Origin of the sequence: Tessaracoccus sp. ZS01, assembly GCF_022342445.1 — a bacterium.
Taxonomy (GTDB): Bacteria; Actinomycetota; Actinomycetes; order Propionibacteriales; family Propionibacteriaceae; genus Arachnia.
This window is the reverse complement of sequence record NZ_PQFE01000002.1, coordinates 56,689-110,136: the sequence shown is the minus strand read 5'-3', so window position 1 is coordinate 110,136 and position 53,448 is coordinate 56,689. Positions and strand designations below refer to the sequence as shown.

The 53,448-nt window shown below is 68.8% G+C and carries 61 protein-coding genes (2 of these 61 cut by a window edge); 43 read left to right on the top strand and 18 right to left on the bottom strand.

The annotated features are described in order from the left end of the window. Both C3E87_RS04310 and C3E87_RS04305 read right to left on the bottom strand, forming a co-directional pair. Window positions 1-407 carry the 5' portion of a cytochrome c biogenesis CcdA family protein gene (locus tag C3E87_RS04310; protein WP_076059807.1) on the bottom strand. The gene continues 526 nt to the left of window position 1, outside the view, so only the first 407 of its 933 coding nucleotides appear in the window; it begins with the start codon at window positions 405-407; the stop codon falls past the left edge of the window. Next, window positions 407-709 carry a glutaredoxin gene (locus C3E87_RS04305; protein WP_198928197.1) on the bottom strand — a complete coding sequence of 101 codons (303 nt, stop codon included), beginning with the start codon at window positions 707-709 and terminating at the stop codon, window positions 407-409. Before C3E87_RS04305 ends, C3E87_RS04310 begins: the two co-directional genes overlap by 1 nt. Before the next feature lie 120 nt (window positions 710-829). Here C3E87_RS04305 and C3E87_RS04300 point away from each other — a divergent pair, with 120 nt between their 5' ends. From C3E87_RS04300 to C3E87_RS04275, 6 genes are all read left to right on the top strand, one after another. After that, window positions 830-1,537: a response regulator transcription factor gene (locus tag C3E87_RS04300; RefSeq protein WP_076059805.1), complete on the top strand. Its 708-nt coding sequence runs from the start codon at window positions 830-832 to the stop codon at window positions 1,535-1,537. Then, window positions 1,534-2,649: a cell wall metabolism sensor histidine kinase WalK gene (locus tag C3E87_RS04295; protein WP_076059803.1), complete on the top strand. Its 1,116-nt coding sequence runs from the start codon at window positions 1,534-1,536 to the stop codon at window positions 2,647-2,649. Before C3E87_RS04300 ends, C3E87_RS04295 begins: the two co-directional genes overlap by 4 nt. A 46-nt stretch (window positions 2,650-2,695) precedes the next feature. After that, window positions 2,696-3,424 (top strand): CPBP family intramembrane glutamic endopeptidase, encoded by a 729-nt coding sequence (locus C3E87_RS04290; RefSeq protein WP_076059801.1) that lies wholly within the window; start codon window positions 2,696-2,698, stop codon window positions 3,422-3,424. Window positions 3,425-3,429: 5 nt separating this feature from the next. Then, a complete protein-coding gene (locus C3E87_RS04285; protein ID WP_076059798.1) occupies window positions 3,430-4,455 on the top strand; it encodes an NmrA family NAD(P)-binding protein in 1,026 nt (341 codons plus the stop codon). A gap of 68 nt (window positions 4,456-4,523) precedes the next feature. After that, entirely contained in the window at window positions 4,524-5,288 is a 765-nt protein-coding gene (locus C3E87_RS04280) for an isocitrate lyase/phosphoenolpyruvate mutase family protein (RefSeq protein ID WP_076059796.1), read from the top strand. Between the two features lie 3 nt (window positions 5,289-5,291). Next, window positions 5,292-5,741 carry a pyrimidine dimer DNA glycosylase/endonuclease V gene (locus C3E87_RS04275; RefSeq protein ID WP_076059793.1) on the top strand — a complete coding sequence of 150 codons (450 nt, stop codon included), beginning with the start codon at window positions 5,292-5,294 and terminating at the stop codon, window positions 5,739-5,741. On the opposite strand, the gene C3E87_RS04270 is transcribed toward C3E87_RS04275, so the two are convergent. From C3E87_RS04270 to C3E87_RS04255, 4 genes are all read right to left on the bottom strand, one after another. Continuing rightward, on the bottom strand, window positions 5,644-6,429 hold the full coding sequence (locus C3E87_RS04270; protein WP_076059791.1) for a YqjF family protein: 786 nt from the start codon (window positions 6,427-6,429) through the stop codon (window positions 5,644-5,646). The genes C3E87_RS04275 and C3E87_RS04270 overlap by 98 nt on opposite strands. Beyond that, window positions 6,426-7,442, bottom strand: coding sequence for an NAD-dependent epimerase/dehydratase family protein (locus C3E87_RS04265; protein WP_076059788.1), 1,017 nt, complete (start codon window positions 7,440-7,442; stop codon window positions 6,426-6,428). Before C3E87_RS04265 ends, C3E87_RS04270 begins: the two co-directional genes overlap by 4 nt. A 19-nt stretch (window positions 7,443-7,461) precedes the next feature. Further along, the gene (locus C3E87_RS04260; RefSeq protein ID WP_076059786.1) at window positions 7,462-8,034 is read right to left on the bottom strand and encodes an NADPH-dependent F420 reductase; all 573 of its coding nucleotides are present in this window, start codon (window positions 8,032-8,034) and stop codon (window positions 7,462-7,464) included. A 139-nt stretch (window positions 8,035-8,173) separates the two neighbouring features. Beyond that, window positions 8,174-8,593: a GNAT family N-acetyltransferase gene (locus tag C3E87_RS04255; protein ID WP_076059783.1), complete on the bottom strand. Its 420-nt coding sequence runs from the start codon at window positions 8,591-8,593 to the stop codon at window positions 8,174-8,176. An 85-nt stretch (window positions 8,594-8,678) separates the two neighbouring features. Between C3E87_RS04255 and C3E87_RS04250 the strand changes: the two genes are divergently transcribed. From C3E87_RS04250 to C3E87_RS04200, 10 genes are all read left to right on the top strand, one after another. Continuing rightward, window positions 8,679-9,059, top strand: a complete 381-nt coding sequence (locus tag C3E87_RS04250; protein ID WP_076059780.1) for a hypothetical protein — start codon at window positions 8,679-8,681, stop codon at window positions 9,057-9,059. 83 nt (window positions 9,060-9,142) lie between these two features. Continuing rightward, a complete protein-coding gene (locus tag C3E87_RS04245; protein WP_083665394.1) occupies window positions 9,143-9,697 on the top strand; it encodes an NADPH-dependent FMN reductase in 555 nt (184 codons plus the stop codon). Between the two features lie 212 nt (window positions 9,698-9,909). Then, on the top strand, window positions 9,910-11,352 hold the full coding sequence (gene nhaA / locus C3E87_RS04240; protein ID WP_076059776.1) for a Na+/H+ antiporter NhaA: 1,443 nt from the start codon (window positions 9,910-9,912) through the stop codon (window positions 11,350-11,352). A gap of 92 nt (window positions 11,353-11,444) precedes the next feature. Then, window positions 11,445-12,158: an ABC transporter ATP-binding protein gene (locus C3E87_RS04235; protein ID WP_076059774.1), complete on the top strand. Its 714-nt coding sequence runs from the start codon at window positions 11,445-11,447 to the stop codon at window positions 12,156-12,158. Next, window positions 12,155-12,916 carry an ABC transporter permease gene (locus tag C3E87_RS04230; RefSeq protein ID WP_076059771.1) on the top strand — a complete coding sequence of 254 codons (762 nt, stop codon included), beginning with the start codon at window positions 12,155-12,157 and terminating at the stop codon, window positions 12,914-12,916. The genes C3E87_RS04235 and C3E87_RS04230 overlap by 4 nt, the downstream gene beginning before the upstream one ends. Before the next feature lie 36 nt (window positions 12,917-12,952). Continuing rightward, entirely contained in the window at window positions 12,953-14,122 is a 1,170-nt protein-coding gene (locus C3E87_RS04225) for a sensor histidine kinase (protein WP_076059769.1), read from the top strand. Beyond that, window positions 14,119-14,730 (top strand): response regulator transcription factor, encoded by a 612-nt coding sequence (locus C3E87_RS04220; RefSeq protein ID WP_076059767.1) that lies wholly within the window; start codon window positions 14,119-14,121, stop codon window positions 14,728-14,730. Before C3E87_RS04225 ends, C3E87_RS04220 begins: the two co-directional genes overlap by 4 nt. 80 nt (window positions 14,731-14,810) lie before the next feature. Next, window positions 14,811-15,683 (top strand): serine O-acetyltransferase, encoded by an 873-nt coding sequence (gene cysE / locus C3E87_RS14575; RefSeq protein ID WP_083665393.1) that lies wholly within the window; start codon window positions 14,811-14,813, stop codon window positions 15,681-15,683. 48 nt (window positions 15,684-15,731) lie between these two features. Continuing rightward, window positions 15,732-16,160 carry a CBS domain-containing protein gene (locus C3E87_RS04205; RefSeq protein WP_076059765.1) on the top strand — a complete coding sequence of 143 codons (429 nt, stop codon included), beginning with the start codon at window positions 15,732-15,734 and terminating at the stop codon, window positions 16,158-16,160. Continuing rightward, entirely contained in the window at window positions 16,157-16,573 is a 417-nt protein-coding gene (locus C3E87_RS04200) for a rhodanese-like domain-containing protein (protein ID WP_076059762.1), read from the top strand. Before C3E87_RS04205 ends, C3E87_RS04200 begins: the two co-directional genes overlap by 4 nt. Here C3E87_RS04200 and C3E87_RS04195 read toward each other — a convergent pair. Next, window positions 16,560-17,123: an isochorismatase family protein gene (locus tag C3E87_RS04195; protein ID WP_076059759.1), complete on the bottom strand. Its 564-nt coding sequence runs from the start codon at window positions 17,121-17,123 to the stop codon at window positions 16,560-16,562. The two genes, C3E87_RS04200 and C3E87_RS04195, sit on opposite strands and share 14 nt — an antisense overlap. Window positions 17,124-17,289: 166 nt before the next feature. Here C3E87_RS04195 and C3E87_RS04190 point away from each other — a divergent pair, with 166 nt between their 5' ends. Then, window positions 17,290-17,676: a hypothetical protein gene (locus C3E87_RS04190; protein ID WP_076059757.1), complete on the top strand. Its 387-nt coding sequence runs from the start codon at window positions 17,290-17,292 to the stop codon at window positions 17,674-17,676. 1 nt (window position 17,677) lies between these two features. Here the strand turns inward: C3E87_RS04190 and C3E87_RS04185 are convergent, their stop codons facing one another. Further along, entirely contained in the window at window positions 17,678-18,484 is an 807-nt protein-coding gene (locus C3E87_RS04185) for a hypothetical protein (RefSeq protein ID WP_076059755.1), read from the bottom strand. Between the two features lie 47 nt (window positions 18,485-18,531). On the opposite strand from C3E87_RS04185, the gene C3E87_RS04180 reads away from it, so the two are divergent. From C3E87_RS04180 to C3E87_RS04135, 10 genes are all read left to right on the top strand, one after another. Next, window positions 18,532-19,044 carry a GNAT family N-acetyltransferase gene (locus tag C3E87_RS04180; protein WP_076059752.1) on the top strand — a complete coding sequence of 171 codons (513 nt, stop codon included), beginning with the start codon at window positions 18,532-18,534 and terminating at the stop codon, window positions 19,042-19,044. Between the two features lie 48 nt (window positions 19,045-19,092). Further along, a complete protein-coding gene (locus tag C3E87_RS04175; protein WP_076059750.1) occupies window positions 19,093-19,596 on the top strand; it encodes a phosphoribosyltransferase in 504 nt (167 codons plus the stop codon). After that, window positions 19,597-19,824 (top strand): hypothetical protein, encoded by a 228-nt coding sequence (locus C3E87_RS04170; protein WP_076059748.1) that lies wholly within the window; start codon window positions 19,597-19,599, stop codon window positions 19,822-19,824. A gap of 140 nt (window positions 19,825-19,964) precedes the next feature. Next, window positions 19,965-22,019, top strand: coding sequence for a transketolase (gene tkt / locus C3E87_RS04165; protein WP_076059745.1), 2,055 nt, complete (start codon window positions 19,965-19,967; stop codon window positions 22,017-22,019). 146 nt (window positions 22,020-22,165) lie between these two features. Next, on the top strand, window positions 22,166-23,842 hold the full coding sequence (sppA, locus tag C3E87_RS04160; RefSeq protein WP_076059743.1) for a signal peptide peptidase SppA: 1,677 nt from the start codon (window positions 22,166-22,168) through the stop codon (window positions 23,840-23,842). A 74-nt stretch (window positions 23,843-23,916) separates the two neighbouring features. After that, window positions 23,917-25,617: a VanW family protein gene (locus tag C3E87_RS04155; protein ID WP_143570885.1), complete on the top strand. Its 1,701-nt coding sequence runs from the start codon at window positions 23,917-23,919 to the stop codon at window positions 25,615-25,617. A 61-nt stretch (window positions 25,618-25,678) separates the two neighbouring features. After that, the gene (fdxA, locus tag C3E87_RS04150; RefSeq protein ID WP_076059738.1) at window positions 25,679-25,999 is read left to right on the top strand and encodes a ferredoxin; all 321 of its coding nucleotides are present in this window, start codon (window positions 25,679-25,681) and stop codon (window positions 25,997-25,999) included. Beyond that, the gene (gene dapC, locus C3E87_RS04145; RefSeq protein ID WP_076059735.1) at window positions 25,999-27,090 is read left to right on the top strand and encodes a succinyldiaminopimelate transaminase; all 1,092 of its coding nucleotides are present in this window, start codon (window positions 25,999-26,001) and stop codon (window positions 27,088-27,090) included. The genes fdxA and dapC overlap by 1 nt, the downstream gene beginning before the upstream one ends. Before the next feature lie 249 nt (window positions 27,091-27,339). Next, a complete protein-coding gene (locus C3E87_RS04140) occupies window positions 27,340-29,196 on the top strand; it encodes an ABC transporter ATP-binding protein (RefSeq protein ID WP_076059732.1) in 1,857 nt (618 codons plus the stop codon). Beyond that, on the top strand, window positions 29,189-31,111 hold the full coding sequence (locus C3E87_RS04135; RefSeq protein ID WP_076059730.1) for an ABC transporter ATP-binding protein: 1,923 nt from the start codon (window positions 29,189-29,191) through the stop codon (window positions 31,109-31,111). The genes C3E87_RS04140 and C3E87_RS04135 overlap by 8 nt, the downstream gene beginning before the upstream one ends. Before the next feature lie 4 nt (window positions 31,112-31,115). On the opposite strand, the gene C3E87_RS14840 is transcribed toward C3E87_RS04135, so the two are convergent. The 3 genes from C3E87_RS14840 to C3E87_RS04120 are packed head-to-tail and all read right to left on the bottom strand — an operon-like array spanning window position 31,116 to window position 33,700. Continuing rightward, window positions 31,116-31,943 (bottom strand): hypothetical protein, encoded by an 828-nt coding sequence (locus tag C3E87_RS14840; protein WP_076059727.1) that lies wholly within the window; start codon window positions 31,941-31,943, stop codon window positions 31,116-31,118. Further along, a complete protein-coding gene (gene dapD / locus C3E87_RS04125) occupies window positions 31,943-32,878 on the bottom strand; it encodes a 2,3,4,5-tetrahydropyridine-2,6-dicarboxylate N-succinyltransferase (RefSeq protein WP_076059725.1) in 936 nt (311 codons plus the stop codon). Before dapD ends, C3E87_RS14840 begins: the two co-directional genes overlap by 1 nt. A 51-nt stretch (window positions 32,879-32,929) precedes the next feature. Beyond that, the gene (locus C3E87_RS04120; protein ID WP_076059722.1) at window positions 32,930-33,700 is read right to left on the bottom strand and encodes an IclR family transcriptional regulator; all 771 of its coding nucleotides are present in this window, start codon (window positions 33,698-33,700) and stop codon (window positions 32,930-32,932) included. 145 nt (window positions 33,701-33,845) lie between these two features. Between C3E87_RS04120 and C3E87_RS04115 the strand changes: the two genes are divergently transcribed. From C3E87_RS04115 to C3E87_RS04080, 8 genes are all read left to right on the top strand, one after another. Further along, entirely contained in the window at window positions 33,846-34,802 is a 957-nt protein-coding gene (locus tag C3E87_RS04115; protein ID WP_076059720.1) for an acetaldehyde dehydrogenase (acetylating), read from the top strand. Beyond that, window positions 34,799-35,827 carry a 4-hydroxy-2-oxovalerate aldolase gene (dmpG, locus tag C3E87_RS04110; RefSeq protein ID WP_076059718.1) on the top strand — a complete coding sequence of 343 codons (1,029 nt, stop codon included), beginning with the start codon at window positions 34,799-34,801 and terminating at the stop codon, window positions 35,825-35,827. Before C3E87_RS04115 ends, dmpG begins: the two co-directional genes overlap by 4 nt. A gap of 47 nt (window positions 35,828-35,874) precedes the next feature. Next, on the top strand, window positions 35,875-37,227 hold the full coding sequence (locus tag C3E87_RS04105; RefSeq protein WP_083665392.1) for an MFS transporter: 1,353 nt from the start codon (window positions 35,875-35,877) through the stop codon (window positions 37,225-37,227). 70 nt (window positions 37,228-37,297) lie between these two features. After that, the gene (locus tag C3E87_RS04100; RefSeq protein WP_076059716.1) at window positions 37,298-38,191 is read left to right on the top strand and encodes a rhodanese-related sulfurtransferase; all 894 of its coding nucleotides are present in this window, start codon (window positions 37,298-37,300) and stop codon (window positions 38,189-38,191) included. Window positions 38,192-38,341: 150 nt separating this feature from the next. After that, window positions 38,342-39,418 carry a succinyl-diaminopimelate desuccinylase gene (gene dapE, locus C3E87_RS04095; RefSeq protein WP_076059714.1) on the top strand — a complete coding sequence of 359 codons (1,077 nt, stop codon included), beginning with the start codon at window positions 38,342-38,344 and terminating at the stop codon, window positions 39,416-39,418. Beyond that, window positions 39,415-40,179 carry a TIGR00730 family Rossman fold protein gene (locus C3E87_RS04090; RefSeq protein ID WP_076059711.1) on the top strand — a complete coding sequence of 255 codons (765 nt, stop codon included), beginning with the start codon at window positions 39,415-39,417 and terminating at the stop codon, window positions 40,177-40,179. Before dapE ends, C3E87_RS04090 begins: the two co-directional genes overlap by 4 nt. A gap of 3 nt (window positions 40,180-40,182) precedes the next feature. After that, window positions 40,183-40,629 (top strand): hypothetical protein, encoded by a 447-nt coding sequence (locus tag C3E87_RS04085; protein ID WP_076059709.1) that lies wholly within the window; start codon window positions 40,183-40,185, stop codon window positions 40,627-40,629. 45 nt (window positions 40,630-40,674) lie between these two features. Next, window positions 40,675-40,842, top strand: coding sequence for a DUF3117 domain-containing protein (locus tag C3E87_RS04080; protein ID WP_076059707.1), 168 nt, complete (start codon window positions 40,675-40,677; stop codon window positions 40,840-40,842). A 70-nt stretch (window positions 40,843-40,912) separates the two neighbouring features. On the opposite strand, the gene glgA is transcribed toward C3E87_RS04080, so the two are convergent. Then, complete coding sequence (glgA, locus tag C3E87_RS04075; RefSeq protein ID WP_076060158.1) at window positions 40,913-42,100, bottom strand: glycogen synthase; 1,188 nt, start codon at window positions 42,098-42,100, stop codon at window positions 40,913-40,915. Between the two features lie 108 nt (window positions 42,101-42,208). On the opposite strand from glgA, the gene glgC reads away from it, so the two are divergent. Next, entirely contained in the window at window positions 42,209-43,435 is a 1,227-nt protein-coding gene (glgC, locus tag C3E87_RS04070; RefSeq protein ID WP_076059705.1) for a glucose-1-phosphate adenylyltransferase, read from the top strand. Window positions 43,436-43,496: 61 nt separating this feature from the next. On the opposite strand, the gene dapA is transcribed toward glgC, so the two are convergent. Further along, window positions 43,497-44,402, bottom strand: a complete 906-nt coding sequence (gene dapA / locus C3E87_RS04065; protein WP_083665391.1) for a 4-hydroxy-tetrahydrodipicolinate synthase — start codon at window positions 44,400-44,402, stop codon at window positions 43,497-43,499. A 48-nt stretch (window positions 44,403-44,450) separates the two neighbouring features. Between dapA and C3E87_RS04060 the strand changes: the two genes are divergently transcribed. The 4 genes from C3E87_RS04060 (at window position 44,451) to C3E87_RS04045 (ending at window position 48,062) form a co-directional block, all read left to right on the top strand. Continuing rightward, on the top strand, window positions 44,451-45,095 hold the full coding sequence (locus tag C3E87_RS04060) for an O-methyltransferase (protein WP_233120695.1): 645 nt from the start codon (window positions 44,451-44,453) through the stop codon (window positions 45,093-45,095). 497 nt (window positions 45,096-45,592) lie between these two features. Next, window positions 45,593-46,171 (top strand): RNA polymerase sigma factor SigE, encoded by a 579-nt coding sequence (sigE, locus tag C3E87_RS04055; protein WP_076059700.1) that lies wholly within the window; start codon window positions 45,593-45,595, stop codon window positions 46,169-46,171. Further along, complete coding sequence (locus C3E87_RS04050; RefSeq protein WP_076059698.1) at window positions 46,172-47,593, top strand: zf-HC2 domain-containing protein; 1,422 nt, start codon at window positions 46,172-46,174, stop codon at window positions 47,591-47,593. 28 nt (window positions 47,594-47,621) lie between these two features. Next, a complete protein-coding gene (locus tag C3E87_RS04045) occupies window positions 47,622-48,062 on the top strand; it encodes a Sec-independent protein translocase subunit TatB (RefSeq protein ID WP_076059696.1) in 441 nt (146 codons plus the stop codon). Here the strand turns inward: C3E87_RS04045 and C3E87_RS04040 are convergent. The 5 genes from C3E87_RS04040 to C3E87_RS04020 form a co-directional block, all read right to left on the bottom strand. Beyond that, entirely contained in the window at window positions 48,059-48,379 is a 321-nt protein-coding gene (locus tag C3E87_RS04040; RefSeq protein ID WP_076059694.1) for a hypothetical protein, read from the bottom strand. The two genes, C3E87_RS04045 and C3E87_RS04040, sit on opposite strands and share 4 nt — an antisense overlap. Before the next feature lie 7 nt (window positions 48,380-48,386). Further along, a complete protein-coding gene (locus C3E87_RS04035) occupies window positions 48,387-49,544 on the bottom strand; it encodes an Mrp/NBP35 family ATP-binding protein (protein WP_369819255.1) in 1,158 nt (385 codons plus the stop codon). A gap of 105 nt (window positions 49,545-49,649) precedes the next feature. After that, on the bottom strand, window positions 49,650-50,045 hold the full coding sequence (locus C3E87_RS04030; RefSeq protein ID WP_076059689.1) for a hypothetical protein: 396 nt from the start codon (window positions 50,043-50,045) through the stop codon (window positions 49,650-49,652). Further along, window positions 50,042-50,551 carry a DUF1003 domain-containing protein gene (locus C3E87_RS04025; RefSeq protein WP_076059687.1) on the bottom strand — a complete coding sequence of 170 codons (510 nt, stop codon included), beginning with the start codon at window positions 50,549-50,551 and terminating at the stop codon, window positions 50,042-50,044. The genes C3E87_RS04030 and C3E87_RS04025 overlap by 4 nt, the downstream gene beginning before the upstream one ends. Next, window positions 50,544-51,824 (bottom strand): magnesium transporter MgtE N-terminal domain-containing protein, encoded by a 1,281-nt coding sequence (locus C3E87_RS04020; RefSeq protein WP_076059684.1) that lies wholly within the window; start codon window positions 51,822-51,824, stop codon window positions 50,544-50,546. Before C3E87_RS04020 ends, C3E87_RS04025 begins: the two co-directional genes overlap by 8 nt. 30 nt (window positions 51,825-51,854) lie before the next feature. Here C3E87_RS04020 and C3E87_RS04015 point away from each other — a divergent pair, with 30 nt between their 5' ends. The 3 genes in view from C3E87_RS04015 to C3E87_RS04005 are tightly spaced (at most 50 nt apart) and all read left to right on the top strand, a layout consistent with a single transcriptional unit that may run on beyond the window. Further along, complete coding sequence (locus tag C3E87_RS04015) at window positions 51,855-52,769, top strand: CoA ester lyase (protein ID WP_076059682.1); 915 nt, start codon at window positions 51,855-51,857, stop codon at window positions 52,767-52,769. A gap of 50 nt (window positions 52,770-52,819) precedes the next feature. Beyond that, the gene (locus tag C3E87_RS04010; protein ID WP_076059679.1) at window positions 52,820-53,320 is read left to right on the top strand and encodes a general stress protein; all 501 of its coding nucleotides are present in this window, start codon (window positions 52,820-52,822) and stop codon (window positions 53,318-53,320) included. Then, window positions 53,317-53,448, top strand: partial view of a cyclopropane-fatty-acyl-phospholipid synthase family protein gene (locus C3E87_RS04005; protein WP_076059677.1) — the start only. Its footprint extends 480 nt past the window's final position; 132 of the gene's 612 nt are visible here — the first part of the coding sequence; it begins with the start codon at window positions 53,317-53,319; the stop codon falls past the right edge of the window. The genes C3E87_RS04010 and C3E87_RS04005 overlap by 4 nt, the downstream gene beginning before the upstream one ends.

The following is a 53,448-nucleotide window of genomic DNA, read 5'->3' as shown; positions in this document are numbered from 1 at the left end:
CAACTCGAGGCGATTCCGGAGAAGACGCCGAGACTGAAGAAGGTGCCGGTGTCGCCGCGCGCGGTGTCCGGCGCCCGCAGGAACGAGGGCATCGACCACATGGCACCCGACAGGGCCAGCGCGCCCAGCCCGATCATCAGGAGGCCGCCCGCCCAGTAGAGCACCACGTGGTATTTCGCGATGGCGCCGGCGATGATGCTGACGCCCATCGTGATGGGCACCAACACGGCGGCCAGTCCGGCCGCGAACACGAACGTGAGGGGGAGTAGACGCCACCGTCGGTTCTTCGCCGCGGCGGCGAGGTAACTGGGGGCGAGGAAGACGATGCAGCAGGGAGCGAACAGAGCCACACCCCCGGCGAGGAATGCTGCCAGGATGCCCCCTGCACCCAGGAGATCGGCGCCCATCAGCGGGCCTCCAGTTCGGTGACGAGGCGCGCCAGTTTGCCGCGCGGGATCCGCCCGTCGTGGAACCGCCGCCCCTCTACCAGCGTGAGCGGGAACATGGCGGGCCTGTGCGTGGCGATGAGCGCGGCACCTTCGTCGGAGTCGGCGGCCACCGTCCTGAGGCGCAAGAGGCCCACATCCTGCAGGTCCCGGAGCCGCGCGTGGGCGTCGTCGCAGAAGTGGCAGGCGGGGGCCGTGACCAGGATCACCTCGGCCGGTTCGGTGCCGGCTCGCGGCGCTGCGGTCAGTGCTGTCTCTCTCACCCCTCCAGAGTCGCCTCACGAGGTCAGGAATCGGCTCAGGAGAGGTCAAGGTCTGATCAAGGAAACTGGTGGGTGCGCTCAATTACATGGCGGGAGGATCATGACCCGGATAATGGCCGCATGACGAACCCAGGAACCCCGCAGATCCTGATCGTGGACGACGAACGTGCGCTCGCCGGCATCGTCGCGTCCTACCTCGACCGTGCCGGCTTCGCGACGTTTCTCGCCCACACCGGGCCGGAGGCGGTGTCGAGGGCGCGGGCGCTGGACCCGGACGTCATCATCCTCGACCTCGGGCTGCCCGGGCTGGACGGCATCGAGGTGTGCCGCGAGGTACGTACCTTCTCTGACTGCTACATCCTGATGCTCACGGCCCGCACCGACGAGGTGGACAAGTTGATCGGTCTCTCGGTAGGTGCCGACGACTACGTCGCCAAGCCGTTCAGCCCCCGCGAAGTGGTGGCCAGGGTCAACGCAGTGCTCCGCAGACCGCGCCGTGCCCCGGTGCCGACGGCGGAAGCATCCGAGACCCGGACCTTCGGTGCGCTCCGAATCGACAGTGACGGCCGGGAGGCGTCGGTTGCGGGTGAGGAGGTGCCCCTGACCCGCACAGAATTCGACATCCTCGATGCCCTGTCGGCGCGACCCCACCTGGCCATGAGTCGCCGGCAGATCATCGATGAGGTGTGGGGCCCCTCGTGGGTGGGCGATGAGCATGTGGTCGACGTCCACGTGGCGAACCTGCGCAAGAAGCTCGCTGATCAACCGGGCGAGCCCCGATACCTCCTCACCATCCGCGGCGTCGGCTACCGGATGGGGCAGGGATGAGCAGGGCCGCGGTGCTCGGACGTCTGCGGTGGGGAACCCGTGCGTTCCTCACCCAGGCGATGGTGGTCACAGCCGGGCTCCTCGCCGCGGCCCTCGGGGCCGCGGTCGTCGGGCCGCCCCTCTTCCACGGACACCTCCTCCAACTCGGACACACCGAGGGGGCCCCCGAGATGAGGCACGTCGAGCAGGCGTTCATGGAAGCCGGGCTGGCGTCCCTGGGAGCAGGGTTCCTGGTTGCGCTGGGCGTGGCGACCGGTCTGGCCTGGCTGGAGACCCGCAGGCTGCGGCGGCCCCTCGACGAACTCACCGCGGCCAGCGAACGCCTGGAGGTGGGGGATTACCAGGCCCGGGTCCCCATCGGCGGCACCAGCCGCGAGTTCGACGCCGTGGCTGAGGCCTTCAACGCGATGGCCGGACGCCTGGATTCCGTCGAGGCCAGCCGTCGACGGCTCCTCTCCGATGTCGCCCACGAACTCCGGACGCCGCTGGCGACGCTGACGGCCGAGTTGGAGGCGCTCAGCGACGGCGTGGTCCCGTGGGACGGCGCGAGCCAGGACCTCCTCGCGCTGCAGGCGTCGCGCCTGCGGCAGATCGCAGCCGATCTCGACGATGTGTCCCGTGCCGAGGAGGGCCGCTTCACCCTCGAAACGCAGCCCCAGGCGGTCCGGGACCTGGTGGCCGCCGCCGTCGTTTCACTGGCGCACAGGTTCGAGGAGAAGGGAGTCGCCTTGGTCGCTGACGACACCACCGCCGTCGTCCTGGCCGATGCGCAGAGGGTGGGACAGATCCTCGCCAACCTGCTGGGCAACGCACTGCGGCACACCGCAGCCGGCGGGCACGTCACCATCTCGACGGCCGTGCTCCCCGGCAATGTCCAGATCCGGGTCACCGACACCGGAGACGGGCTCACGCCCGACCAGTTGGCCAAGGTGTTCGACCGTTTCTACCGGACGGACACGGCCCGGGGCCGCGATGCGGCTGGTTCCGGCATCGGGCTCACCATCGCCCGGAGCCTCGCGCTTGCCCACGGCGGGTCGCTGACCGCGACCAGCCCCGGGCCGGGACAGGGGTGCACATTCACGCTCACCCTGGCGGCCGCCGGCGGGAATTGACTGCGGCCACCTGACCGACGCACCGACGGGTGGCAGACTGGCGCTCATGTGGCACGCGGCAGTCATCACCGAACTGCGCGACTTCCTGCGCGCCTCCCTGGCGGAGCCGGTCACGGCCCACGTCGTGGAAGAACCCCAGGTGCTGCGGCGCCGCCGCGTCGTCGCGGGGCTCGGCTACGCGGTCGGCACCATCGCGCTGGCGGCGACCCTGCGCATTGAGGCCGGCGACGAGCTCTTCTACCCGGCGGCGCTCGGGCTCGCGGCGATCTGGGGCGTCGGGGCGTTGTTGGCGGGGCCGCTGCGCCTGGGTTCGGCCCGCACCCGCGCCGGCGGCGTGACCACCCCCGTCATCCAACCCTTCGCGCTCGGGGCACTGCTCGTGGTCCTCTTCCTCGCCGGCGCAGCGGTCGTCGCGGGCATCCCCCTACTGCGGGAGCCCGTGGACGACCTGCTCGACCACGCCCGCTACGGGTCGCTGCCCATCGTGCTCGCCCTCACGCTGCTCAACGGGGTCGTGGAGGAGTTGTACTTCCGCGGCGCCCTCTTCTCGGCCTTCGCCCCGCGCCATGCCGTCGCGGGCACAACCGTGCTCTACACCCTGACCACCATCGGCTCCGGCGTGCCGTTGCTCGTGCTGGCAGCCGCCGTGCTGGGGTTCGTGACCGCGCTGCAGCGCCGCGTCACCGGCGGCGTGCTCGCGCCCATCATCACGCACATCACCTGGTCCACCGGCATGCTCCTGCTGCTCCCCACCGTCCTACAGATCTCGAGGTAACCGACATGACCACCGAAGCGTCCCCACCCGCAGACCGCACCGCGCTCGTGACCGGCGCCACCGGCTACATCGGCGGCCTCCTCACCCAACGCCTCCTCGACGAGGGGTGGCGGGTGCGCGTGCTCACCCGCCACAAGGAAGGCATCGAACAGCGGGGCTGGGGACAACGCGTGGAGGTCATCGAAGGTGACGCGGACTCCGCCGACGACCTCGCCACCGCGTTCGAGGGAGTGCAGACGGCCTACTACCTCATCCACTCGATGGGTCAGGCCGATGACTTCGCGGCGCGCGACCGGGCCCTGGCCCAGACGTTCGGCGACGCGGCGGCCCGGGCGGGCGTGCGCCGCATCGTCTACCTCAGCGGTCTCCACCCCGACGGTGAACTGTCACCGCACCTCGCGTCCCGCGTGGAGGTGGGCGACATCCTCCTGGCGTCCGGAGTGCCCACGGCCGTCATCCAGGCCGCCGTCGTCGTCGGCAACGGGTCGGTGTCCTTCGACATGCTCCGCTATCTCGCGGAACGCCTCCCGGTGATGGTGGCTCCGAAGTGGCTGAACAACCGCATCCAGCCGATCGCCATCGACGACGTCCTCCACTACCTCGTGGGCGCCGCAGACCTGCCCGATGACGTGAACCGGACCTTCGACGTCGGCGGCCCCGAGGTACTCACCTACGCCGACATGCTGCAGCGGTTCTCGGCGGTGACGGGCCTCCGGCACCGACTCATCGTGACGCTGCCGGTCCTGACCCCGCACCTCGCCAGCCTCTGGATCGGACTGGTGACCCCCCTCGATGTGGGGGTGGCCAAGCCCCTGATCGGCAGTCTCGTCCATGAGGTCTTCTGCCGGGAGAACGACATCGACAGCTACGTGCCCGCACCCGACGGTGACCTCACCGACTTCGACGACGCCGTGCGCGCCGCCATGGTGGAGGCCCCTGCGGACCACGCCCTGCGGAACGTCGTGGCGGTGGCCGCAGCCCTCGCGGTCCTCGTGGCCGCAGCGTTCCTCGGGCTGCGTCGGCGGGCCTGAACCCGAACGCACCCGGCCGGTATGCAGCCCCCCGCATAGGGTGGACACGAGAACTCAGGAGGTTCACCATGCCCGACGTCACCGTCCTAGCCCAACAACTGGCCGACGCCCACGAATCCGGCCGCACCCTCGTCCTGCCCACGGTGTGGGACACCTGGAGCGCACGCGTCGCCGTCGACGCCGGTTTCGAGGCGCTGACCGTCGGAAGCCACCCCGTCTCCGACGCGATCGGGAGCGCCGACGGTGAGCAGATGGCCTTCGCCGAGTACCTGGCCGTGGTCAAGCGCATCGTCGACAAGGTCGACGTGCCCGTCAGCGCCGATGTGGAATCCGGCTACGGGCTGGATCCCGCGGAGCTCATCACGCGGCTCCTCGAGGTGGGCGCGGTGGGGGCCAACATCGAGGACGTGGTGCATTCGGAGGGCAAGCGCCTCCGGGACCGCCAGGAACACGCCGACTACATCGCCGCTGCCCGCGCGGCCGCGGACGAGGCCGGGGTCGCCTTCGTCATCAACGGTCGCACCGATGCCGCGAAGCTGGGTGACCGCTTCGAGGATCCCATCGAGGAGGCCGTCGAGCGCGTCAGGCTGCTCGAACAGGCCGGCGCGCGGGCCGTGTATCCCGTCGGGCTGACCACCGCAGACCAGGTCACCCGCCTGGTCCGGGCCGTCCGGGTGCCGGTCAACGTGACCGCCCATCCGGTGAAGGGGCACGGCGCGGGCGACCTCGCGGCGCTCACGCGGCTCGGCGTCCGACGCGTCACCTTCGGGCCGTTGTGGCAGCTTTCGTTGGCCGAGCAGTCGGCGGCCACGCTGGCCAACTGGCGCGCCTGACGCATGCGACTCTGGTCCCTCACCCCCTCGCTGCTCGACAGGCAGGGCCTCACCGCCGCGTGGCGGGAGGCGCTCCTCGCGCAGAAGGTGCTGGCCGGCGGCACGAAGGGATACGTGCACCATCCACAACTCGTGCGGTTCAGGTCCACCGCCGAACCGTTGTCGGCGATGGCGGCATTTCTCGACGGCATCGCCGACGCCGCCACTGAGCGCGGCTACACCTTTGACCGCACGCGGATCCTCGACGTGCCCCGCACGGCGGACGTGATCGACGTCACCGACGGCCAGGTGGCGTTCGAATGGGAGCACCTACTGGCGAAGCTCGCGGCCCGCAGCCCGGAGGTGCACCGCAGCCTCACTGGCGTGCAGCCGACGGTGCATAGGCTCTTCCGGGTGGTGCATGGGGGAGTCGAAGCATGGGAGCGGGCCGCAGGCTCGCCAGCTTCACGTTGACGCCCGGCGACGACTGGATCATGGGCGGGCTGTCCGGCTCCGGCAGCCCTACCCAGCGCAGTGGCGCGGTGAGCTCGCCGTCGACGGATGCGTGGTGCAGCGGCCACGGCTGGTGCTCCACGGGCGTCTGCCACATGATGCCGCGGCGGTGGAACGCGGTGAACCGCCCCGTGAGGGTGTCCACCAGCGGGGTGCGCTCCTTCTCCGTCAGCGGTGCTCCCACCTCGACGGTGGCGGTGAACCAGTCCTTGACCCGCGGGCCGAGGAGCCCCGGGGCGCCGAAGCGGTAGTCGATCCGGGGCCACGCCGTCCGTACCTCCGAGCTCGAGACCCAGTAGGGCAGGCCGATCGTCCGCAGCGCCAACGCGAACGAGGAACGTGCCACCAGCATCCCCAGGAACCAGATGCCTTCGCTGCCGTCGGGCGCCGTCACGTAGGCGCGGACGTTGAGTTCGGCGAAGGCCTTCCAGCCGGGGACCACCGGCATGCCCGGGCCGCGCACGTTGGCCATCCGGAACGGGATGACGCCTATCCAGGTGATGCCGCCCCACTGCTGGACGCGCAGGCCCTGGGGCAGGAGCCGCTGCACCAGATCCGGCGGGTAGGCCCAGTGCAGGAACGTCGTGTCCTGCCAGTCCTGGAGGTTCACGGGGGCGTGGAGGGGCTTGTCCGGCAGGCGGCCACTCATGTCTGCGTTCCTTCGCGGTCTCGGTGGGCGGAGTCCTGAGATGTCCCGTCGAGGAACTCGCGCAGCGCGAGCTCCTCCTCGTCGGTCAAGCCGGCGCGTCGGGGCTCGGTGCGGATGTCCTCATAGGCGAGGGCGGCCGCGAGCGTCTCGCGGAGGGGCCGTGTGCGCAGGCCGTGGCCACGGGCCTTCTGGCTGTCGAGTGTCGCCGCGTAGCGCCAGGCCGGGTCGTCCACCCAGAGGGGGAGCGATCGGGGCCCGGCCCACGGCGCGATGCCGGCTTCGACGAGGGTGGCGTCGTCCACCACCCGCGGGACGGCGGGGCTACCAGAGATGTCGCGGGACAGTTCGTACACCTCCGCCAGCGTCGTGCTCACCCCCGCGGCGTTGAAAGTGCCGTTCACCGGGTGGGCGGTGCAGTGCACGATCCAGGCCGCCAGGTCGCGCACGTCCATGAGTGCTGTCGGGAAAGTGGGATCCGGCACGAGCACGTCAGGGCCGGTGGGATGGGCGAAGCGCCACGGGTAGTAGCCGGAGCGGCCGGACCAGTCACCCTCGCCGCCGATCAGGCCGGCCCTGATGATGGTGTGGTTAGGGGAGCGCCGTCGGTAGGCCTCCTCGCAGGCGACCTTCGCCGGCCCGTACTCCGTCATCTCCGTCATCCTGTCCGCCTCGAGGGGCGCGTGGACCTCCGCAGCCTCGCCCTGCTCAGGCGAATCGAACCGCGTGTAGACACTGCCCGTCGAAACGAACACCCACCTGCGCGCGTCCAGGTCGCGGGCGGCCCGGCGGGCGTGGCCCGGATGGCTCGACAGGTCAATCACGGCGTCCCAACCCGCGGGGGAAACGACCGACAGCGCGTCGTCGTCGTTCCGATCCGCACGCACCAGTTCGGCCCCGCGAGGCACCGGTCCGTTGCCGCGGGCCAGGCAGGTCACGTCGCAGCCCTTCAGTAGCGCTTCCGCCACGACGGCGCGGCCGAGGAATCCGGTGCCTCCGAGGATCAGTAACCTCATCTTGCGGCGTCACCCACCCTCAGGAGACGACGGCGAAGCCCGCGGTCCACGGCAACTTCTCGGCGGCAGCGAGGGTGATCTGGAGGAAGCCCATCGACTCGAGTTCGCGGGCGCGCTTCAGGCTGCCCGCGTCGATCGCGTTGAGCCCACCGGATCTCACCACCTCTGCGAGCTTGGCCTTGGCGTCGGCATCGTCGCCGGCGATCAGCACCGTGGTGGTGAGGTCGCCCACCTTGCCCTCGGCCAGGGTGGCGGCGAAGGTGGTGTTGAACGCCTTGAGCACCCGCGATTCCGGCAGCTTGCGGGCGATCTCCGCCGCAGCGGAGCCGTCCGCCGGCACGGTGAGGGAATCGAAGGTCTCGAAGTCCACCGGGTTGGTGATGTCGACGACGATCTTGCCGGCGAAACTGGCGCCCCGCTGGGTGAGGACCTGGTCGACCGCGGGGTAGGGGACGGCGAGCACCACGATGTCGCCGGTGGCCTCGGAGGTGTCGTCGCTGCCGATGGACTGGACGTTGTTCCCGCCCCGTTTCGCCATGCTCGCGAGAGCCTGTCCCATGCTGCCGGTGCCGATGATGGAGATGCTGGTCATGAGCGTTCCTTCCGGAGGCGTCGACGCCGGCCGGCGGGGCCGGCGATGCGCTCAAACTAACACCGATCCAGGGCCGGCAGAAGGGTTTGACTGGCTCCGTCCCGGGGTGCACGGCACGCCCGGGGAAGGTGCTCATGACTCACGCGAAGCGGACGAAGGCCTTGATCGGGTGCGCCATTTCGGCGATCTCAGTGAGGCCGAGCGACTCGTAGAAGTTCCGTTGCCCCGGCTCGTCGTCGGTGATGAGCACCTGCCGGCGCACGTCGCTGAACGGTTCCAGGATGCGCTCGAACAGGTGCCGGCCGATGCCCCTGCGCTGGTGCGCGGGATCGACGAGGATGTCCTGAAGGTAGACGATGGTCAGGCCGTCGCCGACGACGCGAGCAAGGCCGACGAGTTGGCCGTCCTCGCGGGCACACACGACCCGCAGCGAGCGGCTCACCGCGTCGTACAGGCGCTCGGGATCCGTGGTGTACACACTCCAGCCGACGCTGTCGTAGAGCGTCACGAGTTCCTCCCTGGTGGGGAGGTCGTGCTCGGTCAACTCGATCGCCGTCATGAATCAAGCGTAGTCAGCACCCGGGCCACTCCTCGTCGCCGACTGCGGAATGGACACCACGAAGCAACCGCCTAGAATTCCGCGCATGAGCAACCTGGACGGAATCTGGAACCGCGCACTCGACGGCGGGGGAGAGGGTGACGGCGACATCGCGCTCGCCGCAGCCCTGATCTTCCACGGCCTGGTGATGAACGGGGGCGCCCTGCACGCCGTGGAGACGATCGACCCCGAGGAACTCTCTGAAGCCAAGGAGGGCTACCGCTGGCTGGGGCTGGACCAGGTGGCTGAGCTCATCAAGCGCATCGAGGCCGAGTCCGCCGAGGTCGTCGGCGACGTGGAAGCACTCGAGGACCTGGAACAGAGCGCGGACGACGACTACTACGCCCTCATCCCCGACGACGCCGCGCTCCAGGAGGCGCTCGAGGCGAAGTACGCGGAGGAACCCGACGCCTTCGACGAGGCCTGAACCGCGCGCCCACTGAGCCGATTTGGCATACCTCCGCCAAGTGGTTAACCTTTCAACTAGCAATGAACTTCGAAAGGTTTTCCATGCGCATCGGCTACATCGTCGGCTCTCTCTCGTCGACCTCCATCAACCGCTCCCTCGCCAAGGCGATCGGCACCGTGCTGCCGGCCGGTGTCGAATACGTCGAGGTCAACATCGCGGACCTGCCGTTGTACAACCGTGACGCGGATGTCGACTACCCCCAGGTCGCCCTCGACTTCAAGGCCGCCGTCGCCGACGTCGACGCCGTGATCTTCGTCTCCCCCGAGTACTCCCGCACCGTGCCCGCCGCGCTGAAGAACGCCCTCGAATGGGGCGGCCGTCCCTGGGGCACCTCGGTGTGGGGCGGCAAGCCCGCCGCCGTGATCGGCACCTCGCCCGGGGGCGCCGGTACCGCCATGGCTCAGCAGCACCTGCGCAACGTGCTCGCCCACCTCGACATGCAGGTCATGGGCCAGCCCGAGGCGTTCGTCCAGTTCCGCGACGGCGACCTGCGCGAGGACGGCACCATCCAGTCGGAGAACCTCCGCGCGATCATCGAGGGCTTCGCGGGGGCCTTCATCACCTTCAGCGGCGCTGAGGAGCGGCTCGCAGCCTGAGGCTCAGCCGAGCTTCAGCTCCACAACCAGAACACCCGGTGTGCGTTGGCGCGCCGGGTGTTTCCGTCGTCGGGGGCACCCGTCGCCCCATCTGGCGTGGACGGTAGATTCGCAGCGTTGCGGTGCCCTGCAACAATTGGCAACCCGGAGGACCGCCAGGGTGAGAAGCGTAATTTGGCGAACATCACCCAGCGCCACGGACTGGAGAATCAATGACGACCGACGTGATGGAACGGCCCTCCAGGGCCGAGAGGCTCCGCCTCTGGGTGACCCGGGAGACCACCGGCGGAGCGCTGCTCCTCGCCGCGGCGATGGTGGCGCTCATCTGGGCCAACACCCCGTGGGCCGATGCCTATCACGCGTTGTCGCAGTACCGCGTCGGCCCCGAAGCCTGGCACCTCGACCTGCCCCTCGCGGCCTGGGCCTCTGACGGGCTGCTCGCCCTCTTCTTCTTCCTCGTCGGCGTCGAACTCAAGCACGACCTCGTGGTGGGCTCTCTCCGCAACCTCAAGGAAGCGGCCGTCCCCGTCCTCGCGGCGGTGGGCGGCATGGCGATGCCCGCCATCATCTTCTCGCTGGTCATCCTCCTGATCGGCGACTCCAGCGCCGCGCACGGTTGGGCCATCCCCACCGCCACCGACATCGCCTTCGCGCTCGCGGTGCTGGCTGTCTTCGGACGGGGCCTGCCGCGCGCGCTGCGCATGTTCCTCATGACCTTGGCGGTGGTGGACGACCTGCTGGCCATCATCGTGATCGCCGTGTTCTACACCAGCGACCTCAACATCCCGATGCTGCTGGGCACCGCCGCCGCCGCCGTCGCCTTCTGGTTCGTGGTGCGCACCCGGCGCTGGCCGCGCTGGGTGCTGGTGCTGCTGGCCTTGGCCGCCTGGTGGTTCATGCACTCCTCCGGCGTGCACGCCACCATCGCTGGTGTCATCCTCGGCTTCTGCGTGCCGGCCCGCCCCATCCACGGCGAGGAGGAGGCGCGCACGCACACGATCAACAACGCGCTCCAGCCGTACTCCGCCGGCCTCGTGCTGCCGATCTTCGCCTTCTTCGCGGCCGGCGTGACGTTCATCACAGGCGAGGGCATCGGCGACATCCTCCTGCAGCCGGTGGTGCTGGCCATCGTCGCGGGCCTGTTCATCGGCAAGATCACCGGCGTCCTGCTCACCACCACCCTGGTGACGAAGCTCACCCCGCTGCGCCTCCCGGACGCCATCGGGCTGAGGGACCTCCTGCCCATCGGCCTGGTCTGCGGCATGGGCTTCACGGTGTCGCTGCTGATCGCGGATCTCTCGTTCGCCGACGGCACCCACACCGCCGGCGCCAAGATCGGCGTGCTGCTGGGCACCGCGGTCTCGGCCATCGCGGGCGCCATCGCGCTGTCGCGGGACGCTCGGATGGCGCGCCGGGCGGACATGAACCTCGACGGTGTCCCGGACGTCGACACCGAGCCCATCAAGGGCGACGAGCGACGCGGCCTGTCCTGGCACCCAGACGTGATCGGATTCATGGACGGCGAGGACATCCCGGATCCCGACATGGACTACATGGCCGCCCTCGACGGGGTGGAACTCGACGTCGAAACCGAGTTCAAGGAGTCCCTGGACGAGGAGCGCGACAGCCGCTACGGCCCGAGCTCCGAAGACTGATTCCCGGGCGGCAGCGAATCATCCGATCGGATGACCCCGCGTCGATCCTCCTGGCTGACCCGCCGGGGCTCCGGCCGCGGAATGATGGAGACATGGCACTGATCCATGTCTCCGGACTGCTCAAGAGTTACGGCCCTCACCGCGTATTGAACGGCATCAACCTCAGCGTGGACGAGGGTGAGATCCTGGGCATCCTCGGCCCCAACGGCGCCGGCAAGACCACCACCGTCGAATGCATCGGCGGCCTCCGCAGCCGCGACGGGGGGTCCATCTCAGTCGACGGCATGGACCCCGCGGACGACCCCCGGGGGTTCCGCAGCCTCGTCGGCATGCAACTCCAGCAGTGCCAGTTGCCGCCCAAGATCAGGGCGCGCGAGGCCCTCGACCTCTTCGGCTCGTTCTACGCAGACCCGGTGCCCTCTGACGAACTCCTGCGCCGCTTCGGCCTCGCAGACCACGCGAACAAGCGCTTCGAGCAGCTCTCAGGCGGTCAGCAGCAGCGGCTCTCGGTGGCGCTGGCGCTCATCGGCCGCCCCCGCATCGCGATCCTCGACGAACTGACCACCGGCCTCGACCCGTCGGCCCGCCGGGAGATCTGGCGCTATCTCACCGCTCTGCGCGACACCGGCGTGACCATCATCCTGGTCACGCACTCCATGGAGGAGGCCAGCTACCTCTGCGACCGGGTACTCGTCATCGACGACGGCGTGGTGGTCGCCGACGCCCCTCCGTCGGTGCTCGCCGAGGGCCACCGCTCCCTCGAAGAGGCCTACCTCGAGCTGACCTGGAAGGAACCAGTCGCATGAACGCCACCGTCGCCCTGTTCCGCAACGAGGTGCGCATGTTCGCCCGCACCCCCGGTGTCGTCGTCTGGATGGCCCTGCCCATCCTGGCGGCCATCGTGATCGCCGCCATTCCCGCCGCCCGTCAGCCGAACGAGGCCTTCGGCGGGTTGAGCGTCAGCCAGGCCTACACACCCACCCTGACCATGTTCGTGATCTCCATGACCGGCCTCGTGCTGCTCCCGCAGGTGCTGGGCGACTACCGCGAGCTCGGCTTCCTGCGCAGGCTGCGCACGACGCCCGCCACAGTTGGGAACCTGCTCAAGGCGTTCCTCGCCGTGATGGTGGTGCTCAGCCTGGGCGCCGCCCTGATCATCGCCGTGACGCCGCTGTTCTTCGGGGTCGGCGGCGCAGTCCAACCGGTGCGCTACGCGCTGGCGGTGGTCCTGTCGACGGCGGCGTTCCTCGCCCTCGGCACGGTGCTCTGCGCGCTGATCCCCAGCCCCAAGGCGGCCAGCGGCATCGGCACCGCCGTCGCCGCCACCCAGTGGTTCGCCGCCGGCATGTGGTTCCCGCGCGCCCTGTTCCCGGACTGGCTGACCACCGTCTCGAACCTGATGCCGGGCGGTGCCGCCACGCAGTTGATGACCGACGCCATGTTCGGCGTCTCGACAAGCCCGGCCTCCGGATGGGTCGCCTCCCCGGCGACCAGCGTGATCGTCTGCCTGGTGTGGGCCGTGATCGGCATCGCAGTGGCGCTGAAGACTTTCCGTTGGGAGTGACGCAGACGAGAGGAGGGGGTGGTGGAGGATAGAGGCATGCTCAAGCGCGACTGGCCGGTGGCCCCGCTGATCCTGCTCGGCTTCTCGCTGGCCGGGGCGCTCGTGCTGGTCAACCTCGCGCCGGGGCTCTTCCGGCCGGAGACGGTGCCCTGGTTCGTGGCGCTGACGCTGGTGGCCGCCGCCGCCCGCTGGCTGCTGGCGAGCCAGACGCCACGCTCCGCGCGGTCCCGGTTCGCCTTCTGGGGCAACGCCGCAGTCGTGGTGCCGCTGGTGCTGCTCAACCCGCTGTTCGGCCTGTACGCCTTCTACGGCTACGAGGATTCCCAGCGCCATCTCCGCGGCAGGGATGCGACCGCCGGGGTGGTGGCCACGGCCGTCGTCTGCGCCGTCTCCCAGACGGGCGGGCCGCCGTCGGCGCTGTTCACGCCCTTGTTCCTGGCCCTGTTCCTGACGGTGAACCTCACCATCGCCGTCACGATGGGGTGCGCCGACAAGGCCCGCCGGCAGCGCGCCGACGAACTGCAGCGCACCAACGACGAGCTGGTGCGGTCGCAGGAGGCCAACGCGGCACTGCAGGCCGAACTGGTGCACCAGGCCCGCGACACCGGCGTGGCGCAGGAACGCGCTCGGTTGGCCCGAGAGATCCACGACACCGTCGCGCAGGACCTGGTGGCGATCATCGCCCAGCTCGCGGCGTTCTCCAGCACCGACGACGGGGGCGAGCGGGAACGGAGGCTCGAACTGGTCGACGAGACAGCACGCAAGGCCTTGGCCGAGGCTCGCCGCGCTGTGCGGGCGCTGTCGTCGCCGCGCCTCGACGAGGCCGATCTGCCCTCCGCCCTGGGCGACCTCCTGATGGCCTGGCGCCAGGCCGAGGGCGGCGAGGCCAGGCTGATCGTCGACGGTGAGGCGCGCCCCAGCGCCAACGACCCGGCGCTGCTGCGCATCACGCAGGAGGCGCTCTCCAACGCCCGGAAGCATGCCCACGCCGGCAACGTGCAGATCGAGCTGGGCTACGAGGACGACCACGTGCGGGTCACCATCGCCGACGACGGCGCCGGCTTCGAGCCCTCGTCGACGCGCTCCGGCGTCGGGTTGCCGGGCATGCGGGGCCGGGCCACGGAGGCCGACGGTGAGCTCACCGTCGATTCGGCGCCCGGGCGGGGCACCATCGTGACGGCGACCCTCCCTGGGAGGTGGCGATGATCCGCGTCGTGATCGCCGATGACCATCCCATCGTCCGCGACGGCATCGTGGCGATCCTCGAGCACGCGGCCGACATCGAGGTGGTCGGCCAGGTCGGTGGCGGTCACGAAGCGGTGGCGCTGGTGGCGCAGCTCGATCCCGACGTCGTGCTGATGGACCTCAGGATGCCCGCCGGCGACGGCGTCCCCGCGATCACCGCCCTGCGCGCCAGGCACCCCAGCCGGCCGCGCATCCTCGTGCTGACGACCTACGACACGGACCAGGACATCCGGCATGCGTTGGAGGCCGGCGCCGACGGGTACCTCCTCAAGGACACCCCGCGCGACGACCTCGTCGACGCCGTGCGCCAGCTCGCTACCGGCCATCCGGTGCTGACGCCGCGTGCCCTGAGCGTGCTCAGCGGCAGGGGCGGCGGGACGTCGTTGACGGAGCGCGAACTGGAGGTGTTGCGGGAGGTCGCGGCAGGGGGCACGAACAGGGAGGCGGCAGCGCGGCTGTTCATCAGTGAGGCGACGTTGAAGACCCACCTCTCGCGGGTGTTCGGCAAACTCGGGGTGGGGGACCGCGCCGCGGCGGTGCGGGTCGCCTTCGACCGCGGCCTCCTCTAGCCATTGCCCACGGCGAACAACGCTCAGCGGAGCCTGCGCTGCGGGTAACCTGAGGGACGACCCGACTTCAGGAGGCCGTCATGGATCCCGCCCGCCTCGTGCCCGATGACCAGATCTGGGACGCGATCAAGCGCGAATGCCGCGAGGCCGCGGACAATGAGCCGCTGCTGGCCGGGTTCCTGCACGCCACCATCCTCAGCCAGCCGGACGTCGAGGAGTCGCTGGCCTACATCCTGGCCAGCAAGCTCGACAGCCCCACGCTGCCCGCGCTGGGCCTGCGCGACATCTTCCACGACGTGCTGCACGAGGATGAATGCATCCAGGAGGCCATCCGGGCAGACCTGCAGGCCGTCGTGACGCGGGACCCGGCCTGCCCCGGCTACGCCAACCCGCTGCTGTACTTCAAGGGCTTCCAGTCCATCCAGGCCTACCGCGTGGCCCACTTCTACTGGACCCATGACCGCAAGCCCCTGGCGCTGTACCTCCAGAGCCGCATCTCCGAGGCGTTCGCCGTCGACATCCACCCCGGCGCCCGGATCGGCAAATCGATCATGTTCGACCACGCCACGTCGGTCGTCATCGGCGAGACCGCCGTCGTGGAGGACGACTTCTCCATGCTGCACGAGGTGACCCTGGGCGGCTCCGGCAAGGAGGGTGGCGACCGCCACCCCAAGATCGGCCGCGGTGTGATGATCGGCGCCGGCGCGAAGGTGCTGGGCAACATCCGGGTGGGGGAGTGCGCCAAGATCGGTGCCGGTTCAGTGGTGTTGAAGGACGTCGAGCCCCACACCACCGTCGCCGGTGTGCCCGCGAAGGTGGTCAATGTGCCGCCGGCGTCGCTCCCGGCGTTCGACATGATCCAGACCCTGGGCAACGGGAACGGCAACGGGAATGGCAACGGGAATGGCAACGGCGACGCAAAGCCGTCGGACACCGGGGAAGTCTGCGAGTAACACCGGCGAAGTGCTGCGCACGCCCCCACGGACGCGTTAGTTTGGGGCATGCGGATCAATGAAGTCATTCACAACAAGGGCAGCTCGGTCATCACCGCGCGTGCTGACCAGGACGTGCGGCACCTCGTCGACCTCCTGGCCGAACATCGCATCGGCGCCGTGGTCATCACGGACGACGACGACACGGTCACCGGCATCGTCGGCGAGCGCGACATCGTGCAGGGCCTCCGCAGATTCGGTCCGGACCTTCTCGACAGGCCCATCTCCGACGTCATGGATTCCGACGTGCATACCTGCGGCATGGACGACGAACTGGCCGCCGTGGCCACGGACATGACCAGGTTCCGCGCGCGGCACCTGCCGGTCATGGTCGACGGGCACCTCGCCGCGATCGTCTCCATCGGCGACATCGTCAAGAGCAGGATCGACCAACTGCAGACGGAGCAGGAACACCTCGTCAAATACCTGCACGGATGACGCGGGCCCCCGGACAACCGCTGCGCCGCACGGCGCAGGACCTCGTGGCCGAAGCCAACAGCGTCGTGCCACCCGTGGCGATCGACGACGCCCTCCCCCTGCTCGACGACACCTCGGTGCTGTTCGTCGACATCCGCGAGCAGGGCGAACTGGAGAAGCTCGGCGTCATCCCCGGTGCCTACCGGGCGCCGCGCGGGATGCTCGAATTCTGGGTGGACCCGGCGTCGCCCTACTACCGGAAGTCCCTCGACGACGGGCGCAGGCTCGTCCTCTACTGCGGCTCGGCCTGGCGCTCAGCGCTGGCCGCGGCGGCCCTGCACGAGATGGGCCGCACGGACGTGACCCATCTCGACGGCGGGTTCAGCGCATGGTCAGAGGCCGGGCACCCCGTCGAACCGCTCAGGCCCAGGTGATGCGTTCCCCGGCGGCCTCTTCCGCAACCGCCGGGACGTTCGCCGGGTGCACCGCGGCCGTGAGCCTGCTGAGCACCGTGGTGTCGAAACCTTCGCGAGCGGCGTCGAGGGACGTGGCGCGCACGCAGTAATCCGTGGCGATGCCCACCACGTCCACCCGGGTGACGCCCTGCTCGCCGAGCCACTGCGCCAGCCCGACGCCGTCGTCGTGCGCGCCGATCGTGCCCTCGAAGCCGGAGTAGGCGGCGCGGTACGAACCCTTGTCGAAGACGGCGTCGAAAGGATAGGTGCGCAGCGCCTCGTGGAGCTGCTGCCCCGCCGTCCCGACGACGCAGTGCGGGGGCCAGGAGTCGACGAAGTCCGGCGTGGGCGAGAAGTGCGCGCCGGGGTCGATGTGGTGGTCCCGGGTGGCCACGACGTAGTCGTAGCCGTGTCGCAACGCCAGGAGTTCCGCAACCCCCTCCGCCACCGCGTTGCCGCCCTCGACGCCCAGCGCGCCGCCCTCGCAGAAGTCGACCTGGCAGTCGACGACGATCAGTGCACGTGCCATCTCGAGACCCCTCCCTGACTGTGGATTCCACTGTAGGGGGCGGCCCGGGGGCCAGGGATGCGGATTAGCATTGCGGGACCTGCCAAACCCTCCCCCCAGGGTGGGGGGCGGGGTTACGCTGACCCGTATGCAGTCAATTTTGGGGGACGACAGTATGCCTCCAGTCATGTTGGCGGCCACCGAGGGTGGACGGAACACGTGGCTGGTGGGCGACGAGCGTGAGGTGATCGCCGTCAATGCCGTGGCTGATCCCGACACGATCCTCGACATGGTCGACGGGCGGCGCGTGGTCGGCGTCGTTTACACCACGGACCCCGCCGGCAACGACGCGGTGCGCAGGCTGGAGGAGCGCACCGGTGCGCCCGTCTGGGCCACGCCCCACGTCGGCCAGGAGTTCACCGTCGGGGCGGTGACGCTGCAGGCGGTCCGGGCGCCGAACGGTCATGCCGGTGTCTGCTTGTACTCGCCAACGCTGGGCTGCGTCTTCACGGGCGATGCACCCCTGGAGGGAGGCATGGGTCTGCCCGCCGAAACCACCGTCTACCGGGGCTGAATCACACCTCGATCGTCATCGCCAACCGGTGGTCCCCGCCGGCCGGGATGGTGACTGCGCCGTCGCGCACAGTGCCGTACTCGAGGCAGACGAATTCGCGCCATTCCTCGCCCACGTCGGTGTTCGCCGGGCCCGGATTCCACACCACGGTGCGGCTCGCGCCGTGATTGCTGAGCCGGCGGGTACGCCGGACGTCGCTGAGGAACAGGGGCGGGGCCTCGGCATAGACACGATCGGTGTGTTCTCCGAAAGTGAGCGGATCCGCGTCGCGCCCGGGCCGCCACCCGTGCGGGACGTCCTGGAAGTCCACGTCCTCGAGCCCGGTCACCGTGGCCGCCGTGGCGTCGATGCGCAGGTAGGGGTGGAAGGCCTGGTCGACGGAGACCTCGCGGGTGGGGGAGCCGATCGTGAGCGCGACGGTGAGCGCGGCAACGTCGATGGTGATGTCGAGGCGGTAGGTGAGGTCGTCGGGGTAACGCTGGGCGCCCGGCAGGTGGGCGACGTCTGCCGAGGTGAGCGTCAGCACCAGCTTGGCTCCGTCGTCGTTCTGCTCGAGGAGATCCGTCCGCCACGGCACCCGGCTGACGAGCCCGTGGCCGTGGGGCACGTCCCAGTCGCCCTGCCCGGTGCCGAACCACGGCGCGCAGACCGGGATGCCGCCGTGCCACATGGTGCCCGGGACCAGTTGGGCGTCCTTCGACAGGAAGAGCACGTCGTCTCCGCCCCTCGGGCGCCAGGACAGGACGCAGCCACCCAATTCTGCGACACGCGCGGTGCCCCAGGCTCCGCTCAGTTCGTGGATCCTCATGGCGTCGAGCGTAGTAGCCCACCGGGCGAGCGCCCTACGATGGAGCCATGCCGACCATTCGCCCTGCCCATATCCGCGACATCCCGGCTATCACCGACATCTACAACGAGGCCGGAGTGGGTACGACGGCGTCCTATGCACTCGAGCCCGTGTCGGTCGCCGACCGCCAGAAGTGGTTCGAACGGCTCACCGCCACCGGTTACCCGGTGCTCGTCATGGAGGACCCCGACGGGCTCATCATCGGGTACGCCAGCTACGGCCAGTTCCGCCCCCTGGAGGGCTACCGCCACACCGTCGAGCACAGCGTCTACATCCGCTCCGGGCACCGGACGGCGGGGGCCGGTCGCATGTTGATGACGGCACTCATCGACTACGCGCAGGGCCGCGGCGTGCACGTCATGCTGGGCGTCGTGGACGGCTCGAACGAGGATTCGATCGCGTTCCACCGCAGGCTGGGCTTCGAGGTGGCCGGGCGGCTCCCGCAGGTGGGCCGCAAGTTTGGCCGCTGGCTCGACGTGGTGTTCATGACGATGATCTTCGAGAGCAACGAGCCGAGCTGAGCGCAAGGGTGGGGACGGCCCCCGATTCCTACCCACTAACATTGCCCCATGGCTTATCACGCGGACGCTCGGGATCTCACTGACAAGGAAGTTCTCACCTGGGAAGGTTTCGGTGACGCCCAGCGCGAGTTGTCGTCCGCCGTGGCCGCATCGCAGTTTCTCCCCGAGATCATCATCGCCGTCGCACGGGGCGGCCTCACCTTGGCCGGTGCCATGAGCTATTCCTTGGGCGTCAAACTTTCGGATGCGATCAACGTCGAGTTCTACACCGATGTGAACGAGACGCTGCCGGATCCCATCCTGCTGGCGCCCATGCTGGACACCGAATCCATCGCGGAGCGCAAGATCCTCGTCGTCGACGACGTGGCTGATTCCGGCCGCACCCTGCAGCTCGTCATCAAGCTGCTGCGCGGCTTCGGCGCCGACGTCCGCTCGGCGGTGTTGTTCTCCAAGCCACGTACGATTGTGGAGCCGGACTACGTCTGGAAGGCCACCGACAAGTGGATCGTGTTCCCCTGGTCGGCTGAGCCGCCTGTGACTGAGGAGCGATGAATGGCTGAGATCCGAAAGTTCGATCCCTCCAGCGGCGAGGGGATCCAGAAGCTGGTGCGCGAAGCGCTGGGCGAGACTGTCCGCCCCGTCGCGCCCGGCCAGCCCCGGGAAACCGAGGAGAAGGAGCAGGAGGCCCCGGACCAGGAGGCCCTCGACGCGGCCCGCGTGCCGGGTCACCTGTTCTTCCCGGATTCAGGCAGCACCGGGGGAGGCGGCGGCTCCTGGTGAAGTTGGGCAGTTGCCCAATGTTGCACCGATTGCCCCACCCGACACCGTGGTTACGGGGAAGCGCAAGATAGGCTTGCGCGCATGAACGCCGCAGCAAGGAAGCATGCGCTGCGCTGCACAGCTACGAGTTAGGAACAACTGTGACTCTTGAGTGGACCGAGAAGGATGCCCGCGCCGTCGATACGGCCCGCATCCTCGCCGTCGACGCCGTCGAGAAGGTCGGCAACGGCCACCCCGGGACGCCAGTGTCCCTCGCCCCTGCTGCCTACCTGCTGTACCAGAAGGTGATGAACAGCGACCCCACGGATCACCTGTGGCTGGGCCGTGACCGCTTCATCCTGTCGGCCGGCCACGCGTCGCTGACCCAGTACACCCAGCTGTACCTGGCCGGCATGGACATGGAACTCGACGACGTCGCCGCACTGCGCACCTGGGGTGCCAAGACGCCAGGTCACCCGGAGTACATGCACACGAAGTTCGTGGAGTGCACCACCGGGCCGCTGGGCGCCGGCATCTCCAACGCCGTCGGCATGGCCATGGCCGCCCGCCGTGAGCGTGGCCTGTTCGACCCGGATGCCCCTGAGGGCGAATCGGTGTTCGACCGCATGATCTACACGATCGCGGGTGACGGCTGCCTCCAGGAGGGTGTCGCGTCGGAGGCCTCGTCGCTGGCCGCCACCCAGAACCTGGGCAACCTCGTCCTGATCTACGACGACAACCGCATCACCATCGAAGGCCAGACGGACATCGCCTTCAGCGAGGACGTCAGCGCCCGCTACGCGGCCTACGGCTGGCACGTGCAGCACGTCGACTGGACCAACGGGGGCACCGAGTACACCGAGGACGTCGAGGCGCTGTACGACGCCATCGAGGCCGCCAAGGCGGTCACGGACAAGCCGTCGTTCATCAAGCTGACCACCGTCATCGGCTGGCCCATGCCCACCAAGCAGGGCATGGCCGCAGTCCATGGATCCAAGATCGGTGGCGAGGAGATCAAGGCGCTCAAGGACGTGCTCGGCTTCGAGCAGGAGCCCTTCGCCGTGGATCTCGACGCTGTCAAGCATGCCCGCGAGAACGCGGCTGCACGCGGCAAGGCCGCCCGCGAGGCGTGGGACGCCAAGTTCGAGGCCTGGAAGCAGGCCAACCCGGAGCGCAACGCGCTGCTGGAGCGGGTCTCGGCACGCAAGCTGCCCGAGGACTTCTCCCTGCCGGTGTTCGAGGAGGGCAAGAAGTCCACCCGCGCCGCCTCCGGTGAGGTGCTCGCCGCGTTGGCAGACCAGCTGCCGGAGCTGTGGGGCGGTTCCGCCGATCTCGCTGGCTCCAACAACACCACCATGAAGGGCGAGCCCTCGTTCCTGCCCAAGGAACGCACCACCAAGGAATGGGCCGGCAACCAGTACGGCCGCACCCTGCACTTCGGCATCCGCGAGCACGCCATGGGTGGCATCGTCAACGGCATCAACCTTTCGGGCCTCACGCGGGCCTACGGGGGCACGTTCCTGGTCTTCTCGGATTACATGCGCCCCGCCGTCAGGCTGGCCGCCATCATGAACCTGCCCTCGGTGTTCGTCTGGACGCACGATTCCGTCGGTGTCGGCGAGGACGGCCCCACCCACCAGCCCATCGAGCACCTCGCCGCGCTGCGGGCCATCCCGAAGCTCGACGTCGTGCGCCCGGCAGACGCGAACGAGACGTCCGTCGCCTGGGGTGAGCTGCTGCGTCGCACGGACCGTCCGGCCGGCCTCATCCTGTCGCGTCAGGACCTGCGCACCGTCGCCCGCGGGGACAAGTACGCCTCGGCCGAGGGAGTGGCCAACGGTGCCTACGTGCTGAGCGAGGCCTCCGCAGAGCCGAAGCTGATCCTCATCGCCACCGGCTCCGAGGTCGCCGTGGCGCTCGATGCGCAGGACCTCCTCGAGGCCGACGGCGTGCCCACCCGGGTCGTGTCGATGCCGTGCCAGGAATGGTTCGAGGAGCAGTCCGACGAGTACAAGGAATCGGTGCTGCCCGCGTCGGTCACCGCACGCGTGAGCGTCGAGGCCGGCATCGAGATGGGCTGGGGCAAGTACGTCGGCGCCAAGGGCGCCTCGGTGAGCATCGAGCATTACGGCGCCTCGGCGTCGGGTGCCAAGTGCTTCGAGGAGTTCGGCTTCACCGCCGAGAACGTGGCCGCCACCGCCAAGGGCATCCTCTGACGCCCAGCCCACTCTGACCCGCACCCCCGGCAGGGGTACGCGGCAGCCCCGTCCACGGAAGTGGGCGGGGCTGCTGCATTTCCGGTCGCGTCGTGGGCCTCGCCGGATCCACGGTTGCGGCTGGAGGTCGCAAGTATCCTTGGCCCATGAGCCTCAAGGACGTGCTTGGCAAGATCGTCGGCGACAAGCCGGTGGTACTCGAACTGGACATGGCGCGGGGGGTGCTGGTCGCGAAGCCGACCAATCCGCTGCAGGCCATCCAACTGATCAACAGCCCCACCATCTCCGCCCTACGTGAACACCTCCACTCCGCGGCAGACGATGACCGCGTGCTGGGGCTGATCGTGCACGCCAACCCGACGCAACTCCAGCTCGCGAACCTCGAGGAGGTCGCGGGGCTGATCGAGAAGTTCGGGGAGAAGAAGAAGACGATGGCCTGGGCCGAGTCCTTCGGCGAGCTGGTGCAGGGCCTGGGCGGCTACCGCCTGGCCGCGGCCGCGCAGAAGGTCTGGGTGCAGCCCACCGGGATGCTCTCGATCGAGGGCGTGGAGTTGTCGATCACCCTGCTCAAGGGCCTTCTGAACAAGGTGGGCGTCGAGCCGCAGTTCGGCCAGCGCCACGAGTACAAGAGCGCCGCGAACACCTTCGCCGCGGACACGGTCACCGAACCGCACCGCGAGATGATGCAGCGCATCGGCCAGTCCATCGTCGACAGGATGGTCGACGACGTCGCCCGGCTCCGTGGGCTCACCGCCGACACAGTGTGGGAGGCAGTGAACTCCTCGCCCGTCGAGCCGCAGCGGGCCCTCACCCTCGGTCTCATCGACCACGTCGGGTACCGCGACGAGGCCTACGCCCACACCCTCAAGGAATGGGGTGCCGAGCCTGAGAACCTGCTGTTCGCGCACCGCTACACGTCGCGCGCCGCCCTGATGAAGAAGCTGCGCCCCAAGCAGTCGAAGGTCGCCGTCGTCAGCCTCCGCGGCTCCATCGTCACCGGCCGCGGCGTTCGCTCTCCGATGGGCGGCGAACAGGCCGGGGCAGACGTCGTCGACGAGCACTTCCGGGCCGCGCTGCGAGACGACGAGGTGAAGGCCGTCGTCTTCGCGGTGGACTCGCCAGGTGGCTCAGCCGTCGCCTCAGACTTCATCCGGCGCTCTGTCCTGCGCCTGCGGGAGGCCGACAAGCCGGTCGTCGCCCACATGGGCGCGTATGCGGCCTCGGGCGGCTACTACGTGTCGATGCCCTGCAACGAGATCGTGGCGCAGTCGTCCACCTTGACGGGGTCCATCGGCGTCCTCGCCGGCAAGATGGTGACCGAGAGGCTCTACGACAAGCTCGGCCTGGTGCGCGAGACCATCCCGGTCGGGGCTGCGGCCGGCACGTTCTCCAGCGCCCATGAGTTCTCGCAGGAGGACTGGGAGCGGCTCGACCGCTGGCTGGACCGCATCTACCTGGACTTCACCACCTTCGCGGCGGCGGACCGCGGCATGGCCTACGACGACCTCGAGCGCCTCGCCCGGGGCCGCGTCTGGACGGGCGCCGACGCGAAGGAGCGTGGCCTGGTGGACCATCTCGGTGGGCAGCGGCTGGCCGTCGAACGTGCCTGTGACCTCGCCGGCCTCGATCCGGAGGCCGTGAAGATCAGCCACGTGGGGGACTCCGGGCTCTTCGACCTCATCAAGCCGGCCACCTCCTCGGAGGCGGTTTCAGGGGGAGCGACCCTGGCAGGGCCCGAGCAGATGCTCGTCTCCTTGGCCGGCAGCCTCGGCATCCGTAGTCAGGGCGCACTGAGCATGCCCTGGAACCTGCGAATCTCGTGACGTTGTTTGGGAGCGGTTGACCTTTAAACGTACGATGGACCCGCTTGTACCGCCGCGGTACACGAGGGGTGGACGTGAGTAGAGCCAGCAAGATTGTCATCGGTTGCATCATCGGGGTACTGATCCTCGTGGGCGGCGCCTATGTGGCCGCCTATTTCGTGGCGGGCAACCAGGTACCGGCGCAGGCCGCCGTCGACGGCGTGCCCATCGGGGGGATGTCACCCGAGCAGGCCCGGGCGAAGCTCGAGACCGAGATCGCGCCCAAGCTCGCTGAACCGGTCACTCTCAGCGCGGGCAGCGTGTCGACGGAGATCGTCCCCTCGGAGGCCGGGCTGGGCTTCGACTACGAGGCCACCGTCCAAGCGGCGGGGGGCGGCCACAGCTGGAACCCGGCGGACATCTACGAGACCCTCACCGGCGGCCGTGAGGTCGCCGTGCAGCGCACCGTGGACGAGGCCGCGCTCCGCTCGGCGATCGAGGCCAAGGCGCCTGAGTTCGCCGTCGAGGGCGTCGACGCCACCGTCGCATTCGACGGGGGCAAGATCGTGCGCACTCCTGCCACGGACGCGCAGGCCATGGACGTCGACGCCACCGTGGAGACCGCCCGTGCCGCGTTCGAAGAGGGCAAGGGCAACGTGGCGGTCACCCTCGTCAACACCCCGGCGAAGGTCACCGACGCCATGGTCGACGACGTGGTGAAGAACTTCGCGGAGCCGCTCATCAGCGGACCGGTCATCCTCACCCACGGCGGCGTGCAGATGGAGATCGCCCCGGGCTCGCTGGCGGAGGCCGCCACGCTCGAGGTGCAGGACGACAAGATCGTGGGCACCCTCGACACGGCCACATTGTTCGAACAGACCGCTGAGGCGCGGCGAGCGTTGAAGCTCACCGAGGCCAAGGACGCCAGCTTCACGTTCGAGGGGGGCAAGGTCGTCGTCGTGCCCGCAGTCACCGGCAAGGAGCTCACGGAGGAGGCCTTTGCAGCCGCCGTCGAGAAGGCCGCCACGGCCACCGGCGAGGCCCGCACGGTGCCCGTCGAGGTGGAGACTGTGGAGCCCGAGTACCCGACGGCGAAGGCCACCGCACTCGGGGCGTTCACCGTGATCGGCGAATTCACCACCAACTACCCGCACGCGGACTACCGCAACAACAACCTGGGACAGGCCGCCAAGAGCGTCAACGGCACCGTCCTGATGCCGGGCGAGACCTTCTCGCTCAACGACACCCTGGGCGAGCGGACGACCGCCAACGGCTACGTGGACGGCTACGTGATCAACAAGGGCCGCCTCGTGAAGGAATCCGGCGGGGGCATCTCGCAGGCAGCCACCACCCTCTTCAACGCCAGCTTCTTCGCCGGTTTCAAGGACGTCGAGCACAAACCGCACAGCCTCTACTTCGACCGCTACCCGGCCGGCCGTGAGGCCACGGTCTACTACGGCTCCCTGGACATGCGTTTCCAGAACAACACCGAGTACCCGGCGATCATCCAGGGCTACATCAACCCCTCCTCGTCGTCGAAGCGCGGCTCGATCACCTTCAAGATCTGGTCCAAGCCCACCTGGGACAAGGTCACCTCCACGGAGCTGACGAAGTCCGGCTTCTACACCGGCAAGGAACGCACCGTCACGGGTGACCCGGCCTGTGAGCCGCAGGCGCCCATCCAGGGCTTCACCGTGAACTGGGAACGCCTCTTCCACAAGGACGGCAAGGTTGTCAAGAGGGAGCCCTACAGCTGGAAGTACAGCGCGGGCGATCGCATCATCTGCGAGCCCTGACGGGTGGGCCCTCCTGCCAGGTAGCGCTAAGCTGGGGCACGCCCGCTTGTGAGGAGAAACTGTGACGTACATCATCGGATTGCCGTGTGTTGATGTGAAGGATCGCGCCTGCGTTGAAGAGTGCCCCGTCGACTGCATCTACGAGGGCAACCGGATGCTCTACATCCACCCGGAAGAGTGTGTCGACTGCGGCGCCTGCGAGCCGGTGTGCCCCGTCGAGGCCATCTACTACGAAGACGACGTGCCGGAAGAGCAGGCGGAGTTCTACGACGTCAACGTCCAGTTCTTCGACGAGATCGGCTCACCCGGTGGCGCCGCCAAGCTCGGCACCATCGACAAGGACCACCCGGTAGTTGAGGCGCTGCCGCCGCAGGCCAACTGATGGGCCTGGGGGCCCGGCTGCCGGATTTCCCCTGGGACACGCTGGCTGACGCGAAGCGCGTCGCCAGCGCCCACCCGGGCGGCCTGGTCGACCTGTCGGTCGGCACGCCCGTCGACCCCACCCCGCAGCTTGCCATCGATGCGTTGACCGCGGCCGGTGACGCGCACGGCTACCCGACGGTGTGGGGCGCGGCGGAGACCCGCTCGTCCATCCGGGCCTACCTGCAGCGGCGCTGGGCCTCCGTCCCACTCGTCGACGAGGGCATCCTGCCCGTCGTCGGCACCAAGGAACTCGTCGCCTGGCTGCCCCTCCTCCTGGGGCTGGGGCCGTCAGACGCCGTCGTTTTCCCCGAATGCGCCTATCCGACGTACGAAGTGGGTGCGCTGGTAGCGAACGCCCAAACGGTGCCGCTGGACGATCCTGAGGCCGTCCCGGCCAACGCGCGGGTGATCTGGATCAATTCCCCGGCCAACCCGACGGGCCGCATCCTGTCGCTCGAGGAGCTCCGGGCCTTCGTCGCCGCGGCCCGCAGGGTGGGCGCCGTGCTCGCCAGCGACGAGTGCTACGGCGAGTTCGCCTGGGACGCCGAGGCCATCTCGGTGCTCGACCCGCGGGTCAACGACGGTGACCTCGGCGGTCTCCTGGCCGTGCACTCCGTCTCCAAGCGGTCCAACGCCGCCGGCTACCGCGGCGGTTTCCTCGCGGGCGATCCCGCCGTCGTCCAGCCGTTGATCGGCGTGCGCAAGCACCTCGGCATGATGGTGCCGGCGCCCATCCAGGCCGCGATGGCCGCGATGTTGGGGGATCAGGGCCACGTCGAGGCGCAGCGTCAGCGGTACCTGGCGCGGAGGGCTGTGTTGAAGCCCGCCCTCGAGGCGGCCGGCTTCCGCATCGACCACTCCGAGGGCTCGCTGTACCTGTGGGCCACGCGCGGCGAGAACTGCCGCGTCACCATCGACTGGTTGGCGGAGCGCGGCATCCTCGCCGCCCCCGGAGACTTCTACGGCACCGCCGCGGCCAAGCACGTCCGCGTCGCGCTGACAGCCACGGATGAGCGGATCAACGCTGCCGCAGGGCGTCTGAGCGCCTGAGCGAAGAGCCCTGCCCGGCGTGATCTCCGTGGCGGGTTGACAGACTCTCAGACCGGCGCGTAGCGTTGCCAGCGACGTCGATAGGAGGTGCCGCAATGTTGAACACAACCGTGCTGGCAGCGTTCGTCGCGCTCCTCGGCCGTCCGCGCGCTGCTGCCGCCTGAGCCACCACTGCGCCCTCTGACGCTCTGCGTCCACCCCTCCTTTCGGATCGTTTTTTGCGTCGCCCTGACGCGTCAAGGAACTCCCATGCTCTCGCCCCATCGCGGCCGTTTCGACTTCCCTCCGCCCATTTCCGCCAGCGACGCGCCCGACACCCGCTCGCCCAGCCGGTTCCTCTTCTGGCTCATCCGCTCCTTCGGCTGGGTCGTTCCCGCCATGACATTGGCGGCCTCGTCCTGGATGGTGCCGGGCGCGCTCACCCCCTGGCTGTTGGGACGGGCCATCGACGCCGGCGTCCTGCGTCAGGACCTGCCAGCGACGGTCGGCTGGGTGGCGCTGCTGCTGGGCGTCATCGCCTTCGGCGTCGTGGGCGGCATCCTGTTCCACACCTACGCGGTACGCATGTGGCTGCTCGGGATCTACGGCACGCAGCGCCGCGTCTCGCGGAAGGCCGTGCGGCTGGGGCACGTCCTCAACCGCCGCGTGCCGACGGGCGAGGTGCTGAGCGTCGCCTCGTCGGACAGCAACCAGTTCGGTGCCACCGTCGAAGCCTTCGGCGGCGCGCTGGCCGCGCTCATCAGCTTCCTCGTGGCCACCGCGCTCATGCTCACCACGTCGGTTCCGCTGGGCCTGCTCGTCCTCGTGGCCACGCCGCTGCTGCTGGCGGCCTCCACCCCGGTGCTGCGTCCGCTGACCGCCGCGCAGGCTGCTGAGCGGACCGAGAACTCCACGCTGACCTCCATGGCCACGGACATCGCCACCGGGCTGCGGATCCTGCGCGGGATCGGCGGCGAGAAGACGTTCGCGGACAACTACGCGCGCCAGTCGCAGAAGGTCCGTGGGCTCGGCGTGCGGCTCGGCACCTGGCAGGCGGTCGTCGAGGCCATCAGCGTGCTCCTGTCCGGCCTGCTGCTCGTGGTGCTGGTCTACCTCGGCTCCCGTCAACTCCTCGAGGGCACGCTCAGCGTCGGCCAGTTGATCAGCTTCTTCGGCTACGCCGTCTTCCTGATGACCCCCATGCAGATGGCCTTCGACTTCGCCCAGAAGTGGGTGCAGGGCCTGGTCAGCGCGCAGAAGACCGGCGCGCTGCTGGGCACCGACGTGCCCTGGCGCGACGGGGACAGCCGCCTCGGCAGCAACCCTGTCCTCCACGACGAGGCCTCGGGCGTCACGGTCGAACCCGGCCGGATGCTGGGCATCGTGTCCGCAGATCCGGACGACTCCGCCGCGCTGGCCGACCGCCTGGGCCGTTACCTCCCTGACGAGGTCAAGGAGGAGGACGACGACGAGGGACTCTCCGGCCGTGCGCTGCGCCGCGCCCGCAGGGAGAGGTTCGAGGCCCGGCGCCGTCAGGCCGCCGTCGACGCCACCGTCGCCCAGCAAACCTGGGGTGTGACGGCCGACGGCGTCGACTACCGCGACCTCAACGTGGCCGACCTGCGCCGCCGGATCGTCGTGTCCCACACCGGGGCCGGCCTCTTCGCGGGCACGCTGCAGACCGCTGTCGACCCGTGGGGCACGCATTCCAGGGAGGCCGCGGATGCGGCGCTGGTGGCGGCCTCGGCCGAGGACATCTTCGAGTCGTTGCCCGGCGGATGGCAGGGGCGCATCGACGAGAAGGGCCGCGGCCTGTCGGGCGGGCAGCGACAGCGACTCGTCCTGGCGCGGGCGCTGCTCCTGGACCCGGACGTCCTGGTGCTGGTGGAGCCCACGTCGGCCGTCGACGCCCACACCGAAGCCCGCATCGCCGAGCGGTTGGCGGAGCTGCGGCGTGGCCGCACCACCGTCGTGGTGACCGCCTCGCCGCTGATGCTGCGCCACGCCGACGAAATCGCCGTCCTGGTCGACGGGCGCGAAGTCGCCCGCGGCAGCCACGACGACCTGCATGACAACACCCACTACCGCCGCATCATCGCGCGCGGCATGGAGGACAACCATGAGTGAACTACTTCCGGGCTCAGCCCGTACCTGGCGCGCTGAGGCGCCGGCGCCGCGCGTCGCACCGGAGATGCATCCGCCACGGGGCGTCGGGCCGCGGCGTCGGCTGGAGGCGCTGGTCGCCCGGCACCACGCCCGCACCGCGACCGCGAAGGCGGTGTACCTCGATTCGCGCGCCCCGGCGCACGGCTTCCCGGTGGCCTCCTCGAAGGTCGCCTTCGGCTTCATCGGCGACCTCATGAGGAACCGCCGGGCGCTCCTCGGCTGGGCGATCGCAGGCAACCTGGCTGCGGCGGGGGCGGGGCTCATCGCCCCGTACCTGCTCGGCGTCCTGATGGACCGCGTCACGGGCGGCCGGCTTGGCCTCGAGGGACTCACCATGCTGGTGATGATCGTGGCCGGCGTGGTGGTGCTGCAGTCGCTGTTCACCTTCGCGGCGCGTCGCGTGTCCGCGGTGCTCGGCTACGACCTGCTCGCCGCCGCCCGCGAAGAGGTGGTGCGGATCGTGCTGCGCCTGCCGTTGAGCCACGTCGAGTCGTCCGGCTCGGGGGACCTGCTCACCCGCATCACCTCCGACGTCGCGAAGATGGGAGTCGCGGCGCGCTGGGCCATCCCCACCCTCATCGTGTCGGTGGTGCTCATCGGCGCCACCCTGATCGCGATGCTGCTGAACTCGTGGCTGCTCACCCTGCCCATGATCGTGACGGCCCTGATCATGTGGTTCGGTGGGCGCTACTACCTCGCGCGGGCGCCAGCGGGCTACATCGCTGAATCCCGGTCGTACTCGGTCATCAACACCACGACGACCGAGACGGTGGAGAGCGCGCGCACGGTCGAGGCCCTCGGCCTGGGCGACCTGCGGGTGGGCCAGCTCGATGAGGACACCGAGGCGTCGGCCCAGGTGGAGCGCTACACGATGACGCTGCGCAACATCCTCTTCGGGATGGTGGACGTCTCGTTCCAGCTGCCGCTGGTGGGTATCGTGCTGCTCGGCACCTGGGGTTACACGTCGGGCTGGGTGACGATCGGCCAGATCACCACCGCCGCCCTGTACGTGTCGCAGTTGCAGGGGCCGCTCGACCGCGTCATCGCGGTGCTGGACCACCTGCAGCTCGGGCTGGTCTCCACCGCCAGGCTGATCGGTGTCGCGCAAGTGGACGACGACCGCACCCCGGGCCACGCGGTGCCCGACGGCGTCAAGCTGACCGGCTCCGAACTGCGCTTCGGGTACCGGCCGGACGTCGACGTGCTGCACGGCGTCGACGTCGACCTGGTGCCGGGGGAGCGGCTGGCCGTGGTGGGGCCCTCGGGCTCCGGCAAGTCGACGCTGGCCCGGCTCGTGGCCGGCGTCAACCGGCCGCGCGAGGGTGAGGTCACCGTCGGTGGTGTCGACGTGATGGACCTGCCGCTGGACCGCCTCCGCACGGAGGTGGCGCTGGTGACGCAGGAGCACCACGTGTTCGTGGGGTCGGTGCGCGACAACATCGTGCTGGCTCGCGAGACCACGGCCTCGGACGCGGAGGTGGAGGAGGCGCTTCGGGCGGTCGATGCCTGGGGCTGGGTGTCGCGGCTGCCGGGAGGCATCAACGCGCAACTCGGTCACGGCAAGAACAACCTGACGCCCGCCCAGGCGCAGCAGGTTGCGCTCGCGCGGCTGATCGTCGCGGACCCGCACACGCTGGTGCTCGACGAGGCGACCTCGCTGATCGACCCGTCGTCGGCCCGCCACCTGGAGGACTCGATGTCGGCGCTGCTCGACGGCCGCGCGGTGATCGCGATCGCCCACCGGCTGCACACGGCGCACGACGCGGACCGCATCGCGGTGGTGGACAACGGGCGCATCGTGGAACTCGGCTCGCACGACGAACTGATGGGCCTCGACGGCCAGTACGCCCACCTGTGGCGGACCTGGCGCAGCTGAGGGGTCACCCGGCGAGGGTGACCACCACGGTGAGCTCGGGGCCGGGAGTCTGCAGGGTTTCCCACTGCCGGCTCGCGGCCCGCCATTGCCGGTCTCCCAGCGTCACGCCGGTGACGGCGGCGTCGTAGGAGTTGGCCACGGCATGCTGGGCCGCGGCCCACGCGGTGGTCCCGTCCGTGGCGGTGATGCTCAGGCCGTCGTCGGTCTCCTCGACGGTGAGCGCCGATCCGAAGGCCTCCAACACCCTGTCGAGACCCTCGCGCGCGGGGCTGGGGTCCGGCTCGAAGCTGATGCATCCCAGCGACGCCGGCACGGAGCCGCGCAGCGCCCCCACGACGGCCTGCGAGTTCTCGACGTGCTTGCGGTACGCGTCGGGATGGCCGCTGCGCTGCACCTTCTGGGCGATGTCGTTGACGTCGGTGGTGTCCCAGTTGGTGAACTTCACCAGCTCCTCGTAGAAGCGGGCCGACGAGTACCACGGGTCCATGATCTGCTCCTCCGTGCCCCACCCGAAGGAGGGGCGCTGCTGGAACAGGCCGAGGGAGTCGCGGTCGCCGTAATCGAGGTTGCGCAAACCGGATTCCTGGTAGGCGGTGGCGATGGCGATCACGGCGGCCTGCTCAGGAAGGTCGCGCTCCACGGAGGCCGCCACGATGATCGAGGCGTTGCGTGCCTGGGCAGGGGACAAGGTGAGCGAGCCGTCGGTCACCTGCACGTGGCAGACCTCCGGGGTGATGCGCTTCTGGAGGTAGCGGAAGCCCATCCACCCGGCCAGGGCGAGGCCACCGACCACGAGGATCGTGACGAGCGCCACGATCAGTGGTCGCCTCATCAGTCGTTGGCGTGGAGGGCCGAGTTCAGCTCGACCTTCTGGCCGCGGCGGTGGCGGGCGATCACCTTGCCCTGCACCGAGTCGCGGAGGAACAGCAGGTCGTTCTGGCCGCTGAGGTCGCGGGCCTTCACCACGGCGCCGTCGTCGAGCGTGACCTTGGTGCCGGCGGTGATGTACAGGCCGGCCTCCACCACGCAGTCGTCACCCAGGGAGATGCCCACACCGGAGTTCGCGCCCAGCAGGCACCGCTCGCCGAGCCGGATGACCTCCTGGCCACCGCCCGAGAGGGTTCCCATGATCGACGCGCCGCCACCGACGTCGGTGCCGTCGGCCACCACGACACCGGAAGAGATGCGTCCCTCGACCATGGAGGTGCCGAGCGTGCCGGCGTTGAAGTTCACGAAGCCCTCGTGCATCACGGTGGTGCCCTCAGCGAGGTGGGCGCCGAGGCGGACGCGGTCTGCGTCTGCGATCCGCACGCCGTTGGGGACGATGTAGTCCACCATGCGGGGGAACTTGTCGATGCCGTAGACCGTCAGCTGCTCACCGCGGGCCCGCAGCAGCACCCGCACGCGGGCGACGTCGCCCACGCGCACGGGGCCCATCGTCGTCCAGGCGTTGTTGGGCAGCACGCCGAAGATGCCGTTCAGGTTGACCTGGTGCGGCTGCACGAGGCGGGCGCTCAGGAGGTGGAGGCGCAGGTAGGCATCCTCCACCGTCTCCGGCGCGTCGTCCAGATTGATGCTGGTGCGCACCACCTTGGTCTCCACCTGACGGATCTCGTCGACGAACTGGGCATCTGCCAGCAACGAGTTGGGCTCGTCGGTGTGGTCCGAGCCGAGCTTGGGCTCCGGGTACCAGGCGTCGAGGACGGCGCCGGTGGTGTGGACGCTGGCCAGGCCCCAGGCCCAGGCGGTGCGGGTCTCATTGGTCATGCGCGCCAGTCTATCGGCGTGCCGGAGCGACCGGTGTCGGTCGCCGTGCGGTCAACCCGCGTTGCGGTCGATCCAACCCAACTGTTCGCTCAGGCGACCTGACCCCTCCAGCGCGATGTCCGCCCAGTGCTTCTCGGGCAACTGGTCCCAGCGGGCCAGGGGCACGGAGATGGAGAGGGCTGCGACGGCGGCGCCCGCCGCGTCGCGGATGACGGCGGCGGCACAGGCCACCCCCGGGCCCGATTCCTCCCGCTCGATCGCGTAGCCGCGCAGCCGTGACTTGGCCAGCGCCTTCTTGAGCTGGCCCAGGTCTGTGATCGAGTGTTCTGACAGGGCCGGGAGGTGACCGGTGGGGTAGAGGCGGTCCACCTCCGCCGGTTCGAGTTCCGACAGCAGGGCCTTGCCCAGCCCCGTGCAGCTGGCGGGGGCGCGTTTGCCGACGCTGGAGATCAGCGAGAGGGACTCGCTGCCCTCCACCTTCGCCAGGTAGAACACTTCCGCGCCCTCCCGGATGGCCACCGAGCAGGTGTGGCCCGTGGCCTGCCCGACGTCGCGGGCCACCTCCGTGGCCGCGCCCAGCAGATCGAAGCGCGCCGCGTAGGCGTTGCCGAGTTGGACGGTGCGGACCCCCAGTTCGAAGTTACCGATCTCGTCGCGCGTGAGGTAACCGCGGTGGGTCAGCGTGGTGAGCAGTTCATGCACCGTGGTGCGCGGGAGGCCGGTGGCCTCGGCGATCTGGGCGGCGTTCCAGCGCGCTCCGCGCTCGACGAACAACTCCATGATGTCGAGCGCGCGCATCAGCGCGGGGGTCAATCGGGCCATGTCTCACCGTCTCAGGTCTTCCGAAATCGATTCTTGCATATGTCTTGACACGACGTCAGACGTATTCGATACTTAGTAAATCTTAACGAAATCTCGAACAGGATTTCGACATCTCGAACACGAAGACGTGTGAGGAGGAAGCCTAGTGACCACGAAAGTCGCCATCATCGGTTCCGGAAACATCGGTACCGACCTGATGATGAAGATCCTGAAGCCGCAGCAGACCGCGCTGGAGATCGTCGCCATGGTCGGCATCGATCCCGAGTCCGACGGCCTGAAGCGCGCCGAACGGCTGGGCGTGAAGCCCATCGCCACCGGTGTCGACGGTCTGGTCGCCGACGAGGTGTTCGCCGACGTCGAGATCGTGTTCGACGCCACGTCGGCCAAGGCGCACCTTTACGACGAGAGGGTGCTCCGGACCGCCAAACCCGAGATCCGCCTCGTCGACCTGACCCCTGCAGCGATCGGTCCGTTCTGCGTGCCGGTGGCCAACCTCGACACCATCACCACAGACATGAACGTCAACATGGTCACCTGCGGCGGCCAGGCCACCGCGCCGATCGTGCACGCGATCTCCTCGACCGGTGCCACCGTCGAGTACGCCGAGATCGTCGCGTCGATCAGCTCGAAGTCGGCCGGACCCGGCACCCGCGCCAACATCGACGAGTTCACGGAGACCACCGCCCACGCGCTGGAGAAGATCGGCGGCGCCAAGAAGGGCAGGGCCATCATCATCCTGAACCCCGCCGAGCCCCCCGTCCTGATGCGCGACACCGTGTTCGTCCTCACCTCCGACGGCGACCGCGACCTGATCCGCGCCGCGGTCAACGCCCGCATCGGCGAGGTCGCCGAGTACGTGCCGGGCTACCGCCTCAAGCAGGACGTGCAGTTCGAGGAGATCCCCGAGGACCAGAGCGTCACCATCCCGGGCGTCGGCCGCTTCCACGGCCTCAAGGTGTCCGTGTTCCTCGAGGTGGAGGGTGTTGGCGACTACCTCCCCGCCTACTCCGGCAACCTCGACATCATGACCGCCGCGGCGCTGCGCACCGGCGTCGAGATCGCCGCCCACCTGAACGACAAGGCTGAGGAGGCCGTCGCATGAGCACCCCCGAAGGCAAGCTCTTCATCTCCGACGTGACACTGCGCGACGGCTCGCACGCCGTGCGCCACACGTTCACGCCTGAGCAGGTGGCCTCCGTCGCCGCCGCTCTCGACGAGGCCGGCGTCGACTCCATCGAGGTCGCCCACGGCGACGGCATGGGCGGCTCCACCGTCAACTACGGCTTCGCCACGCACTCCGACCTGGAGAAGATCGAGGCGGCCGCCGCCGTGGTCAAGCGCGCCAAGATCGCCATCCTGCTGCTGCCCGGCGTCGGCGTCATCCCGAACCTCCGCGAGGCCTACGACGCAGGGGCGCGCTACGTCCGCGTCGCCACCCACTGCACCGAGGCCGACACCTCCGCCCAGCACATCGCCACGGCCCGCGAGATCGGCTTCAACACCGCCGGCTTCCTGATGATGAGCCACATGGCCGATGAGGACAAGCTCGTCGAGCAGGCCCTCCTCATGGAGAGCTACGGCGCGCAGTGCGTCTACGTCACGGACTCCGCGGGCGCCATGGTGCCCGAGCAGTACGCCGCCAAGATCAAGGCCGTGCGCGCAGCCCTCAAGCCCGAGACCGAGGTGGGCGTGCACGCCCACGAGAACCTGTCGGTCTCCGTCGCGAACTCCGTGGCCGCCGTGCAGAACGGCGCCTACCGCGTCGACGCCAGCCTCGCCGGTCTCGGCGCCGCTGCCGGCAACACACCCCTCGAGGCCTTCATCGCGGTCGCCGACCGCATGGGCTGGGAGACGGGCTGCGACGTGTTCAAGCTCGCCGACGCCGCCGACGACCTGGTGCGCCCCCTCATGCACCAGCCGGTCCGCGTCGACCGCGACACTCTCTCCATCGGTTACGCCGGGGTGTACGGCAGCTTCCTCCTGCACGCCCGTCGGGCCTCGGAGCGCTACGGCATCCCCACGCCGCAGATCCTCATGGAACTCGGTCGCCGCAACATGGTCGGCGGCCAGGAGGACATGATCGTCGACGTCGCCCTGGACCTCGCCAAGTCGCGCGCGGCCAGCTGAAACTCACCACCCCCAATGACCCGCCTGCTTCAAGGAGGAAGCACATCATGAGCAAACTGGCACAAGGCGATATCGTCAAGCCCATCAATGAGAACAACGAAGACTCATTCGACGTCGAGAACATCGACAGGGGAACGCGGATCAAGGCCCTCATGGGCTCCGCGGTCGGATCCACCGTGGAGTGGTACGACTTCTTCCTCTACGGCACCATGGCCTCGGTCGTGTTCGGCCCCCTGTTCTTCCCCTCGGAGGACCAACTCACCTCGACGCTGCTCTCACTGGCCTCGTTCGCGCTGGCCTTCCTGGTGCGCCCCATCGGCGGCGTCATCTTCAGCCACATCGGCGACCGCATCGGCCGCAAGAAGACGCTCGTCTTCACGCTCTCCCTCATGGGCGTCTCGACGGCCCTGATGGGCCTGCTGCCCACCCACGCCGCCATCGGCGCCTGGGCAGGCGTCCTGCTCACGCTGCTGCGCCTTGTGCAGGGCCTTGCGCTGGGCGGCGAATGGGGCGGCGGCGTGCTGCTGGCGGTCGAATACTCCCCGCGCAAGAAGCGCGGCTTCTACGGCGCGGTCCCGCAGACCGGCGCGCTCCTCGGCCTCGCCCTGGGCAACCTGACCCTCTGGTTCCTCGACTGGCTCCTGCCCGAGGACGCCTTCCTCAGCTGGGGCTGGCGCATCCCCTTCCTCCTGTCGGCACTGCTGGTCATGTTCGGCCTCTGGATCCGCGCCAAGGTCGACGAGACCCCCGCGTTCCGCAAGATCAAGTCTGAGCGCAAAGAGGTCAAGGTCCCGATCGTCGAGATCTTCAAGACCCAGTGGCCCTCGGTGCTCAAGGCCATCGGCGCCAAGTTCATCGAGACCTCCACGTTCTTCATCTTCGCGACGTACTCCGTCAGCTACGCGGTGGGCCTGGGCTTCACCCGGGGTCAGGCCCTCGGCGCCGTGCTCTTCGCCGCCGTCGTGGCGGTGCCCTGCATGCTCGCCCTCGGTGCGCTGTCGGACCGGGTCGGCCGCAAGCCGATGTACCTGATCGGCACGGCGCTGGCTGTGGCGTACATCTTCCCCTACTTCTGGATGATCAACCAGAAGTCGGTCCTCCTCCTCACGCTGGCCACCGTCGTCGGCTTCGGCGCCATCTGGTCCATCTACGGAGCCCTCATGGGCACCTTCCTGGCAGAGTCGTTCACCGCCGATGTCCGCTACACCGGCATCTCGCTCGGCTACCAGGTGGGCGCCGCCATCGTCGGCGGCCCGGCCCCGCTGATCGCCACGGCTCTCGTCGGCACGACCAACAACTGGTGGCTCGTGGGTGTCTTCGTGGCCGCGTGCGCCGCGATCTCGTTCGTCGCCGTCCTGATGACGCGTGACCGCTCGGGTCAGGTCCTCGACAGCCACTGATCCATCCCTCAGCACACACGGGGCCGCTCCTTGGGGAGCGGCCCCGTGGTGCGTCGGTACACTCCCAGCCATGTCCGTGCCGAAGATCCTGCTGTTCTACCGGTTCGTGCCGCTGGCAGACCCCGAGGCGGTGAAGCTGTGGCAACTCGAGCTGTGTACCCGCCTGGGGCTGCGTGGCCGCATCATCGTGTCGCCCCACGGCATCAACGGCACGCTCGGCGGGGAACTCAACGCCTGCAAGGCCTACCTCCGCGCGACGAAGCAGTTCGCGCCGTTCAGGGAACTCGATGAGAAGTGGTCGCCCGGCACGGGCCTCGATGGCAGGGGCGCCTCGCTCGACTTCCCTCGACTGTCGGTCAGGACCCGGCCGGAACTGGTCGCCTTCGGCGTGCCGGACCTCGAAGTCACCACCGACGGTGTGGTCGGCGGGGGAGTGCGGCTGACGCCCGACGAGGTGGACGCGCTCGCGGCGGACCGGCCGGACGTCGTCTTCTTCGACGGCCGCAACAGGATTGAGGCGGAGGTGGGCCGCTTCGACGGCGCCGTCGTCCCCGATGTGGTCACCACCCCTGATTTCGTGGCCGAACTGGACTCCGGCAAGTACGACCACCTCAAGACCCGCCCTGTCATCACCTACTGCACCGGAGGCGTCCGCTGCGAGATCCTCAGTGCCCTCATGAAGGACCGCGGGTTCGAGGAGGTCTACCAGCTCGACGGTGGCATCGTGCGCTACCTGGAGCGCTTCGGGTCGACGTCGAGGTGGAAGGGCGCGCTCACCGTCTTCGACGCGCGGGAGACCGTGGCGCCCGAAGGAGCCGAGCCCATCGGCGCGTGCCACCGGTGCGGCACGGCCACCTCGCAGCTGGTGAACTGCGCGGACCTGGCGTGCCGCGTCCGGCTGGTGACCTGCCCCAGCTGTTCGGCGCAACCGGTCGGTTGCTTCGCGCACCCCGTCGCTGCCTGACCCGAATCTAGATTCGGGGTTCTGGACCACACCACATCTAGATCCGACGCCCGGCGCCGATCACCCCGAATCCAGATTTGGGGCCGCGCATGACACCAAATCTAGATGTGGTTCTTCGGGTGGGTAAACAGAGTGGATAGTCTCGTCACCATGGTTTCTGATCTGGCCCGATTGCTGCAGGAGATCATGGACGTCGAGTCCGTGTCGGGGAACGAACGCGAACTGGCAGACCTCGTCGAGCGCCGCCTCCAACGATTGCCTCATCTGACGGTCTTCCGCGACGGCGACTGTGTCGTCGCCCGCACCGCCCTCGGCCGGGGTGAGCGGGTGGTCGTGGCCGGACACCTCGACACGGTTCCGGTGGCGGGCAACCTGCCGTCGCGGCTGATCGAACACGCCGACGGTGACCGCATCTGGGGCAGGGGCGCCTGCGACATGAAGGGCGGCGTCGCCGTCATGCTGCACCTGGCGGAAACCCTGACGGCCCCCAACCGCGACGTCACCTGGATCTTCTACGACCACGAAGAGGTGGAGGCCACCCGCAACGGGCTGGGCCGCCTGGCGCGTAACCGGCCAGACCTCATCGAGGCGGATTTCGCCGTGCTGATGGAGCCCACCTCCGCCCACATCGAGGGCGGCTGCCAGGGTACCATCCGCGTCGAACTCTCGACGACCGGCACCGCAGCCCACAGCGCCAGGTCCTGGATGGGTCACAACGCGATCCACGATCTGGCCCCCGCCCTGCAGACGCTGGCGCAGTACCGGGGCGAGGAGATCGAGGTGGACGGGCTCGTCTACCGCGAGGGGCTCAACGCCGTGGCCATTTCCGGTGGTATGGCCTCCAACGTCATCCCGCCCCGGGCCACTCTCACGATCAACTACCGTTACGCGCCGGACAAGTCCGGCGACGAGGCGCTCGCGCTGCTGGGGCGGTGGTTCACCGGGTACGAGATGGAAGTCACCGACCTGTCACCCGCTGCCCGTCCCGGGCTCACCCTGCCGCTCGCGCGCGAATTCGTCGACGCCATCGGCGAGCCTGCGGGCCCCAAGTACGGCTGGACCGACGTCGCCCGCTTCAGCGCGCTCGGTGTACCGGCCGTCAACTACGGTCCCGGGGACCCGGCCTATGCACATCGCGACGACGAGTTCTGCCCCGTGTCCGACCTGGAGAAATGCGCCGCGGGGCTCACCCGCTGGCTCACCGCCGCTGAGGAGGCCCACTCATGACCGAACCCCGCCCCCAGGACCTTGACCCCGGACGCCGTCGGCGCCAGGGCCCCGTCGTGTTGCGCGGCCAGGAGCTCAACCAGCCCATGGCCGACAGCGCGCTGCTGGAGAAGGAGGGCAAGCAGGGGTGGACCCACTGGGACCCGTGGCGGGTGCTGCGGATCCAGTCGGAGTTCGTCGACGGCTTCGACGCCCTCGCCGGCCTTCCCCCCGCCGTCAGCATCTTCGGGTCCGCGCGCACCAAGCCGGGTTCGCCCATGTACCAAGCCGGCGAAGAGCTCGGCAGGAAGCTCGTGGAGAAGGGCTTCGCCATCATCACCGGCGGCGGCCCGGGCATCATGGAGGCCGGCAACAAGGGCGCCATGGACGCCGACGGCTGTTCCGTCGGGCTCGGCATCGAGCTGCCGCATGAGCAGGGCCTCAATGACTACATCACGCTGGGGATCAACTTCCGCTACTTCTTCGTCCGCAAGACGATGTTCCTCAAGTACAGCCAGGGCTTCATCACCATGCCGGGTGGCTTCGGCACCCTCGACGAACTGTTCGAGGCGCTCACCCTCATCCAGACCGGCAAAGTGACGCACTTCCCGATGATCCTGTTCGGCACCGAGTACTGGTCGCCGCTGGTCGACTGGGTGCGCGGCACCGTGCTGGGCGGCGGCTACATCTCCGACGGCGACCTCGACCTGATCACGCTCACCGACGATGTCGACGAGGCGGTCGAGGCGATGGGGGAGCCCGGGCAGTTCGGTACTGTTTAGCCCATGTGGATCGCCATCTCCGTGGTAGCCCTCGCCGTGCTGGGGGCCGCCGTCTATGCCGGATCGGGCACGTTGGGCGCTATGCCGCAGGAAGCGGTCAACGACAGGCCGAAGGGCAACGTCCCGGCAGGTCCTGTCACCCCGGAATTCCTGGAGGTGTTGCGGGTGCCCAGGGCATTCACCGGCTACCGCCCGGAGCAGGTGGACCCCTATCTCGCCGCCATCGCATCAGGCCGTGCTGCACCGGCCGGCACGCAGTCGTTCGACGTCGTCAGGCGCGGTTACGACATGCAGGTGGTCGACGACCTGATCGAGCGTCCACGCCCCTCCCAACTCCCGGAAATGGCCGACGACAGCGTCGTGGAAGACGACCAGGCCGCGTTCCGGCCGCCCACTGCGGAGCCGGTTTTGGTGGCCCAAGCGGGCACGAACCTGCCCGATGCGGAATAATGGACCGCAACGCAGTTCGTCTAGTCACAAGAATGAGGGTTGCAGATGGCAGCGATGAAGCCCCGCACCGGCGACGGTCCGATGGAAGTCACGAAGGAAGGCCGCGGCATCGTCATGCGCGTCCCCGTTGACGGAGGTGGGCGTCTGGTCGTTGAGATGAACGCTCAGGAAGCCACCTCGCTGCTCGATGCACTCAAGGGTGTCGTCGGCTGAGTTCCCGCCGAAACATGACAAGGGCCGCCCCTCGGGGCGGCCCTTGCAGGTTGGTTCAACTCTGGCTCCCTCAGCGGGAGCGATGCGCCTCGATCGCGCTCTGGTAGACGTCGACGGTCTCCTGGGCGATCTTCGCCCAGGAGAATTCGTCGATGCAGCGCTGCCGGCCGGCCTTCCCGAACCGCTCTGCCAGGCCCTGGTCGCGGGTGACGCGGTTGATGGACTCGGCGAAGCCCGCCTCGAAGTCGGCGACGTAGCGGGGGTCGTCCGCCTGGGCGGGGTCGTAGGCGACCAGCAGGCCCGTCTCCCCGTCGACCACGACCTCCGGGATGCCGCCAACGGCGCTGGCCACCACGGGAGTCTCACAGGCCATCGCCTCGAGGTTGACGATGCCGAGGGGCTCGTAGATGGAGGGGCACGCGAACACCGTCGCGTTGGTCAGCACCTGGCGCACGGAGGCGCGGGGGAGCATCTCCTGCACCCAGATGACGGGCGCGGTGCGCTGCTTCTGGAGCTCGACGAACGCCGCGTCGAACTCGGCCGCGATCTTCGGGGTGTCCGGGGCCCCGGCCAGCAGCACCACCTGGGTGTCCGGGTCGAACTGGGTGGCCGCCCGCACGAGGTGCACCAGGCCCTTCTGCCGGGTGATGCGGCCCACGAAGGCGACCGACGGGCGGTCCAGGTCCACGCCGAGCTCCCGCAGGACCGTGGTTTCGTGATCCGGCCGGAACTCGTCGGTGTCGATGCCGTTCTTCACGACGTGTGTCCTGGCGGGGTCAAGGTTGGGGTAGGACTCGAGCACGTCGCGGCGCATCCCGGCGCTGACTGAGATGACCGCGTCGGCGGCCTCGTAGGCGGTCTTCTCGGCCCACGACGAGACGCGGTAGCCCCCCGCCAACTGCTCGGCCTTCCAGGGACGGTGGGGCTCGAGCGAATGGGACGTCACCACGTGCGGGATGTCGCGCATCAGCGCGGCCAGGTGACCGCCCATGTTGGCGTACCAGGTGTGGGAGTGGACGATGTCCACGTCACCCACCGCCGCGGCCATCGACAGGTCCGCCCCGAGCACCCGCAGCGCCGCGTTCGCGCCCGGCGGAAAGCTCTCGGCGTGGGCGGTGGCGCCGTCGCGTGGCTCGCCCATGCAATGGACTTCCACGTCGATGAGGGCGCGGAGTTGGGGCACCAGTTGGGCGACGTGAACCCCCGCTCCGCCGTAGATCGACGGGGGGTACTCCCGGGTCAGCAGGGACAGCTTCATCGTCATGCGAACATCGTTGCATATCGGTTCTGTCTCAGTGCCCGAGACAAGAGGTGCAAATTCATGGAAACGAACGCAAATGGGCTGGAAAGGCAATAGGTTCAGGGCATGGTCGCACGCCCCAGAGTCTTGTCAATCGTTCTTGCTGGTGGTGAGGGGAAGCGGCTCATGCCGTTGACGGCCGATCGGGCCAAGCCCGCAGTGCCCTTCGGCGGCACATACCGCCTCATCGATTTTGTGCTGTCGAACCTCGCGAACTCGGGCCTGCGGCAGATCGCAGTGCTCACCCAGTACAAGTCCCACTCCCTCGACCGCCACATCGCCAAGACGTGGCGGTTTTCCACCATGTTGGGCAACTATGTCGCCCCGGTGCCGGCACAGCAGCGACTGGGGCCCCGGTGGTACCAGGGCTCCGCAGACGCCATCTACCAGTCGCTGAACCTGATCCTCGACGCGGACGCCGACTACATCGTGGTCTTCGGCGCCGACAACATCTACCGCATGGACATCGAGCAGATGCTCGACGCGCACATCGACTCCGGACTCGGCGCCACCGTCGCCGGCATCCGCGTGCCGCGGAAGGAAGCCTCCGCCTTCGGCATCATCGACGCAGCGGCGGACAACCGCATCAAGAACTTCCTGGAGAAGCCCGCAGACCCGCCCGGCCTGCCGGATTCGCCGCACGAATCGTTCGCGTCCATGGGCAACTACGTGTTCTCCACCAAGGCCCTCATCGAGGCGCTGAAGGCGGACGCCGAGAACCCGACGGCCCGCCACGACATGGGCGGTGACATCATCCCGTGGTTCACCGAGCAGGGCGAGGCCCAGGTGTACGACTTCAAGGACAACATCGTCCCCGGAGCCACGGAGAAGGACGTCAACTACTGGCGCGACGTGGGTACCATCGATGCGTTCCACGAGGCGCACATGGATCTCGTCAGCGTCGACCCGGAGTTCAACCTGTACAACGAGGACTGGCCCATCTGGACAGACCAGGTGCAGGCCCCGGGCGCCAAGTTCGTCATCCGCGGCCGCGCCGAGGACTCCATCGTGACGCCGGGTTGCATCATCTCCGGCGGCGAGGTGGAGCGCACGGTGCTGAGCCCCAACGTCCGCGTGGACAAGTGGGCGCAGGTCTCGGATTCGGTGTTGATGGAGAACGTGAAGATCGGCCGCGACGCGGTGGTGCGCCACGCCATCCTCGACAAGAACGTGGTGGTGCCCGACGGCGTGCAGATCGGTGTGGATCCCGAGCACGACAAGGCCCGCGGCTTCGACGTCTCCGCCGGCGGCGTCGTGACCATCGGCAAGAACGTCACCGTTCCACGCGACTGACCCCACCCACGCGAATCGGGCCCGGCACGGCGCCGGGCCCGATTCTCTGTGCAGGTGGGGATCAGGCTGCGAAGCCGAGGTTCGCCAACAGGTCGACGTACGCCTCAGCCACGCCGTCCGCGACGCGGCCCATCGGCGCGCGGCACGGGCCGACGTCGAAGCCCCGCAGGCCGAGTGCGGCCTTGACCATCATGCAGCCCTGCGTCGCGAAGACGCCCTGGAAGGCGGGCAGCACGTGCTGGTTCGCGGCGATGGCCTCGGGCACGCGACCGGCCAGGAAGTGCTCGATGATCTCACGGGCCGCAGGGGCCGTGAAGTGGGTGGACGTGCCCACAACGCCCACGCCGCCCACAGCCAGCAGTGGCAGCAGGTACGCGTCGTCGCCGGCGTAGTACGCCAGGTTGGTGCGGGACAGCACCGTCGAGGTGGACACGATGTTGGCCTTGGCGTCCTTGACCGCCCGGATCCGGGGATGCCCGTCCAGGCGGATCAGCATGTCTTCCGGAATGGGGATACCCGAGCGGTGGGGGATGTCGTAGAGCATCACGGGAAGGTCCGTGGAATCGGCGACGGTGACGAAGTGCGCCTCCAGCGCGTCAGCCGGCGGACGGGAGTAGTAGGGGGTGACGACGAGCAGCCCGTCGGCGCCCATCGACGCGGCCTGCTGCGCCAGGTCGACGGTGTGCGCGGTGCTGAAGGTGCCCACGCCGGCCACGATGCTCGCGCGGTCGCCGACGGCGGTGATGACCGCGTCGAGGATCTGGCGCTTCTCGACATCCGTGGTGGTCGGCGACTCGCCGGTGGTGCCGTTCACGACGAGACCGTCGTGGCCCAGATCGTCCACCAGATGAGCGGCCAAGCGCGCGCACTGCGCATAATCGACCTCCCGACCATCGGGGGTCATGGGCGTCACCATCGCGGTGAGAACCCGGCCGAACACCGGCATCATGTCGTCGTCTGGACTCATGCGCCACATCTTAGGTCAAGACGCGCCGTGCCTTAGTAGGCTGTGGCCGTGAGCACTCCTGTCGAGAACCCCACCGCAGCCAGCTGGACCTTTGCGGAGGACCATGTGTCGCCGTCCGAAGTCGTCGCCGAGGCGCGTGATGAAGCAACCGTGTCCGGCGTCACGCCGGTGACCACGGGCGAGATCGCCCTCCTGAAGGTGCTGACGCGGGCCATCGGGGCCGGCCACGTCGTCGAGATCGGCACGATGATGGGCGCCACCGGGCTGACGTTCCTCGAGGGCATGGGCTCCGACGGCATCCTGACGTCGATCGACGTGGAGGCGGACAACCAGATCCCGGCACGCGAGTTCTTCCTGAAGGCGGGGTTCCCGACGTCGCGGTTCCGCCTGATCGCCGGCTCGCCCATCGAGGTGATGCCGAAGTTGCGCGACGGGGCCTACGACATCGTCTACATCTCCGGCGACAAGCTGGAGTACGTCGAGTACGTCGCCGGTGCGTTGCGCCTGCTCCGCCACGGTGGGCTGTTGATCGTGCGGGACGTGCTGTGGCACAACAAGGTCGCCGATGATTCGGACGAGTCCGACGAGGTCATCATCATCCGTGAAGCCCTCGAGGCGATCACCCAGTCTGAGTCCTACACCCAGGCGCTGCTTCCGGTGGGCAACGGCCTGCTGGTGGCGGTCAAGGACTGAGTCGCGGCCGTTGCCGCCGCCCCCGGGGCAAGAAGGACGCGAGTGTTCCCGTGACCTCGTTCGGCGACGTTGCGCTCGTGCGGCCAGGGGTGGACTCTGGACTCGCGTCCTTCATGCCCCGCGCGCGGCTCTACAGTTTCTCTTGTGTGGTGCCTGGCGCCGAAACCTCACCGACGTTGTGTTCGGAGCGTCCGGTGCCGGGGTGCGCCGCTGCTGGTCGCTGAGTCCTGGCAACCATGACCCTGGCGGCGGCCGGGCTTTGCGTCATGAACTTGCAACCCCCCGTCACCGGCCACTCCTTCAGGTCGGTGTTGTCATCGGCTCTGTCCCCCAAGACAGGACGCGAGCCGAGGGTGAGCACGTCCACCGTCCCGCCGCCTCGCCCGGGCGATTCAGCCTGCAGGGAACTATCCGGGAGCGCGGAGCGTTATACCTAGAGAGTCACAGCTTGTTCACAGGTTGCTCTGGCAAGGTATCCGGGTATGGAGAGGCCCCCTATGTTCCGAGGAAGCAAGACGGCTAAGGCCGTCGCGCACACTTGGGTCGCGCCCACCTGGCAGGAGTTGGTCCGCGACCATTCCGCACAGGTGTATCGCCTCGCCTACCGCCTCACCGGCAATCAGCACGACGCGGAAGACCTTACCCAGGACGTGTTCGTGCGCGTGTTCAAGTCGATCCACAATTTCCAGCCCGGGACTCTCGAGGGCTGGTTGCACCGAATCACGACAAACCTCTTCCTCGACCAGGCCCGCCGCAAGCAGCGCATCCGCATGGACGCCCTGTCTGTGGCCCCAGACCATGTGTGGGGCGAAAGCACCGGTCCCGAGGAACTGCACGACGACGCCGAGCTTGACGCCGACGTCTCGGCCGCCCTGCGCGCGCTCAGCCCTGAGCAGCGCGTCGCGGTGGTCCTGTGCGACATTGAGGGGCTGAGCTACGAAGAGATCGCCAAGGTTCTCGACGTGAAGCTCGGCACGGTGCGTTCCCGGATCGCCCGCGGCAGGGCAGCACTGCGCGAAGCACTCGCGCACCGTGCGCCCACCGGGGGACGAACGCGCTATGCCGGAGTGTCCTGAATGGCCAAAGGCCCCTGCGAGAAATTCCACCCAGATCTGTCGGCCTACGCCGACGGGACGCTGCCGCCCAAACGCTGGGAGCAGGTGACCTACCACCTCGCCGGCTGTGACAGTTGCTGCGAGGAAGTGCGGGCCATCAGCGACGTGTGCTCGAAGCTGAGCACCTACCGCTCCACCGGCACCCCTGATTCGCTGGCCGCCCGGCTCGAGAACATCGCCGGCGAACACGCCGCCACCCCGCTCTACATGGCACACGGGGCCGGTGACCTGCCCTCCCAACGCCGACGCAGGGCCCAACTGGCCTATCAGGGTGGCGTCGCGCTGCTCGCCGTGATGGTGTCCGCCGTCGTGATCGCGGTGCTGGTTGCACCCACGCCCGTGAAGGTCTCGGATCCGGTCAAGGCCGCGCGGGAGCAGTACTCCCGGTCACTGACCGCCATCAGCGTCAACGAGGCCGTCGGTGCCATGCTGCTCGCCAACGAGCGCGGCGCAGATTTCGGCGCCCCGGAGAGCTACGTGCCGCTCAGCTCCGAGACTGAATCGCTGCCCATCACCCGTGAACTGGCCGCCAACCTCCTGCGCCGCGCCGCAGACGCTGATTACAGCCTCACCGGAACGCAGCGGGTCTGGGCCAGCGACGGCGAAGGCCGCTACCGCACCGCAGACGTCCGCACCACGAAGATGGCCGGCTTCGGCGCCCAACTGGAAGTACTCGACGTGCGCGGCGACCTGTTCGGCTCGGCCTTCCTCCCCGAGGTGGGCGTCAGCCCCGTCGAGGCGCCCTGGGGCTGGGAATACTCCCGCAGCGGCACCACGGAGCAGGTGGCGGGACGCAACGCAGTGCGCATCCAGGCCAACGCCGGGGAGCTCCCGGCCGCCAGATGGTGGGTGGACGCCGCCACCGGCATCATGCTTTGGGCCGAACGCTACGACGCCCTCGGACGGGTCAACCTGGCCGTCGGTTACAAGCAACTCTCCCTGGACGATGCGTCGTTCGAGCCGGACGACTCAACCCAGTTGATCTCACTCCAGCCCGCCTCATCGTCGGAGGCTGACAACTGGTGTGTCGGTCTGGAGGTCTGCCCCCACGAGGTCGGCGGCATGTCGCTGGTGGCCTACTCGTCGGCGGAGAAGGATGAGTCGCCGTCGATGAGCCTGGTCTACTCCGACGGCTACCACACCGCCGTCGTGGACTGGACCATCGGCGTGCTCGGCGACGGCGCCCTCACCGAGAGTGACCGCGCGGCGGACATGACGGTGGAGGTCTGGCAGGCGGGCGACGGGGTGCTCTCGGTGGCCTGCGACTGCTCCCCGGCCATGATGAAGGCCATCGCTGGAGAGCTCCCGGAGCCCGAGGCGTACCGCGAGACGATCGCCGAGAAAATCGCCGGCGGGCTCGTTCGTTTGACCAGGGTGCGCTGATCCGGCTGCGGCCGGGTAGCCTATAGCCGTGTTTGGCATCAGTGCGACGGATCTCGTCATCATCCTCGTGCTGGCCGTGCTCATGTTCGGCCCCGAGAAGCTCCCCGAGTATTCGCGCAAGGCGGCGCGGCTCTTCGTCTTCTTCCGGGATGTGGCGAACAACGCCAAGACCACGCTGGCCACCGAACTGGGCCCCGAGTACGCAGACCTGGAGCTGCGTGACCTGCACCCGAAGGCCTTCATCGCCAAGCAGTTGCGCGAGGAGGTGGCCCTCATCGAAGACGCCAAGCGCGAACTGCTCGAGGCACAGGACACGCTGAAGTCGACAGCCGCAGAGGTGAAGAGCGCGGCGAACGTGAATGCGCTGAAGAACGCCGCGGCGGACGGGTCGGCGCTGGACGAGCCTCCTGCGGACGCTCTGGCACTCGCCGGCCCCGTCGCCTCGCCCTTCGATCCCGAGGCGACCTAGATCAGCTCCGGGTCCAGTGCCTCATAGGCGTGCCAGGCCGGCACCTCGTAGGGGTGGACGGACAGCATGGCGTCGATGGCAGCCCTCGCCTGCTCGCGCGTGCACACGGCCTCGATCCGCACCTCCTCCACCACGGTGAGCTCACCGCTGGTGCCGATGAACGGATCCGCCGCGTCAGTGGGGCGGAACCGGCCCTCGCCCGGGGCACTGAAGCTGCAGGCCGAGTATGCACCGAGCTGTCCCGCCCCGCCCTCGGCCAGCGCGGCGCGTACGGCGTCGGCGTGGGAGAGCGGGGCGAAACAGACGATGACGATCACGGCTGCCTCAGGCGTTGGTGGACAGGGGTAGCCGGTGCCCGACGAGCCCGCGCCTGGAGGCCGCGATCTGGTTGGCCAGGTCGATGATGGCGGTGGCCGACGGGTGCTCCGGGTGGCTCTCCACGATGGGCAGGCCACGGTCTCCGCCGGCGAGCAGCTGCTCGTCGAACGGGATCTGGGCGAGCATCGGCACGTCGTAGACGACGCGGTCCGTGAGCGCCTCGGCAACGAGCGTGCCGCCGCCGGAGCCGAACAGCTCGATCCGGTGGGTCTCGGTGCAGTGGGGACAGGTGCTCTCGAGCCAGCTCATGTTCTCCACGACGCCGATCACACGCTGCTCGAGGATGTGCGCCATGGTGCCGGCACGTTCGGCGACCTCCGAGGCTGCCGACTGCGGGGTGGTCACGACGAGCACCTCGGAGCTCGGGATCTTCTGGCCCAACGACATGGCGACATCGCCGGTGCCGGGCGGCAGGTCGAGAAGCAGGTAGTCGAGGTCGCCCCAGTACACGTCCGCCAGCAGCTGGGTGAGCGCCCGGTCCAGGATGGGCCCGCGCCAGGCGACCACCTGGTCACGCGAGGGCTTCAGCATGCCCACGGAGATCACCTTGAGACCCCCGCTGGCGGGCACCGGCATGATCATGTCGTCGACGACGGTGGGGCGCGCGTCGCCCAGGCCGAGGAGGTCCGGGATGGAGTGGCCGTAGATGTCCGCGTCGAGGATGCCGACGGAGCGACCCTGCCTGGCCAGCGCCAGGCCGAGGTTGACCGTGACCGACGACTTGCCGACGCCGCCCTTGCCGGAGGCCACCGCGATGACGCGCGTGAGGTTGCCGGGCTCCGCGAACTGGATTTTCCGTTCGACGGCGCCGCCGCGCAGCATCGAGCGCATCGCCTGACGCTGCTCGTCGTTCATCACGCCGAGTTCGACGTTGACGGCGGAGACGCCCTCGACGGCCTCAACTGCCTTCGTGACCCGGCCGGTGATCTCGCTGCGCATGGGGCAGCCGGAGACCGTCAGGAGGACGCGGACGAACACGGTGCCGTCGTCGCTCGCCTGGATGTCGTCGACCATGCCCAGGTCGGTGATGGGGCGCCGGATCTCGGGATCCTCCACGGTGTGGAGTGCGGCGCGGACGTGCGGGAGCAGCGGGTGTTCAGTCACGGTGTCCTTCATATCTGGAGGTGCTTGTGTCCTCCACGGTACCCGGGGTGTACCGCCCCGGGGTATCGGGTCCGCCGTGGGGATTGACGCTCGTCAAGCTGGTGGTCAGCGCCGGGAGTTGAGGGCGTCGCCGAGGATCATCACGCAGGTGGCCACGAGTGCAGGCACCCAGAGCCCGGCCAGGCTGGCCACCACGACGACGGCGGGGCCAAGTACCACGCTCACCGTCAACCGCTCGCGGTAGCCCAGGCGGGTCCGCGAACCCGGGGCCAGCAGGTAGCGCCACAGGGCGAAGTAGCCCAACACGAACAGCGCGGCCACCACGGCCCCCAGCCACCATCCGCCGGCGATCCGCCACAGGGAGATGGCGCCCAACACGATGAGTGCCAGATGGCCGATCAGCAGGACGACGCCGAACCAGCGCACCTCCGTGGCCGATTCGACCACCTCGGAGACCTCGTCGGGGTGCACCTCGTTGCGCGTGTCTCGCCGTCCCGTCACCGAGCCTCCTTCTTATCCGTCTTGTCATCTGCGCGTTCCAGCCGTTCCGCCAGCTCACGCAGTTCGACACGTAGTTCACCACGGACGAAGTCGCGCGTGGCCAGGTCGCCCAGATGCATGCGGATCGCGGCGATCTCGCGCGCCAGGAAGTCCATGTCGGCCCGCGACTGCTGCGCCACCCGGCGGTCCTCGTCGAGGCTCAACTTGTCGCGCACCTCCTGACGGTTCTGGGCCAGCAGGATCAGTGGCGCGGAGTACGAGGCCTGCGTCGAGAAGAACAGGTTCAGCAGGATGAAGGGGTACGGGTCCCACTTCAGCCCGAACAGCCCGATGAGGTTGATCATCACCCAGACGATGACGAAGACCGTCATGTAGACGAGGAACTTCGCGGTGCCCATGAAGCGCGCGAAGCTCTCCGCGAAGATGCCGAACGTCTCGGAGTCGACGGCGACCTTGGGCAGCCAGGAACGCCGGCCCGGCGTCGAGAGTGGATTGCGCTCAGACATCGGCAACCTCGCTCACCTCGCTGGCGTCCACCTCGTCCATGAGGTCACCTCGCCAGTCGTCGGGGAGCATGTGGTCGAGCACGTCGTCGACCGTCACCGCGCCCACCAGGTGCCCCTCCTCGTTGACCACGGGGGCCACGACGAGGTTGTACGTCGCGAAGAAGCGGCTGACCTGCGCGAGCGGGGTGTGGGGGCGCAACGGCTCCAGGTTGTCGTCGATGAGAGTGGTCACCATGATGGTGGGGGGCTCGCGGAGCAGTCGCTGGATGTGGACCGCCCCGACGTAGCGGCCCGACGGCGTCTCCAGCGGCGGGCGCGTAATGAACACCATCGAGGCCAACGCGGGGGTGAGCGCCTCGACGCGGGCGTGGGCCAAGGCCTGCGCGACGGTGGCGTCGGTGTCGAGGATGATCGGCTCCGGCGTCATCATGCCGCCGGCGGTGAACTCCTCGTAAGCCATGAGGCGGCGCACGTCGGCCTGCTCCTCGGGCTCCATGCGCTGGAGGAGGTCCTCGGCCACATCGGCCGGTAGGTCGCGCATGAGGTCTGCCGCGTCGTCGGGGTCCATCTCGGACAGGACGTCTGCGGCGCGCTCCATGTCGAGCTGCGAGATGAGCTCGATCTGCTCGTCCTCGGGGAGTTCCTCGATGGCCTCGGCGAGGACGTCGTCGTCGAGCGCGTCGATGACCTCGGCCCGCGACTCCGGCTCCAGGTCGTGGAGTTCCTGCGCGATGTCGGCGGCCTTCATGTCGGTGAACTCGGCGATGAGGTGAGCGGCGGTGCGGCCGGTGGACAGGATGAGGTCTGGGATCTCCTTCCAGGAGACCACCTCGGGCTTGCCGCGGCCACCGAACCCGAAGCGGCCGACGCCGGTGGACGCACGCAAGGCCACCGTGGCGAGTTCCCATTCGCGGTTGCGTACCTGGGCCATGGAGATGTCCTCGATGCGCGTGGGGCGGTCGCGGTGGATGTTGCGGTCGAGCAGGTCCGCGGCCACGAGGACCTCGGCCTCGCGTCGCTGGAAACGACGGGTGTCCACCTGGCCGAGGATGGCCACCTGGTTGGGGCTGATGTCGTGCACGCGGATCATCGGCACGAAGATGCGGGCCCTGGCGAACAGTTCGGCCACGAGGCCCTTCACCCGCGGCGCGCGGCCGTCGGCGCGGAGGAAACACACCACATCCTTCACGCGCCCCACCTGGTCACCGGCCGCGTCGACGATGGGCATGCCCAGCACACGCGAGATGAAGACCTGCGTATCTTTGCTGACCATGGGGGTAAATGTACTGGGAACGGAGCGGAAATGACCGGTAGGCACCAGCGCGCCAGGCGCACCATCCTCGCAGTGCCCGGTTCGAGTGAGCGGTTCATCGCGAAGTCCACCGGGCTCGACGTCGACGAGGTGTTCCTCGATCTCGAGGACGGCGTGGCGGTGGGCGCGAAGAGGGAGGCTCGCGGGTTGATCGTCGAGTCCCTGCGCACATTGACGTGGAAGGCGTCGACGGTGTCGGTGCGTGTCAACGACTGGATGACGCCGTGGACATATGGGGATGTGCTCGAGGTGATCGGTGGGGCAGGGGCCGCCGTGGACAGCGTGATCCTGCCGAAGGTCTCGACCCCGGGGCAGGTCGAGGCCCTCGACCTGCTGCTCACCCAGGTTGAGCGCGAGCACGGTCTGGCGGTCGGGCGCATCGGGATCGAGGCGATCATCGAGGACGCGCGCGGCCTCGCCGCCGTACATTCCATCGCAGCGGCCAGCCCCCGGCTGGAGTCATTGACGATGGGCCCCGGCGACATGATGGCCTCACTGGGCATGCCCGGCCTCGGCGTCGGCGCCCTGGTCGACGGCTACCCGGGGGATCCGCTGCACCACGTGTTCGCCCAGATCCTCGTCGCCGCCCGGGCGAACGGGCTGCAGGCGGTCGACGGGCCCTACGTCGCCATCCACGACCTCGACGGCTTCCGGGCCGCCGCCAGGAGGGTCGCGGCCCTGGGCTACGACGGCAAATGGGTGTTGCACCCCACGCAGGTGGCGGCGGGGACTGAGGTCTTCACCCCGTCGGAAGAGGCGATCGAGCGCGCCCGGGCGATGGTGGACGCGGCTGACCGGGCCGCGGAGCGCGGCGTCGGCGCGGTGCTGCTCGGCGACGAGATGGTCGACGAGGCCGGCGTGAAACTGGCCCGGACCCTCCTCGCCCGCATCGCTGAAACCCGGTGAGCGCCGTCTGCGGGGTCGCGTAGGCTTGAAAGTGGTTCAAGGAGGACACAATGGCCGAGCCCGCATCGCCCATGGGGAAGTTGATGAAGCTCAACTACCCGCAGCACGTCGTCGAGTACTCGACGTATGAAGAGGCTCAGTCCGCCGTCGACTACCTGGCCGACAACAAGTTCCCCGTCGAGAACATCATGATCGTCGGCACCAACCTCAAGTTGCTGGAACGCGTCACGGGTCGTCGCACCTGGGGCGGCGTGATCGCCGCCGGCGCCGCGTCGGGCGTCATGACCGGCCTGCTCGTGGGTCTCATGCTGATGTTCTTCGTGGGAGGCGGCAACGCCACCATGCTGTGGGTGGGCCTGGCCATGGGCATCCTGTTCGGCATCATCGCCCAGGGCCTCACGTACGCCATGAGCGGCGGCAAGCGCGATTTCAACTCGCAGCGAGTCACCGTGGCGGCCAGCTACGAGGTGCTCGCCGAACACCGCGTTGCCCAGTCAGCGCGGGACCTGCTGATGCAGCGCCCCGGCGCACGAGCGGCGCTCTTCGAGTGACGGCGGAGTTCTGGGACAACCGTTACTCGCATCCGAACTACTTCTACGGGTACCGCCCCAACGATTTCCTGAAGCAGCAGTCCTTCCTGCTCAAGCCCAACTCACGGGTGCTGTGCCTGGGCGACGGC

What these genes read in the sequence shown, in the direction of transcription:
- C3E87_RS04280 (WP_076059796.1), top strand. Translation starts at nt 4,524, where the DNA reads ATGCCCGACGTCACCGTCCTAGCCCAACAACTGGCCGACGCCCACGAA.
- sppA (WP_076059743.1), top strand. Translation starts at nt 22,166, where the DNA reads ATGAGCCTCAAGGACGTGCTTGGCAAGATCGTCGGCGACAAGCCGGTG.
- C3E87_RS04270 (WP_076059791.1), bottom strand. Translation starts at nt 6,429, where the DNA reads ATGAGTGGCCGCCTGCCGGACAAGCCCCTCCACGCCCCCGTGAACCTC.
- C3E87_RS04195 (WP_076059759.1), bottom strand. Translation starts at nt 17,123, where the DNA reads ATGGCACGTGCACTGATCGTCGTCGACTGCCAGGTCGACTTCTGCGAG.
- C3E87_RS04285 (WP_076059798.1), top strand. Translation starts at nt 3,430, where the DNA reads ATGACCACCGAAGCGTCCCCACCCGCAGACCGCACCGCGCTCGTGACC.
- C3E87_RS04170 (WP_076059748.1), top strand. Translation starts at nt 19,597, where the DNA reads ATGGCTGAGATCCGAAAGTTCGATCCCTCCAGCGGCGAGGGGATCCAG.
- cysE (WP_083665393.1), top strand. Translation starts at nt 14,811, where the DNA reads ATGGATCCCGCCCGCCTCGTGCCCGATGACCAGATCTGGGACGCGATC.
- C3E87_RS04250 (WP_076059780.1), top strand. Translation starts at nt 8,679, where the DNA reads ATGAGCAACCTGGACGGAATCTGGAACCGCGCACTCGACGGCGGGGGA.
- C3E87_RS04295 (WP_076059803.1), top strand. Translation starts at nt 1,534, where the DNA reads ATGAGCAGGGCCGCGGTGCTCGGACGTCTGCGGTGGGGAACCCGTGCG.
- C3E87_RS04020 (WP_076059684.1), bottom strand. Translation starts at nt 51,824, where the DNA reads ATGGTCAGCAAAGATACGCAGGTCTTCATCTCGCGTGTGCTGGGCATG.
- glgA (WP_076060158.1), bottom strand. Translation starts at nt 42,100, where the DNA reads ATGAAGCTGTCCCTGCTGACCCGGGAGTACCCCCCGTCGATCTACGGC.
- C3E87_RS04190 (WP_076059757.1), top strand. Translation starts at nt 17,290, where the DNA reads ATGTTGGCGGCCACCGAGGGTGGACGGAACACGTGGCTGGTGGGCGAC.
- C3E87_RS04185 (WP_076059755.1), bottom strand. Translation starts at nt 18,484, where the DNA reads ATGAGGATCCACGAACTGAGCGGAGCCTGGGGCACCGCGCGTGTCGCA.
- C3E87_RS04090 (WP_076059711.1), top strand. Translation starts at nt 39,415, where the DNA reads ATGACCGAACCCCGCCCCCAGGACCTTGACCCCGGACGCCGTCGGCGC.
- C3E87_RS04120 (WP_076059722.1), bottom strand. Translation starts at nt 33,700, where the DNA reads ATGGCCCGATTGACCCCCGCGCTGATGCGCGCGCTCGACATCATGGAG.
- C3E87_RS04235 (WP_076059774.1), top strand. Translation starts at nt 11,445, where the DNA reads ATGGCACTGATCCATGTCTCCGGACTGCTCAAGAGTTACGGCCCTCAC.
- C3E87_RS14840 (WP_076059727.1), bottom strand. Translation starts at nt 31,943, where the DNA reads ATGAGGCGACCACTGATCGTGGCGCTCGTCACGATCCTCGTGGTCGGT.
- dapE (WP_076059714.1), top strand. Translation starts at nt 38,342, where the DNA reads ATGGTTTCTGATCTGGCCCGATTGCTGCAGGAGATCATGGACGTCGAG.
- C3E87_RS04255 (WP_076059783.1), bottom strand. Translation starts at nt 8,593, where the DNA reads ATGACGGCGATCGAGTTGACCGAGCACGACCTCCCCACCAGGGAGGAA.
- C3E87_RS04205 (WP_076059765.1), top strand. Translation starts at nt 15,732, where the DNA reads ATGCGGATCAATGAAGTCATTCACAACAAGGGCAGCTCGGTCATCACC.
- C3E87_RS04085 (WP_076059709.1), top strand. Translation starts at nt 40,183, where the DNA reads ATGTGGATCGCCATCTCCGTGGTAGCCCTCGCCGTGCTGGGGGCCGCC.
- C3E87_RS04290 (WP_076059801.1), top strand. Translation starts at nt 2,696, where the DNA reads ATGTGGCACGCGGCAGTCATCACCGAACTGCGCGACTTCCTGCGCGCC.
- C3E87_RS04265 (WP_076059788.1), bottom strand. Translation starts at nt 7,442, where the DNA reads ATGAGGTTACTGATCCTCGGAGGCACCGGATTCCTCGGCCGCGCCGTC.
- sigE (WP_076059700.1), top strand. Translation starts at nt 45,593, where the DNA reads ATGTTCCGAGGAAGCAAGACGGCTAAGGCCGTCGCGCACACTTGGGTC.
- C3E87_RS04180 (WP_076059752.1), top strand. Translation starts at nt 18,532, where the DNA reads ATGCCGACCATTCGCCCTGCCCATATCCGCGACATCCCGGCTATCACC.
- glgC (WP_076059705.1), top strand. Translation starts at nt 42,209, where the DNA reads ATGGTCGCACGCCCCAGAGTCTTGTCAATCGTTCTTGCTGGTGGTGAG.
- C3E87_RS04300 (WP_076059805.1), top strand. Translation starts at nt 830, where the DNA reads ATGACGAACCCAGGAACCCCGCAGATCCTGATCGTGGACGACGAACGT.
- C3E87_RS04175 (WP_076059750.1), top strand. Translation starts at nt 19,093, where the DNA reads ATGGCTTATCACGCGGACGCTCGGGATCTCACTGACAAGGAAGTTCTC.
- C3E87_RS04015 (WP_076059682.1), top strand. Translation starts at nt 51,855, where the DNA reads ATGACCGGTAGGCACCAGCGCGCCAGGCGCACCATCCTCGCAGTGCCC.
- nhaA (WP_076059776.1), top strand. Translation starts at nt 9,910, where the DNA reads ATGACGACCGACGTGATGGAACGGCCCTCCAGGGCCGAGAGGCTCCGC.
- dapC (WP_076059735.1), top strand. Translation starts at nt 25,999, where the DNA reads ATGGGCCTGGGGGCCCGGCTGCCGGATTTCCCCTGGGACACGCTGGCT.
- C3E87_RS04275 (WP_076059793.1), top strand. Translation starts at nt 5,292, where the DNA reads ATGCGACTCTGGTCCCTCACCCCCTCGCTGCTCGACAGGCAGGGCCTC.
- C3E87_RS04010 (WP_076059679.1), top strand. Translation starts at nt 52,820, where the DNA reads ATGGCCGAGCCCGCATCGCCCATGGGGAAGTTGATGAAGCTCAACTAC.
- C3E87_RS04225 (WP_076059769.1), top strand. Translation starts at nt 12,953, where the DNA reads ATGCTCAAGCGCGACTGGCCGGTGGCCCCGCTGATCCTGCTCGGCTTC.
- C3E87_RS04245 (WP_083665394.1), top strand. Translation starts at nt 9,143, where the DNA reads ATGCGCATCGGCTACATCGTCGGCTCTCTCTCGTCGACCTCCATCAAC.
- dapA (WP_083665391.1), bottom strand. Translation starts at nt 44,402, where the DNA reads ATGAGTCCAGACGACGACATGATGCCGGTGTTCGGCCGGGTTCTCACC.
- C3E87_RS04100 (WP_076059716.1), top strand. Translation starts at nt 37,298, where the DNA reads ATGTCCGTGCCGAAGATCCTGCTGTTCTACCGGTTCGTGCCGCTGGCA.
- C3E87_RS04080 (WP_076059707.1), top strand. Translation starts at nt 40,675, where the DNA reads ATGGCAGCGATGAAGCCCCGCACCGGCGACGGTCCGATGGAAGTCACG.
- C3E87_RS04105 (WP_083665392.1), top strand. Translation starts at nt 35,875, where the DNA reads ATGAGCAAACTGGCACAAGGCGATATCGTCAAGCCCATCAATGAGAAC.
- C3E87_RS04220 (WP_076059767.1), top strand. Translation starts at nt 14,119, where the DNA reads ATGATCCGCGTCGTGATCGCCGATGACCATCCCATCGTCCGCGACGGC.
- C3E87_RS04025 (WP_076059687.1), bottom strand. Translation starts at nt 50,551, where the DNA reads ATGTCTGAGCGCAATCCACTCTCGACGCCGGGCCGGCGTTCCTGGCTG.
- C3E87_RS04230 (WP_076059771.1), top strand. Translation starts at nt 12,155, where the DNA reads ATGAACGCCACCGTCGCCCTGTTCCGCAACGAGGTGCGCATGTTCGCC.
- dmpG (WP_076059718.1), top strand. Translation starts at nt 34,799, where the DNA reads ATGAGCACCCCCGAAGGCAAGCTCTTCATCTCCGACGTGACACTGCGC.
- C3E87_RS04260 (WP_076059786.1), bottom strand. Translation starts at nt 8,034, where the DNA reads ATGACCAGCATCTCCATCATCGGCACCGGCAGCATGGGACAGGCTCTC.
- dapD (WP_076059725.1), bottom strand. Translation starts at nt 32,878, where the DNA reads ATGACCAATGAGACCCGCACCGCCTGGGCCTGGGGCCTGGCCAGCGTC.
- C3E87_RS04050 (WP_076059698.1), top strand. Translation starts at nt 46,172, where the DNA reads ATGGCCAAAGGCCCCTGCGAGAAATTCCACCCAGATCTGTCGGCCTAC.
- C3E87_RS04200 (WP_076059762.1), top strand. Translation starts at nt 16,157, where the DNA reads ATGACGCGGGCCCCCGGACAACCGCTGCGCCGCACGGCGCAGGACCTC.
- C3E87_RS04140 (WP_076059732.1), top strand. Translation starts at nt 27,340, where the DNA reads ATGCTCTCGCCCCATCGCGGCCGTTTCGACTTCCCTCCGCCCATTTCC.
- C3E87_RS04135 (WP_076059730.1), top strand. Translation starts at nt 29,189, where the DNA reads ATGAGTGAACTACTTCCGGGCTCAGCCCGTACCTGGCGCGCTGAGGCG.